Genomic DNA, 57,671 nt, shown 5'->3' with positions numbered 1-57,671 from the left:
TGCCAGGCCAGTTGTTCGGCAAAGCCGCTCTGGCTGGCGAAGCCGATCAGCCAGGCCGGAGCATCGCTGTGGTTATGTGTCAGACCTTTGCGGGCATCGCGGACCTGGCGCTTTTTGCGGCGTCGGTCGAGGTACAGCAGCCAGCCCGTGATGAAAAACAGCGGCATAAGCAGTGAGCTGACGGTGAGGACTATGCGCCCGACCAGGCCGAAATAGCTGCCGGTGTGCAGCGCATACACACTGGTCAGCAACTGCGCCTTGAGGCTTTTGCTGGCGTAGCGCTCGTGGGATTTGACCTCGCCGCTGGCCGGGTCCAGGTTGATCTGGTTCAGCGCGCGGTCATGGGGCGATGAAGTGAGCAGGTAATACACGGTGGCCGGTTGCCCGGCGACCGCGGGCATCCGAATGTTGTAGGCGCTCAAGTCGGGGCCGGCGTTGCTGTAGATGCTGCTCCAGATCGCATCGTAGTTGGCCACTGGAGCCGGGCCTGCAGGGGCTGGGCCGCGCTTGCGCATGCGCTCGTTCTGCGGCGCATCGGACAGCAGTTTGGTCACGCCACGGTTGTACCAGTCGTAGGACCAATACAGCCCGGTCAGCGCCGCCAACAGGTAAAACAGCAGGCACCAGGTGCCGAATACCGAGTGCAGGTCCCAATTGAAGCTGCGACCCTTTTTGCGCCAGTCCAGGGTCAGCCAGACACGCCAGCTTTTCACCTGGCGCGGCCAGCGCAGGTACAGGCCGGAGAGGCAGAAGAACAACAGGATCAGGGTGCAGGCGCCGGTGATATTGCGCCCGGTGTCGCCGATGGCGAGGAAGCGGTGCAGTTGCAGGATAAAACCGAACAGATCCTGGCCGACCGCGTCACCCATGTAGTCGCCGGTGTACGGGTCAAAGTAGCGCATCTGGCCACGGCGCTCGCCCGGTGGCGGGGTAAAGGACACGCGGCCTGCGTTGCCGCTGTCGCTTTCTACCCACAGCATGGCCACGGTCTTGCCTTCGGCCGCTTCCAATTTGCGTACCAGCTCGGCGGGCGGCAGTACACCGGCCTCGCGTTTCTGCACGCTCAACACGGTGGGGTTGAGCGCCCGCAGGATCTCGTCCTGAAACGAGTACGCGGCCCCGGTGACCCCCATCAAGGCCAGCACCAGCCCGGCCGTGATGCCGAAGAACCAATGCAACTGGAACAGGGTTTTCTTCAACACGTCGGAGCGCCTCGCTTAGCTGGATATCTGATCACGGCGCGCATTATGCCGTGAGTTGCCGGTAAACACGCAAAAGCCCCACGCATCCGATGTGTGGGGCTCCTGGCTGAACCTTGACCGCTTTTAGAAGTGGAAGCTGGTGGTCAACAACGCCGTACGACCGGCCGCCTGGTTGGCGAAGTGCGCCGAATAGGCTTTGTCGTAGTAGGTCTTGTCGGTCAGGTTCTGCACGTTCAATTGCAGGTCGACGTTCTTGGTCAGCTTGTAGCTGGCCATGGCGTCGTAGCGGGTGTAGGACGGCACATACACGGGGTTGCCGGCATCGCCGTAAACCTCATCGACGTAGAAGGCGCCGCCGCCGACGGTCAGCTTGGGGGTGATGTCGTAGGTGGTCCACAGGCTGAAGGAGTTCTTCGGCGTGTTGGGCATTTGGTTGCCTTTGTTGGAGCCGGCACTGACTACGCCGTTACGCCCGTTGAGGCCGGATTTGACCAACTCGCTGTCCAGGTAGGTGTACCCGGCGAACACTTGCCATTGATCGGTGAGCTTGCCGCTGGCCGACAATTCCACGCCATCGACCTGCGATTCACCCGCGTTTTCGTAGGTGAGTGCATCCACCAGAATGCGCGTGTTCTTCTTCTCGGTACGGAACACTGCAGCAGTCAGGGACAGGCGATCGTGGAACAGGTCCCACTTGGTGCCCAGCTCGTAGTTGACGGTTTCTTCTGGCTGCAAGTCGCTGCTGGCGGCACCGGCAGACAGCGGATTGCCGTCGGCGCCTTCACCTACCAGGCCACCAGCCGGTGAGGCCGAGGTCGCGTAGGAGGCGTAGATGCTGCCATTTTCCACTGGCTTCCAGACCAGGCCGGCCTGCCAGTTGAAGAACTGGCTGTCTTCCTTGATCTTGGTGCGCCCGGCGACGGCGTTGGTGTTGGCTTCGGTGTCAAAGGTGTCGTAGCGCAGGCCCACGTTCAGCAGCCATTTCGGATCGAGTTCGATGGTGTCGAATACGTACGCGGCGCGGCTGGTAGCTTTGGTGTTGGTACCGTTGTAGTTGCGCGCGATGCTGCCGTTCCAGGCGTCGTCGGGGTTCGGGTTGCTCAGTGAGGTGCACTGGCCGCCCAGGCTGCCCTTGGCCGTTGTGCAAACCGGGTTCGAGTTGGGGCTGACGGTATAGCCGCTGACACGGGTTTCTTCACCGGTGAATTCCAGGCCGGTGGAGTAGGAGTGCTTCATCCCCGCCAGTTGGAAGCTGCCGAACAGATCGGTCTGGTTGGTGGTGGTCGTCGTAGTGGACACGCGACTGTTAGCCCGACGCCACACAGTGCCGAACTGATTGACGTTGTGCTGGCTGTCATCAGGCTGCGTCAATACGTAGTCCTGGCCGGTGCTGCCATGACGCAGGGTGTTCTTCAGCGTCATGTTGTCGTTCAGGTCGTGTTCAATGGAGAACGTGCTGATATCGGCGCGGGTTTTACGGAAGTCGCGGTGTTTTAAACCGTAGAAGTTGTTGCTGTCGCCGCCGTCGGTAGGTTTGTCGTGTACATGGGCCGCACGTGCTCCGTTGGAGCTGTAGCCATACGGAATCCCCGAATCCGGCAGGTCATCACTTTCCATATGGTAGTAGCTGAGGTTGACACGGGTCGGTGTGCCCAGGCCAAACGTCAGCGACGGTGCCACGCCCCAACGGTCGTAATTCACCGCATCGCGGCCAGCCACGTTTTGTTCATGGCTCATCAGGTTCAGGCGGAATGCCGCGCTGTCGTCGAGGAACTGGCGGTTTACGTCGAGCACGTAGCGGCGGGTCTGATCGGAACCGTAGGTAAAGCCGCCGTTGGTGAAGTCCCGCGCTTGCGGGGTCTTGCTCACCAGGTTGAGGCTGCCACCGGCCGAGCCACGGCCGCCGAATGAAGAGTTCGGGCCTTTGCTGACTTCGATGGACTCGATGTCGAAGATCTCGCGGCTCTGGCCACCGGTATCGCGCGCGCCATCGAGGTAGGTATCGCCCTGGGCGTCGAAACCACGGATGAACGGACGGTCGCCCTGAGGGTTGCCACCTTCACCGGCGCCGAAGGTGATACCCGGTACGGTGCGCAAGGCATCCTGCAACGAGGTGGCGGCGGTGTCCTTGAGTACTTGTTGCGGCACCACAGTGACCGAACGCGGCGTGTCCACCAGCGGCGCGGTGTACTTCTGCGACGAGGCTTTTTCCACCTGGTAGGAGGTGTTGTCCTGTTCTTGGCCGGTGATGTTGGTGGCGCCGAGGGGGATAGGGTTGCGCTCGCCTTTTGACTCGGTATTTTCAGCGGCCTGTGCCAGGTGGGCGGCGGAGCCGGCACTCAGGGCAACGCCAATGGCGGAGGCCAGCATGCGTGGCGAACGGGCCGGTATTTTTAGAATAGTGCGCGACATGACGTGTCCCTTCCCCAAGGATGTGAGGCCGCGGAATATAGGGCCAACAAGACTTTGTATCAATTGCGAGATATTGCTATTCGCATCAAATTTACATTCTTTACACTTTTTTGTTACGGATTTTGCGCTCTCGTTCGTCCCTGCGTTTTACAGAGAGGATAAGAATCAATACCATTGACGCCTCTCTGATCGCAGGTATTGCCCCCATGTTGCTGCACATTCCCGGCCTGTTCTCTCGCGAGGAGGTGCTGCGCATTCGCCAGGCCCTGGAAGAGACCGAATGGGCTGACGGCAAAATCACCGCCGGGCACCAGTCGGCCAAGGCCAAGCACAACCTGCAATTACCCGAAGGCCACCCCCTGGCCAAGGAAATCGGCGCGGCGATGCTGGAACGGTTGTGGAGCAACCCGCTGTTCATGTCGGCCGCGCTGCCGCATAAAGTCTTCCCGCCACTGCTCAACTGCTACACCGCTGGCGGCAGTTTCGACTTTCATATCGACAACGCGGTGCGCCAACCCAAAGGCAGCCATGAGCGCGTGCGCACCGACCTTTCGTCCACGTTGTTCTTCAGCGACCCCGACGACTACGACGGTGGGGAGCTGGAGATCCAGGACACGTTCGGCCTGCAGCGGGTCAAGCTACCCGCCGGCGACATGGTGCTGTACCCCGGCTCCAGCCTGCACAAGGTCAACGCGGTGACCCGTGGCGCGCGCTATGCCTCGTTCTTCTGGACCCAAAGCCTGGTGCGCGAAGACAGCCAACGCACCTTGCTGTTCGAAATGGACGGCGCGATCCAGCAACTGACCCGCGACGTGCCCGACCACCCTGCGCTGATCCAGCTCACCGGCACCTACCACAACCTGTTGCGCCGCTGGGTTGAGGTCTGAGCATGGGTTTTTTATTGCGCCGCGAAGAAGTGCTCAACGTCGAACAATTGCAGAGCATGCTCGATGACTCCCCGGTGCGCGCCGCCCAGGCCATCCTGATCGCCGCCAAGGCAGGGGTGGTCGATGCCCAGGCCCTGCTCGGTCAAATCTTGCTGCAAGGGCGTGGCATCGCACGTGATGAGGCCCTGGCACTGCGCTGGTTCCAGATTGCCGCGCAGGGCGGGCACCTGATGGCGCGCAATATGATCGGGCGTTGCCGGGAGCATGGCTGGGGCTGCGCTGTCGATGAAGCCGCCGCAGCGCGGGAATATCGCCTGGCGGCACACGCCGGGTTGGATTGGGGGCAGTACAACTACGCCAACCTCTTGGCTACCGGCCGTGGCGTTATTGAAGACCAGGCGCAAGCACTGGCGCTGTATCGCCAGGCCGCCGAGCAGGGCCACGCCAAGTCGATGAACCTGCTCGGGCGTTACCTGGAAGACGGGCAGCATTGCCCCAGGGACCTTGAGGCGGCTGTCGAGTGGTATCGCCGTTCAGCCCAAGCTGGGGATTTCCGCGGGCAGTTCAGCCATGCGGCGGTGCTGGCCGACAGCGGCCAGATCGACGCGGCGCTGGAGTGGTTGCACAAGGCGCTGGAGGGCGGGAATCTCAAGTTTCTGCGAACGGCGCACAAGGCGCTGGCGCAGGCGGATGATCCGCGAATTCGCGCCATGGCTGAGGCCTATCAACAACGAGCCGCGGCCTTTTCCTGAGCCATAAAAAAACCCATGACAAGTCATGGGCTTCTTCTTGCAGCTTGTCGCTTAAAACATACCGCTGCTCTTAAACATAAAACGACTTCAACGGCGGGAACCCGTTGAACTCAACCGCGCTGTAGCTGGTGGTGTAGGCACCGGTAGACAACCAGTACAGACGATCACCAATGGCCAGGTTCAGAGGCAGGCCGTACTTGTAGTTTTCGTACATGATGTCGGCGCTGTCGCAGGTCGGGCCGGCGATGACCACTTCTTCCATCTCGCCTTTTTTCTCGGTCCAGATCGGGAACTTGATGGCTTCGTCCATGGTTTCGATCAGGCCGGAGAACTTGCCCACATCCGTGTACACCCAGCGCTCGACGGCGGTACGGGACTTGCGCGCTACCAGCACCACTTCGCTGACCAGGATGCCGGCGTTGGCGATCAGCGAACGGCCAGGTTCCAGGATGATTTCCGGCAGGTCGTCACCGAAGTCTTCCTTGAGGAAACGGATGATTTCTTCGGCGTAGGTTTCCAGGCTGTTGGTGCGGGTGATGTAGTTGGCCGGGAAGCCGCCGCCCATGTTGATCAGCTTCAGCTCGATGCCGTCTTCTTCCTTCAGGCGCTCGAAGATCACTTTGACCTTGGCGATCGCCGCGTCCCATACGCTGATGTCGCGCTGTTGCGAACCGACGTGGAACGAGATGCCGTAAGGCACCAGGCCCAGGTCGCGGGCGAGGATCAGCAGGTCCATGGCCATGTCGGTCTGGCAGCCGAATTTGCGCGACAACGGCCAGTCGGCAGTGGTCGAGCCTTCGGTGAGGATACGCACATACACTTTCGAACCCGGCGCGGCCTTGGCGATGTTGCGCAGGTCGGCTTCGGAGTCGGTGGAGAACAGGCGCACGCCCTTCTCGTAAAAGTAGCGGATGTCCTTGGATTTCTTGATGGTGTTGCCGTAGCTGATACGGTCGGCGCTGACGCCGCGGTCCATGACCTTGTCCAGCTCGTAGATCGAGGCGATGTCGAAGCTCGAACCCTTGTCTTTCAACAGGTCGATGATCTCCACGGCCGGGTTGGCCTTGACGGCGTAATACACCTTGGCGAATTCGAAACCGGCGCGCAGGTCATCGTAGGCCTGGCTGATCATCGCGGTGTCGATCACCACGAATGGGGTTTCTTGCTTGTCGGCGAACGCCTTCATTTTGTCAAAAGTGGCGCGCGCGAAATAATCTTCGACGTTGATCGACATGCTGGGAACTCCTAAGGGCAAACTGAAATTAGCAATGGGTGCAAATGAACGTCCTCCGTATCCCCACTTTGGTTCGCCTACTTCCCAAGGCATGTCGCCGAAAGCAAAAAGGCCACGGGGTAAGCTGCCCTTGGCCTTGCTGTCTCGTCGTCAGTACTTGAGCCGGATGGATCGTTTCCAGCATGGACGTTCGGCGCGAACTTTAGGGCTTGGCGGGCGTGGGATCAACTAAAAATGTCGCGTTTTTGCACGCGTTCGTCGCGCGGCCGCGTGCAGCTACTTATGTAACCGACCGGTGTGACGGATTGATGTTCCCCGGATGGGGCTAATCAGATGGATTTGCGGTGTATTCATCGCAGGCAAGCCAGCTCCCACATTTGAACTGCATTCTTATGCTGGAATGCATTCCCCTGTGGGAGCTGGCTCGCCTGCGATAGCGATCTATCAGGCCAAAGCAGTTTCGGCCGGAGATACAATACTGGTCTTGCCTCCACGGGACTTACCGGAGCTCAGGTATTCGGCAATCGATTCCTGAGTCACTTCCCCAAGGAACACCCGCTCCGCATCCATCACCGGCAGCCACGAGCGGTTGAACTCGTACATGCGCGACAGCAGGATGCGCAAATGCTCGTCATACGCCGCCGTGGCGTTGAACTCGCGCAGGTACTGGCCGCAGGTGCCGGCCTGGCGATGCAGGTCGCGACGACGTACATAACCCAGCGCCTTGTTCTCGGCGCAGGTGACCACCACATAGCGGCGGTCGTGCTCGTCCATCAGCTCCAGGGCATCGGCCACGGGGGTTTCCGGGCTCACCGACGGGGCGTTGTCCGCTGCGTCTTCGGCTTTCACCAGCAGCAGGCGCTTGAGGGTGCTGTCCTGGCCCACGAAGTTGCTGACGAACTCGTCGGCCGGGTGCGCCAGCAGCGTGTCCGGGTGGTCGATCTGCAGCAGTTTACCGGCGCGGAAGATGGCGATCTTGTCACCTAGCTTGATGGCTTCGTCGATGTCGTGGCTGACCATGATCACGGTCTTGTTCAGCGCGCGCTGCATCTCGAAGAACTCGTTCTGGATCATCTCGCGGTTGATCGGGTCGACCGCGCCGAACGGCTCATCCATCAGCAGCAACGGCGCGTCGGCCGCCAGGGCACGGATCACACCGATGCGCTGTTGCTGCCCACCCGACAATTCACGCGGGTAGCGATGCAGGTACTGCTTGGGCTCCAGCTTGATCATGCTCATCAACTCGCGGGCGCGGTCATGGCATTTTTGCTTGTCCCAGCCGAGCAGCTTGGGCACCACTACGATGTTCTCTTCGATGGTCATGTTGGGGAACAGGCCGATCTGCTGGATCACGTAGCCGATGTTGCGACGCAGGGTCACCTCGTCAAGGTCGGTGGTGTCTTCGCCGTTGATCAGGATCTTGCCCGAGGTGGGTTTGATCAGGCGATTGATCATCTTCAGCGTGGTGCTCTTGCCGCAGCCCGAGGGCCCCAGGAATACGCAAATCTCGCCTTCGTTGACGGTCAGGCTTACATCGTTGACGGCGGTGACGGTCTTGCCGTTGCTTTGAAAAGTCTTGGACAGGTTTTGAAGTTCGATCATTTGAGCAATCCTTTTGGAGTCAGCGAGCGTTGCAGCCATTGCAGAAGCAGGTCGGCGAAGATGGCCAGGAGACTGACCAGCACGGCGCCGACGATCAGCATCGACATGTCGCTGCGGCTGATGGAAGCCAGAATAAGTACACCCAGGCCACCGGCACCGATGGTGGCGGCGATGGTCATTACACCGATATTCATCACCACGGCGGTGCGCACGCCAGCGAGAATCACCGGCACGGCAATCGGCAGTTCGACCATGCGCAGGCGCTGGCCGAAGGTCATGCCGATGCCACGTGCGGCTTCGCGAATGCCTGGCTCTACGCCGGTCAGCGCAAGATAGGGGTTACGCATGATCGGCAGCAGGGAGTAGAGGAACACGGCGGTGATCGCCGGCATTGGCCCCAGGCCCTGACCGAACTTGGAGTAGAACGGCAGCAGCAGGCCGAACAGCGCAATGGAGGGCACGGTCAGCAACACTGTGGCGCTGGCTTGCAAGGGGCCTGCGAGGGTCGGGAAGCGTGTCATCAGAATGCCCAGGGGCACGCCAATAAAAATCGCCAGGATCACGGCGATGCCGACCAGGGTGATGTGCTGCCAGGTCAAGTGCAGGACTTGGGCCCAATCAAGATGGGAAAAGGCGTTCAAAAATTCCATGTCTTCTCCTTTTTAGTTGATTGGATGTTGGCGCAGGAAATCGGCGGCAACGGCGGAGGGGCTTTCATGGTCGACGTCGACCCGTGCATTGAGCTGACGCATGGTTTCATCGTCGAACAGGTTGGCCAAAGGCTTGAGTTCGGCGGCCAGCTGCGGGTGCTGGTCGAGGTATTGCTGGCGGATCACCGGGGCTGCGGTGTAGTCGGGGAAGTAGTGTTTGTCGTCTGCCAGAAGCTTCAATTTAAAGGCATTGAGACGACCGTCAGTGGTGTAGACCAAACCGGCGAACACCTGGCCGTTACGCAGCGCGGTGTAGACCAGGCCTGCGTCCATCTGCCGGGTGTTTTTGCGCGTCAGGTTCATGTCGTACAGCTTGACCATGCCGGCCAGGCCATCGGAGCGGTTGGCGAACTCGGTGTCCAGGGCGACCAGGCGGTGTTCCTTGGTGTCTTCGGCCATGGCTTTGGTGAGGTCGCTGATGCTGTTGATCTCGGGATGTTCCTGGGCGACTTTCTCCGGCAGTGCCAGGGCATAGGTGTTGCTGAAGCGCGACGGCGATAGCCAAACCAGGCCTTTTTTCGCATCGAGTTCTTTGACCCGAGCGTAGGACTGCTCGCTGTCGAGTTTCTCGTCGATATGGTTGTAGGCCACCAGGGACACGCCGGTGTATTCCCAGATCAGATCCAATTGCCCACTTTCCTGGGCACTGCGTGCCAGGTTGCTGCCCAGGCCGCCGGTCACACGGGCGTCGTAGCCCTTGGTGCGCAGGTATTGGGAGGTGATTTCGGCGAGCAGGGTCTGCTCGGTGAACACCCGGGCGCCGATGCGGATCACGGGTTTTTCGGCGGCTTGCGCAATACCTGCAAGCAGCAGGACGCAGCCTAATATCAAGCTCAGTTTTTTCATGTGAATTCCTTTACCGGGCTTAAGACGGGCGTAACCCGCGTTCCAGCCAGAGGCGGCTGGCCATGGTCACCAGGCCATCAAGCAGCAATGCCAGCAGCGCGGTGCAGGCGGCGCCGAGCAACAGTTGCGGCTGGTTGTTCAGGGCGATGCCGGGGAAGATCAGGCTGCCGAGGCTGTTGGCGCCAATCAGGAAGGCCAGCGGTGCGGTACCGACGTTGATCGCCAGGGCCACGCGCACGCCACCGATGATGATCGGCACGGCGTTGGGCAGTTCCACACGAAACAGCACCTGGCGTGGGGTCATGCCGATGCCGGTGGCAGCTTCTTTCAGGGAGCCCTGAACGTTTTTCAGGCCCTCGTAGGTGTTGCGCACAATGGGCAGGAGCGAGGCGAGGAACAGCGCGAAGATGGCCGGGCCGCTGCCGATGCCGAGGACGCCGAGGGCGATGGCCAGTACGGCCAGGGGAGGGACGGTGTTGCCGATGTTGAAGATCTGCATGAAACGTTCTGCGCGCCCGACCATGTTGGGTCGACTGAGCAGGATACCGGCGGGGATGCCCACAATCAGGGCTGCCAGCATGGAGACTAGGACGAGAATCAGATGAGCTTGCAGGTAAAACAACAAATCGTCGCGGTACAGTTCGATCGTGTTGATGCCGATCCAGTGGACCAGCAGGGCCAGGAGCGCGACGACAACCGCGCCTCCTATCAGCCCTTTGCCATAGCGAATAGCCACAGGCGGACTCCTTTTTTTCTTTTGTCGGCGAACACATTCTCCGGCGGCAATGCCATTCCTGGCTGTCGGCGAATAGGTTCGCGAAAAGCGGCTCGCCGATACTGGCAATGCAGTATGCGATCAAGCCATGAGCGCAGCCTCGTCAGGCTAACTTGCTGATATTTCAGCCCCTGTTCCGAGTGCGGTAGCAGGGGAGTGGACGTCTCGACCTTTTAAAAGGTTCCACACTTGGGCGCATTTAGCCACCCCCAATGGGCTCAACGGTGGTCCGTACCCTCGCGTTTGCGCTATACTCGCCGCCCTTTTTTGACTCACCTGCCAGGCGATTTCCCATGACCCACCAGGCCGCCGAAGTCGCGAAACGCCGCACTTTCGCCATTATTTCCCACCCCGATGCCGGTAAAACCACCATCACCGAAAAGCTGTTGCTGATGGGCAAGGCGATCGCGGTAGCCGGCACGGTGAAATCGCGCAAATCCGACCGCCATGCCACCTCCGACTGGATGGAAATGGAAAAACAACGGGGTATTTCCATTACCACGTCGGTCATGCAGTTCCCGTATCGCGAGCACATGATCAACCTGCTCGATACCCCGGGGCACGAAGACTTCTCCGAAGATACCTACCGTACTCTCACCGCGGTGGACTCGGCGCTGATGGTCCTCGACGGCGGTAAAGGCGTCGAACCACGCACCATCGCGCTGATGGACGTGTGCCGTCTGCGTGACACGCCGATTGTCAGTTTCATCAACAAACTCGACCGCGATATCCGCGACCCCATCGAGCTGCTGGATGAAATCGAAGCCGTCCTGAAGATCAAGGCCGCGCCGATCACCTGGCCGATTGGTTGCTACCGCGACTTCAAGGGCGTGTACCACCTGGCCGACGATTACATCATTGTCTACACCGCTGGCCACGGTCATGAACGCACCGAAACCAAGATCATCGAGAAGCTCGACTCCGACGAAGCCCGTGCCCACCTGGGCGACGAGTACGATCGTTTCGTCGACCAGCTGGAACTGGTGCAGGGCGCCTGCCATGAGTTCAACCAGCAGGAATTCCTCGACGGTCAACTGACGCCGGTGTTCTTCGGTACCGCGCTCGGCAACTTCGGTGTCGACCACGTGCTCGACGCCGTCGTGGACTGGGCGCCAAAACCCCTGGCCCGCGTCGCCAACGAGCGCACCGTGGAACCGGTGGAAGAGAAATTCACCGGCTTCGTGTTCAAGATCCAGGCGAACATGGACCCGAAACACCGCGACCGTATCGCCTTTATGCGCATCTGCTCCGGCAAGTACGAAAAAGGCATGAAGATGCGCCACGTGCGCACCGGCAAGGACGTACGCATCGGCGACGCCCTGACGTTCTTCTCCTCCGAGCGTGAACAGCTGGAAGAGGCGTTTGCAGGCGACATCATCGGCCTGCACAACCATGGCACCATCCAGATCGGCGACACCTTCACCGAAGGCGAAGCCCTGGGCTTCACCGGCATCCCGCACTTCGCCCCGGAACTGTTCCGCCGCGTGCGCCTGCGTGACCCGCTCAAGTCCAAGCAACTGCGCCAAGGCTTGCAGCAATTGGCCGAAGAGGGCGCCACCCAGGTGTTCTTCCCCGAGCGCAGCAACGACATCATCCTCGGCGCCGTGGGTGTGCTGCAGTTCGACGTGGTCGCCAGCCGCCTGAAAGAGGAATACAAGGTGGAGTGCTCCTACGAGCCGATCACCGTGTATTCGGCGCGTTGGATTGATTGCAGCGATAAGAAGAAGTTGGAAGAGTTCTCCAACAAGGCCGTGGAAAACCTGGCGATCGACGGCGGTGGTCACCTGACCTACCTGGCACCGACGCGGGTGAACCTGGCGCTGATGGAAGAGCGCTGGCCGGATGTGAAATTCCGCGCGACGCGCGAACATCACTAAGGTCTGAGCGGTTCATAGAATGTGGGAGGGGGCTTGGCCCCCGATAGCGGTGTGTCAGCCAATGTATTGGGCTCTGATACTCCGCAATCGGGGGCAAGCCCCCTCCCACATTTTGATCTCCAAAAGGCTGGAGATTGGCGGTAATCCGGCATCGCGACTAGCGTAAACGCTGGTGGCAGTTAATGACTGCCGTGCGGGGCCCATTTACTGACTGGACGGAATCGACCATGAGTATTGTTCAACGCGTAGTGCTGTTGATGAAGGTGCTGGTGCTGTTGTCGTTGGGGATGTCGACGGCCTGGGCGCATAACCCGGTGCAGAGCGCCGCGGTGGCGACGAGTGGCCAGGCTGCGGACTTGCAGTTGGCCAAGTCCGAAGCGGAGCCAGGCGATAAAGGCCAGGGTGGCAGCGAAGACGATGACGACTCGACCACCGACGAGCCTGACAGCGACGACGCAGAAGAAGGCGATAGCCAGACCTAGGCTCGCCAAGGGAAAGCGTTTCAAACAATCGATGCCTTGGATGGGACCTCCAAGGCATTTTTATTGGCCGCCCTTTTCTTCAGAACGAAGTGGTCACCGACGCGAAGTAAGCACGGCCCGGCTCATTGTAAGTCTGCGCGCCCGCATCCTCGGCATTGCCTTTGCGCGACAGGCGCTTGTCCAGCAGGTTGTTGATACCGACACGCACGCTCAAGTTTTTGCTGAACTCATAACCACTGCTCAGGCCCATCAACCCGTACGGGTCGACATCCTGCTGGGCGCTGCGGTCATAGCTGTTGGCGCTGCGTGAGTTGAGCGTCGGCGCCTCCTGCTTACCGTAATAGGTGCCGCTGACCTGGAAGGACAGCTTGTCCGTAGCTTGCCAGTCCAGCGTGGTGTTGACGGTGTACTTGGGGATGATGCTCAACGGCTCGCCGGTGTCTTTGTCCTTGGAGTCAATCATGTAGGTCAGGTTGGTGTTCAAGTCCAGATCATCGCGCAGGCTGACGAACAGGTTGCCTTCAACCCCCTGGACCAGGGCGGGGCCGCTGTTTTCCCACTCCAGCACGCGGCGGCCGTTGCCCAGGCGGAACGCCGCCTCGTTACTGGCGTTGATCTTGTTCTTGTAGTCATTACGGAAGTACGTCGCACTGGTGCGCCAGGTGCCCTTGTCGAAGGCCAGGCCGATTTCCTTGTTGACGCTGATTTCCGGCTTCAGGTCCCGGTTGCCCACCAGGTAGCAACCGCCCATGTTGGCTTCGCTGGCGTTGCAGCCATTGCCACGGCTGTACAGCAAATAGTTCGGGTTGGACTGGTACAGGTTCGGGGTTTTGTAGGCGCGGGCGATGCCGCCCTTGATGCTCAGTTCATCGGTCAACTGGTGCGAGGCGTTGAAGCTGGGGCTCCAGTTGCCGCCGTATTCCTCATGATCGTCGAAGCGCAAGCCAGGCGTGATCACGGTCTTGCTGCCCAACTCGATGTTGTCCTCGGCAAACAAGGCGTAGCTTGAGGCGGTGGTCTTGGTGCTGTTGCGGCTGACGCCCGGAATGGCGGGGACGCCGCCGGTGCCTGGGTCATAGCTTTGCGGGCGCAACGAGCCTGGGTCGTTCATCGACTCGTAGAGGTATTCGCTGCCCAGGGTCAGCACCTGCTCGGCACCGACGCTCAGGGGCAGGTTGACCTCGGCCGTGGCCCGGGTGTTGCGCAAGCGCGACTCGAAACGGCCCGCGCTGGCCGAAGGTGCGCCCTCGCCGGAACCGGCCAGGCCTTCGTTGATACGTTCGTTGCGGGTCAGGTCGTGGGTTAACGAGGCCAGGGTCGACCCCCAGTCGAATTCGCCGCGATGAGTGGCAGAAAAGCTGCTGCGTTGAATCACACTGGTTTCTTTGCCCACCAGGCTTTCAACGAAAGCACCACCGCCGTTGAGCATGGTGTCACCGGCGAAAATATTGCCCTGGCGGCTGTAGCTGGCCTCCAAGTCGAGGGTTTGCTCAGGGGTGAACTGCCAGCTCAGCAAGCCGTTCACGTCTTTATTGCGCACGCCTTCACGGCCGGCTACCAGCGAGTCTGGGGTCGCCTGCGCTGAGCGGTTGATGTCGGCGTCATCGGCATCGGTCTTGTTCAGGCCGCCATAGACGCGGAACGCCAGGGTGTCGGTCAACGGGCCGCTGAGGTTGAAGTTGGTGCGCTTGCTCGCGCCTTCGGCATCGTTTTCGGGGAAGGCGGTATAGGCGGTCAGCGAGCCGTGCAGTTGGTCGGTGGGGCGTTTGGTGATGATGTTGATCACCCCGCCCATGGCGCCGGAGCCATAGCGGGCGGCGGCCGGGCCGCGCAGGATTTCAATGCGTTCGACTTCTTCGGCCGGTACCCAGTTGGTTTCGCCACGGGTATCACGGTCACCACTCCAGCCATAACGCACCGAGTTGCGGGAGGTGGACGGCTTGCCATCGATCAGGATCAGGGTGTTTTCCGGGCCCATGCCGCGCAGGTCGATCTGGCGGTTGTTGCCACGGCTGCCGCTGGAACTGTTGCCAGTCAGGTTCACACCCGGCTCGCGGCGGATGATCTCCGACAGGTCGTTGGTGGGTGGACGTTTCTTGATGTCTTCGGCGGTGATGATCGATACGCCGGGCGCCTGCTTGAGTTCTTCGGCGGCGGTGCCCAGTACACGCGTTTCGCCCAGCACCAGGGCTTGGGGCGTGCCATCCACAGGCAGGTCTGTCGCTTGGATCGGCACTTTGTCGCGTTCTTTTTCCACACTCTGCGCCAGCAGCGCGGGGGACGAAAGGGTAGCGATAAACGCTAGCGAGAGATGGCTGAGCCTGAATTGAGACGACATGTCCACAAAGTCCTTTAGGGGGGGCGATTGAACGAGAGGCGTCTGAATGGTTTTCGTGCAGCCAGCGCTCTCCGTGCGCCGTAATGGTATTGATTCTCAAACAGAAGTAAATTGCATTTACAATCTATACACTTTTCAAAACGGTCTGGCTCAATATTTTCAGGGCTTTTGGCATGGGTTCAAACGGTATGTTTTTTGTTACAGCCGCGCAAAAAAAAGCCCCTCCGGCCAGACTGATGCGCAATCTGGCGGGAAGGGCGATGGAACTCGATATCACGCATTACCCCTGTGGGAGCGGGCTTGCTCGCGAAGACGGTGGGTCAGCAACCCATCTGTAGCTGAACCCACGCATTCGCGAGCAAGCCCGCTCCCACAGAGGGAAACAATGTTGCTTCAGGCCACGAATTGCTCCGCGTAGTGGCAAGCCACCTGCCGGTTATCCAGCGGCCGCAACAGCGGCTCCTCAGTGCTGCAACGCGCCGTCGCATACGGGCAGCGCTTGTGGAAGGCGCAGCCAGGCGGCGGGTTCAGTGGGTTGGGCAGTTCGCCGACGATCTTGATCTTCGGCTTGCTCGGGTCCGGGTGAATGGTCGGGGTGGCCGACAGCAGCGCCTGGGTGTAAGGGTGCAAAGGACGGGCGTAGATGTCTGCCTTGGGGCCCACCTCAACCGGGCGGCCGAGGTACATCACCATCACATCGTCTGCCACGTGCTGCACCACCGCCAGGTTGTGGGAAATGAACACGTAGGCAGTGTTGAATTCCTGCTGCAAATCCATGAACAGGTTGAGCACCTGGGCCTGGATCGACACGTCCAGCGCCGAGGTCGGTTCATCCGCCACCAGCACTTTGGGTTGCAGCATCATCGCCCGAGCCAGCGCGATGCGCTGGCGTTGGCCGCCGGAGAACATGTGCGGGTAGCGCTGGTAATGCTCAGGGCGCAGGCCCACTTGCTTCATCATTGCCTGCACTTTCTCGCGGCGCTCAGCGGCCGACAGGTTGGTGTTGATCAGCAACGGCTCCGCCAGTTGATCGCCGACTTTCTGGCGTGGGTTCAACGAGGCGTAGGGGCTCTGGAACACCATCTGCACGTCTTTGCGCAATTGCTTGCGCTGGGCCTTGTCGGCGCCGGCCACTTCCTGCCCGGCGATTTTCAACGAGCCCGACGAGGGCTCTTCAATCAGCGTCAGGGCGCGGGCCAGGGTGGATTTGCCACAGCCCGACTCGCCCACTACGGCGAGGGTCTTGCCAGCTTCCAGTTCAAAGGACACGCCATTGAGGGCACGCACGGTGGCGTGGCCCTTGAACAGGCCACGGGACACTTCGTAGTGACGGGTGAGGTCGCGGGCGGTAAGTACGACGGCCATTACGCCACCTCCTGGTTCAGCGGGTAGAAGCAGCGGGCAAGGCTGTTGCTTTTCGGATCAAGGCCCGGCCGCTGGGCGCGGCAGGCGTCCTGCACATACGGGCAGCGCGGCGACAGCAGGCAACCCTGCGGACGGTCATACCGGCCCGGAACGATACCTGGCAGGGTGGCCAGGCGCGTAGCACCAAGGCTGTGCTCGGGAATCGCCTTGAGCAACGCTTCGCTGTACGGGTGTGCCGGAATGTCGAACAACTGTGGCACCTGGCCGACTTCCACCGCTTGGCCGGCGTACATCACGCACACGCGCTGGGCGGTTTCAGCCACTACCGCGAGGTCGTGAGTGATCAGCACCAGGCCCATGTTCTGTTCTTTTTGCAGGGCCAGCAGCAGCTCCATGATCTGCGCCTGGATGGTCACGTCCAACGCAGTGGTCGGTTCATCGGCGATCAGCAGCTTGGGCTCGCCGGCAATCGCCATGGCGATTGCCACGCGTTGGCTCATACCGCCGGACAATTGGTGCGGGTAGGCATCCATACGGCTGGCAGCGCCTGGGATCTCGACCTTTTCCAGCAGCTCGATGGCGCGTTTGCGCGCTTGTTTGCCGGACATTTTCAGATGCAGGCGCAGCACTTCTTCGATCTGGAAACCCACGGTGTAGCTGGGGTTCAACGCGGTCATCGGGTCCTGGAACACCATCGCCAGGTCTTTGCCGACGATCTGGCGGCGCTGGCGGTTGCTCAGCTTGAGCATGTCTTTGCCGTCGAAGTTCAGCGCATCGGCGGTCACGATACCGGGATGCTCGATCAGGCCCATCAGCGCCATCATGGTCACGGATTTACCCGAGCCCGACTCGCCAACGATTGCCAGTACTTCGCCCTTGTCGACGGAAATGTCGAGGCCATCGACCACCGGCACGGCGGTCTTGTCGCCGAAGCGCACGTTGAGATTCTTGATTTCTAACAGTGACATGGGAATCTCCTCAGGCGGCGTTCTTGAGTTTCGGGTCCAGCGCATCGCGCAGGCCGTCACCCATCAAGTTGATTGCCAGCACGCTGAGCAAAATGGTCAAGCCAGGCAGGCTCACGACCCACCAGGCGCGTTCGATGTAGTCGCGGGCCGATGCCAGCATGGTGCCCCACTCAGGGGTTGGCGGTTGTACGCCAAGGCCAAGGAAGCCCAGGGCCGCGGCATCGAGAATCGCCGAGGAAAAGCTCAAGGTTGCCTGTACGATCAGCGGTGCCATGCAGTTAGGCAGCACGGTGATGAACATCAGGCGTGGCAGGCCGGCACCGGCGAGGCGGGCGGCGGTCACGTAGTCGCGGTTCAGTTCGCCCATCACGGCGGCTCGCGTCAGGCGCACATAAGACGGCAGCGACACGATGGCGATGGCGATCACGGTGTTGATCAGGCCAGGGCCGAGGATGGCGACAATCGCCACGGCCAGCAGCAGCGATGGCAGGGCCAGCATGATGTCCATCAGGCGCATGATGGTCGGGCCGAGCAAGCGCGGGAAGAACCCGGCGAACAGCCCCAGCAGGATGCCTGGGATCAGCGACATCACCACCGACGACAAGCCGATCAGCAGCGACAGGCGCGAGCCCTGGATCAGGCGCGAGAGCAAGTCACGGCCCAGTTCGTCGGTGCCCAGCAGGAACTGCATCTGCCCGCCTTCCAGCCACGCCGGCGGGGTCAGCAGGAAGTCGCGGTATTGCTCGCTGGGGTTATGCGGTGCAACCCACGGGGCGAAGATCGCGCAGAACACGATCAGCAACATGAACAACAGGCCGGCAACCGCGCCTTTGTTCTTGGAGAAGGCTTGCCAGAATTCTTTGTACGGGGACGGGTACAGCAGGCTCTGATCGACTGCTGACACTTGAGTAGGTGTGGTCATGGTCATGATCTCAGCGCTGGTGACGGATGCGTGGGTTGGCGAAGCCGTAGAGGATATCCACCACGAAGTTCACCAGGATCACCAGGCAGGCGATCAGCAGAATGCCGTTTTGCACCACCGGGTAGTCCCGCGCGCCAATGGCTTCGATCAGCCATTTGCCGATGCCGGGCCACGAGAAGATGGTTTCGGTCAGTACCGCACCGGCCAGCAGCGTGCCGACTTGCAGGCCGACCACGGTGAGCACCGGGATCAGCGCGTTACGCAGGCCGTGCACGAACACCACGCGGGCCGGCGACAGGCCCTTGGCCTTGGCGGTGCGGATGTAGTCTTCACGCAGTACTTCAAGCATTGAGGAGCGGGTCATCCGTGCGATTACCGCCAGCGGGATGGTACCCAGCACGATAGCTGGCAGGATCAGGTGGTGCAACGCATCCCAGAACGCGTCCGGCTCGTCAGCCAGCAGGGTGTCGATCAGCATGAAGCCGGTGCGCGGCTCGATGTCATACAGCAGGTCGATACGCCCGGAGACCGGGGTCCAGCCCAGGCTTACCGAGAAGAACATGATCAGGATCAGGCCCCACCAGAAGATCGGCATCGAATAGCCCGCGAGGGAGATGCCCATCACCCCATGGTCGAACAGGGATCCTCGCTTGAGTGCCGCGATCACCCCGGCCAGCAGGCCCAGGATACCGGCGAACAACAGCGCGGCCATGGACAGCTCCAGGGTCGCGGGGAAGAGGGCGGTGAACTCGGTCCACACGCTGGTGCGGGTGCGCAGTGATTCGCCAAGGTCGCCCTGGGCGAGCTTGCCGACATAGTCCAGGTATTGCGCATACAGCGGCTTGTTAAGGCCAAGGCGCTCCATTGCCTGTGCGTGCATTTCGGGGTCAACCCGTCGCTCGCCCATCATGACTTCTACGGGGTCGCCTGGAATCATGCGAATCAACGCAAAGGTCAGCAACGTGATGCCGAAGAACGTGGGGATCAATAACCCCAGTCGGCGGGCAATAAAACTAAACATCTTGGTGTGTACCTCAATCAGCCGGTTAGGCAGGTCCGGCACCGTCAATGTCGACGGTGCCGAGCGTTTTTCTTATTACTTCACCTGGGTGGTGGCGAAGTTATTTGTACCCAGAGGGCTTTGGGTGAAGCCTTCTACGTTCTTGCGCAGGGCGGTGAACAGTTTCGGGTAAGCCATGGGAAGCCAGGGTTGGTCTTTCTCGAACACATCCTGTGCTTGTTCATAGAGCGCGGCCCGTTCGGCCGGTTCCGCGATTGCACGGGCTTTGTCGATCAAGTCCTGAAACTCTTTGTTACACCAGCGGGCGTAGTTTTCGCCGTTTTTGGCTGCATCGCAACTCAGGTTCGGGGTGAGGAAGTTATCCGGGTCGCCGTTATCACCGACCCAGCCTGCCGAAACCATGTCGTGCTCGCCATTTTTGGCACGCTTGAGCATCTCGCCCCATTCCATGACCTTGATATTGATCTTCAAGCCAATCTGGGCCAGGTCTGCTTGCATACGCTGGGCGCCAAGCATCGGGTTGGGGTTGGTCGGGCCGCCGCCGTTACGGGTGAACAGGGTGAATTCGGTGCCTTCCGGCACGCCGGCTTCCTTGAGCAGGGCACGGGCCTTGTCCAGGTCGCGCGCAGGGTTTTTCAGCTTTTCACTGAAACCCAGCAATGTCGGCGGATACGGGCCGGTGCCCACGACTGCATTGCCTTTGCCGAACAGCGCTTCGGTATAGCCGGCCTTGTCGAACGCGATGTTGATCGCGTGACGTACCCGGGCATCGCTCATGTATTTGCGAGTGGTGTTCAATGCGGTGTAGCTGGTGGTCATCGCCGCCAGTTCATCGACCTTCAGGTTCGGGTCTTTCTTGATGCTTGGAATGTCATCCGGCTTGGGGAACAACGCGATCTGACATTCGTTGGCCTTGAGCTTCTGCAGCCGCACGTTGTTATCGACGGTGATTGCCAGAATCAGCGGATCGACCGCCGGTTTGCCGCGGAAGTAGTCGGGGTTAGCCTTGAAGCGTGCCTGGGCGTCTTTCTGATAACGGGTGAAGATGAACGGGCCAGTGCCGATGGGCTTGGCGTTGAGGTCTTCGGTCTTGCCGGATTTGAGCAACTGGTCGGCGTATTCCTTCGAATGGATTGAAGAGAACGCCATGCCCAGGTCAGCCAAGAATGGAGCCTCAGGACGGGTCAAGGTAAAGACGACGGTATGATCGTCGGTTTTCTCTACGCTCTTGAGCAGTTCCTTGAACCCCATGCTTTCGAAGTACGGGTAGCCCACGAGGGATTTTTTATGCCACGGATGATTCGGGTCCAGCTGGCGCTGGAAGCTCCAAAGCACATCATCGGCGTTCAAGTTGCGCGTGGGTTTGAAATAGTCGGTGGTGTGGAACTTGATGTCGTCACGCAGGTGGAAGGTGTAGGTCAGGCCATCGGCGCTGATTTCCGGCAGGTCTTTGGCCAGGGCAGGGACCACTTCTGTGGTGCCGGGCTTGAAGTCCACCAGGCGGTTGAACATGGTTTCAGCGGCGGCGTCAGCGGTCACGGCGGTGGTGTACAGGACCGGGTCGAAGCCTTCCGGGCTGGCTTCGGTGCAGACCACCAGCGGTTTGGCCGAAACGCCGATCGCCACGCTCAACAGCGCAGCGGCCATGGCGGCTTGTAGTGGGAGCATTTTCATTCAGAGCCCTCTGCAATCGATGGAGCCATAAAAGCGTAGACGGCGAGCTCGTCCTGAGCCCGCCGTCTGCCTGGCGCTAATTAAAGGATGTTGAACGGGATGGTGGTGACCAGACGGAACTCTTTGATGCTGCCGTCGGACTGGAACTCGCTGCCACGGTGCTCAACATAGGTTGCGCGCACGGTGGTGGCTTTGAGCGGGCCGCTCTGCAGCGCGTAAGAGGCGCCTACACCGTATTCCTGGTGCTTCTCGCCGTCCTGGGACTGAATGCCGTCATAGGCAAACTTGGCCCGGCCATTGTTGCCGGTGTAGTGGGTACCGTCGATGCCCCAGCCGCGTGCCGAGTAGGCGTTGAACTTAAGGCCGGGTACGCCGTATTCAGCCATGTTGATGGCATAGGCGATCTGGAAGGATTTCTCGTTCGGGCCGTTGAAGTCAGACGTCAGGGAGTTGGCCAGGTAGATGCCGTTGGTTTCGTGCAGGTAGTCGAAGTACTCGTTACCGTTCACTTGCTGGTAGCCGAAGGTCAGGCTGTGTGCCTGGTGAGTCAGGCCCAGGGAGAGGGAGAAGGTATCGTTGTCGATTTCCCCCATCTCTTTTTTGCCTTCATCGACGGTCTTGTAGTAGTTGAAGCCGGTGGTCAGGCCCAACTGCTGCGCGTCGCCCAGCTCGTGGGTGGCGCCGAAGTAGTACTGGTTCCAGAAGTCCTTCACGTTAGCGGCGAAGAAGCTGGTCTTCAGGCTTTTCAGCGGCTGGTAGTTCACACCCAGGGTCGACACTTTGTCGGTTTCTGCGCCATTGCCGTATTCGCTACGGAATTTCGACAGGCTCTGCTCGCTACGTGGCGAAACGCGGTCGAACACGCCGCCCTGGAACGACAGGTTGCTGAACTCTTCGCTGTTGAAGCTCACACCCTGGAAGCTCGAAGGCAGAGCACGGTTGCCGATGGTGTCGACGATGCCGCTGCTGAAGTTCTGGCGACCGGCGGTCAGTGTGGTGTTGGACACACGGAATTGCACGTTGGCCAGGCCCAGTTTGCTCCACTGGTCGACAGCGTCGCCGTTGGAGTCGGCCAGGGTACGGTTGGAGCCACCTTTGATATCACGCTTGCTGCGGTCCAGTACCAGAGCGTTGTAAACCGCCACTTCGGTCTTGACGCCGACAGTGCCCTGGGTGAAACCCGAGCTGGCGTTGAGGATGGTGCCCTGCACCCAGTTGGTACGGTTGCGATCGGTCAGGGTCTGGCCGTGTTTCTTGTACGCGAAGGTGCCCCCACGGTATTTGCTTTCATGGGAGTACCAGTTACGCGTAGTGCCGCCCAGGCTGAAATCTTCGATAAAGCCTTTGGCTTCGCTTTGGGCGCTGGTGCCGGCCAGGGTGGTAGGAACGAAGTCCTGGCTTTGCGTTTCAGCGTAGGCGGTGGCCGTGATGCTGCTGATGGCCAAGGCCAGAAGCGCTTTGCTGCTCAGTTTCATGGGTGAAGCTCCTTTGGTTCTCTTTTTAATGCCGGTCTTTTTGGGTGATCCGGCTATTGGGTGTGGAACTCGTTCAAGCTATTGCAAACGTTTGGCGTAGGAAATTTCCCAACAAAAGCCTGCACGTTTGCCGGGGAGCGCATTTCGCTCCCCGCTATCCGGTTATTTTCTTATGGGTTGAGGCTGACGCCCGAGAACACGTTGCGGCCGAAGGGGCTTACCTTGAAACCTTCGACTTTGGCGCTTAACGGCTGGTTGACCGTCGAGTGGGCGATGGGCGTGATCGGCACCTGTTGCTTGAGCAGTTGCTGCGCCTGTTTGTACAGAACAGTCCTTTGTTCACGGTCGGTCACGACCTTGGCTTGCTTGATCAGCTTGTCGTACGCCGGGTCGCACCACATGGAGTAGTTGTTCCCGCCGATGGCGTCGCAGCTGTAGAGGGTGCCGAGCCAGTTGTCCGGGTCACCGTTGTCGCCGGTCCAGCCGATCAGGCTGACATCGTGCTCACCGTTCTTGGTGCGCTTAATGTACTCGCCCCATTCATAGCTGACGATCTTGACCTTGAGGCCGATCTTGGCCCAGTCGTTCTGCAACATCTCGGCCATCAGCTTGGCGTTGGGGTTGTACGGGCGTTGCACTGGCATGGCCCACAGGGTGATCTCGGTGCCTTCCTTGACGCCAGCGGCCTTGAGCAATTGCTTGGCTTTTTCCGGGTCGTAGGCGGCGTCCTTGATGCTGTCGTCGTAGGACCATTGCGTGGGTGGCATGGCGTTGACTGCCAGTTGCCCGGCGCCCTGGTACACGGCATTGAGGATGCTCTGCTTGTTCACCGCCATGTCCAGCGCCTGGCGTACTTCAAGCTGATCGAACGGCTTGTGGCGCACGTTGTAGGAGATATAGCCGAGGTTGAAGCCCGGCTTGGTCAGCAGTTGCAGGTTCGGGTCGGTCTTGAGGGCTTCGACGTCGGCGGGGCGTGGATGCAGGGTCACCTGGCATTCGCCGGCCTTGAGCTTCTGCACGCGTACCGAGGCGTCGGTGTTGATGGCGAAGATCAGTTGGTCCAGCTTGACGCGGCTCGGGTCCCAGTACTGTTTGTTGCCCACATAGCGGATCTGCGAGTCTTTCTGGTAACGCTGGAACACGAACGGGCCAGTGCCGATCGGCTTCTGGTTGATGTCGCTGGGCCGGCCTTGCTTGAGCAACTGCTCGGCGTATTCCGCCGAAAGGATCGCGGCAAAGCTCATGGCGATGTTCTGCACGAACGCGGCGTCGACCGTGTTCAGCGTCATCACCACGGTGTAGGGGCCGGTTTTCTCGACCTTGGCGATGTTCTTGTTCAGGCTCATCCCGTTGAAGTACGGAAACTCGGTGGGGTAGGCCTTACGAAACGGGTGCTCGGGGTCAAGCATGCGGTTGAAGGTGAACAGAACGTCGTCGGCGTTGAAGTCTCGCGTCGGCTTGAATTCCTTGTTGCTGTGGAACTTCACCCCTTCACGCAGGTGGAAGGTGTAGGTCAGGCCATCTGGGGAAATATCCCACTTGGTTGCCAGCCCAGGGACGACGTCGGTGGCGCCTTTTTCGAACTCCACCAAACGGTTATACAAAGGCTCCGCCGCATCGTTGTCGGTGGCGGTGGTGTATTGCGCAGTGTCAAAACCTGCCGGGCTGCCTTCGGAGCAGAACACCAGGCTCTTTTTCTCGGCGGCTTGGCCCATCGTGGCCATGGCCAGCAAACTGGTGGCAAACAGAGCGGATACAACGGTGGTATGGCGCATGGCTATCCCGGTCCTTGTTTGTAGTTATGAACAGCGAGCCTGCCTGCTGGCGTGCAGCCAGGCAGACATCACTGATCCCACACACAGCAAGTGCCCTTCCCAGAGTGATGCCTCTGCTGTCCTACGACCTTATGGGGCGTTGACCTTGCAGTAAATGCGTCAATTCTGACTGACCTTGTAGGCAACGGAGGCACGGGTCGCAGTTCATTGCTGTAAGACGGCAACGCTTGCAAACGTAGTCTGTTTCCTAAGGTCCAGGCGGATGGAATAACGGCGACGTTATGAAACGTCGCCGTTATTGATCCTTACTTGCCGCTGACGCTAACGCCGTAGAAGGAGTTCAAGCCAAACGGGCTGATCTTGAAGTCCTGCACGGTATTACGCATGGGTTGATACACCGTCGAGTGCGCGATAGGTGTCATCGGGACTGCATCTTTGAGGATATGTTGCGCCTGCTTATACAGCTCGGTGCGTTTGGCGACATCCGATGTGGCCTTGGCTTCTTTAACGATGCCGTCGAATTTCTTGTCGCACCATTTGGAGAAGTTGTTGCCCGACAGCGAGTCGCAGCCGAACAGCACGTTCAGCCAGTTGTCCGGGTCACCATTGTCGCCGCTCCAGCCAATGATCATGGCCTGGTTCTCGCCGCCTTTGGAGCGCTTGATGTACTCGCCCCACTCGTAGCTGACGATGTTGACCTTCAGGCCGATCTGTTTCCAGTCGTTCTGCAGCATCTCGGCCATCAACTTGGCGTTGGGGTTGTAGGGGCGCTGAACCGGCATGGCCCACAGGGTGATCTCGGTGCCTTCCTTGACGCCAGCGGCCTTGAGCAATTCCTTGGCCTTGGCAGGATCGTACTTGGCATCCTTGATGGTGGTGTCATAGGACCACTGGGTCGGCGGCATGGCGTTGACCGCCAGTTGGCCGGCACCCTGGTACACGGAGTCGATGATCTGCTGCTTGTTCACCGACATGTCCAGGGCTTCACGGACGCGCAGGTCAGCCAGCGGGTTCGCAGCGGTCTGGCCCTTGAGTACTGGCATGACGTTATAGGCGATGTAGCCCAGGTTGAAACCGGCCTGGTGCGGCAGTTTCAGGTCCTTGTCCTCACCCAGCGCCTTGAGGTCGGCCGGACGTGGGAACAAGGTGATCTGGCATTCGTTTTTCTTGAGCTTCTGGATACGCACCGACGGGTCAGTGGTGATAGCGAAGATCAGGTTATCGATCTTCACGTCTTCAGGTTTCCAGTAGTCCTTGTTGCCGGTGTAGCGAATGTTCGAGTCTTTCTGGTAGCTCTTGAACACGAACGGGCCAGTGCCGACCGGCTTCTGGTTGATGTCGGCAGGCTTGCCTTCCTTCAACAATTGCGCGGCATATTCGGCCGACTGGATCGAGGCGAAGCTCATGGCCAGGTTCTGGATGAACGCGGCGTCCACGGTGCCAAGGGTGAACTTGACGGTGTGGTCGTCGATTTTCTCGATGTTCTTGATGTTGGTGTCCATCCCCATGTCTGTGAAGTACGGGAACTCGGTGGGGTAGGCCTTACGGAATGGATCGTCTTTATTGATCATCCGGTTGAAGGTGAACAGTACGTCGTCAGCCGAGAATTCACGAGTAGGCTTGAAGTACGGGGTGGTGTGGAACTTGACGCCTTCGCGAAGGTGGAAGGTATACGTCAGGCCATCCGGGGACACGTCCCAGCTGGTGGCCAGGCCAGGAACGACGGCGGTGCCGCCACGTTCGAACTGGCTCAGGCGGTTGAACATGGTTTCGGCCGAGGCATCGAAGTCTGTTCCGGTGGTGTACTGGCCTGGATCGAAACCGGCCGGGCTCCCTTCGGAGCAAAACACCAGGTTAGTTGCCGCAAGGGCTACGGGGGCTGCGGCCATAAGGCCAGCGCTCACTAATAACGGAAGGACTGCGTGTTTAAGCATGTTGGCCTCATGATTTGTTGTCATTTTTGGTGGTGAGGGCGACCTCGTGAGTCGGCCTGCGGATACTTATGCAGGCGCCATACCCAATGCAAGATGCAGAGCGGTTACGAGCGGTAAACAGTGGTACGAACGTACAGGAATGTCGCAATTATGAAAGTTTTGACACAAAAGTGCCTGTTTGGAGGGTTTTTTCGGTGCAAATGGCGCACCAAAAAAGCCCAGCCGAGGCGTCTAGCGCACTCGGTTGGGGCGCCGTTGTTACTTATCTAGACCCACACCGTAGAACGGCGTAAGCCCAAACGGGCTGATCTTGAAGTCTTGCACTTGCTTGCGCATAGGCTGGAAAACCGTCGAGTTCGCAATAGGCGTTATAGGTACTTGTTCCTTAAGGATTTTCTGTGCCTGTTGATACCACTTGATGCGCTGCTCGCGGTCGCTGCTGACCTTGGCTTGCTGCACCAGCTTGTCGTAAGCCGGGTTACACCATTTAGCATAGTTGCTGCCCTTGACCGCGGCACAACTGTAGAGCACGCCCAGCCAGTTATCGGGGTCACCGTTGTCGCCGGTCCAGCCATAAATCATTGCATCGTGCTCGCCATTTTTGGCGCGCTTGATGTATTCGCCCCACTCATAGCTGACGATGTTGGCCTTGATGCCAACCTTGGCCCAATCCTGTTGAATCATTTGTGCAGACATCCGCGCATTCGGGTTTGAGGCGCGCTGTACGGTCATTGCCCACAGGTTGATGGTGGTACCTGGTGCAACTCCTGCTTCTTTTAGTAGCAACCTCGCCTTGGTCGGGTCGTAGGGGGCGTCCTGGATTTTCGGGTCATAAGACCACTGCGCGGGAGGCAGTGCGTTCTGCGCCAATTGCCCGGCGCCCTGGTACACGGCCTTGATGATTGCGGGCTTGTCGATGGCCATGTCCAGGGCCTGGCGCACCTTGAGTTGATCCAGCGGCGGGGGGGGCACGGTATAGGGCAGGAAGCCCAGGTTGAAGCCTGCTTGTTGCAATACGCGCCGGGTGGGGTCTTGCTTCATGACTTCGATATCGGCAGGGCGCGGGTAACCGCTGACCTGGCATTCGCCGGCCTTGAGTTTCTGCAGGCGCGCGGCGGCGTCCGGGGTGATGGCGAACACCAGGTTGTCGAGCTTCACGTCCTCGGGTTTCCAATACTGTTTATTGGCCACGTAGCGGATCTGCGAGTCCTTCTGATAACGCTTGAACACAAACGGCCCGGTGCCGACCGGTTGCTGGTTGATCTGCTCCGCTTTGCCTTCTTTCAACAATTGGGCGGCGTATTCGGCCGATTGCACAGAGGCGAAGCTCATGGCCAGGTTTTGCACGAACGAGGCATCGACATTATTGAGGTTGAACTGCACGCTGTGCTCGTCAAGTTTGTCGACGCTCTTGATCGTGGTGTTCAAACCCATGTCGGTGAAGTAGGGCGACTCGGATGGGTAGGCCTTGCGAAACGGGCTGTCGGCATCCAGCAGGCGATTGAAGGTGAACAGCACATCATCGGCGTTGAAGTCGCGGGTCGGGGTGAAGAAGTCGGTGGTGTGGAACTTGACGCCTTCACGCAGATGGAAGGTGTACGTCAGGCCATCCGCGGAGACATCCCAGCTGCTGGCCAGGCCTGGTTCGACTTCGGTACCGCCGCGCTTGAACTGGGTCAGGCGGTTGAACACGGTTTCGGCGGACGCATCGAAATCGGTGCCGCTGGTGTACTGGCTGGGGTCGAAGCCGGCGGGGCTGGCCTCGGAGCAGTACACCAGGGTCGTGGCGGCCTGGGTCATTGGTATAAAGGCCAGAAGGCTTGCGGCGAGGAGCAGTGGCTTGACGGCGATTCTTTCCATGGAGACCCCTGAAGTGGCAGGCAGACCGAAGCTGTCTAAACGAAAACGGCGGTCACCGAGGTTACCGCCGTTCTAGGGCCGCTGATAGGGGAGGAGTGCTTATTTAACCTAGCTTAGGAGTAATTTCTATACGTATAGGCGAGTATTTTTCTATGATGTAACCGTCAGAGCCAATTTCATTGCTGGCGCGGATAGTCATAGTCTTCGATCCTTTTATATTTAGATCTTTAATAGCTTCGATATCGGGAATTGCATTGATGTCATTAGGGTCTCTGATCAGTTGAGTGAGGTTGTAGCTGTCTTTTGATGCGACGGTTGTGACGCCACGTACGGGGTCGTAGTTGATGTAATAGTGTGGGTCGGTTCCGCCGCCGAGTACTTCGTTTTTGAAACGAGATGTTTGAAGCTCTTCTGCAGATGTTTGAAGCTCTTCCACCACTGGCGCGGCTAACCACTGATTGGCTAGTTGAGAAATTCGAGATCTTAGCACCGGGTCAGGAATGAAACTTTCAAGTTTATTGATGTTTTCCTGTTTAATTGCAATCTCCTCTTCTGCTGACGCGACCCTGCCGTTTGAACGTTTGAAAGAATCCAGTTCCGCGCCGATGTCGAACTCAAGTTTGCTACCGTCTGGCTTTGCAAATGTGAACTTGCTACGGGATAGGTCATCGATAAATTGACTTTCATAATTGCTTGTCCCGAATTTATCAGTAGGTAGGTTTGGCGGTAGTGTGGCGTTTTTTGGGTTTTCCTCAGTTGTCCAGGATAATTTAGGCAGATTTTCGCCTTCCTCGTTCAGTTCAAAACCGTAGGTGTACTGGTGCCCCTCAGCGTTGAGGTACTTGTCCAGCTTTTCCGTCCCCTTCATCGTGGATTTATCCAGGTTTTCGAAATCCGTCGAGAAGGTAGGCGAGGGGGTGGGTTCTAGGCTTTGCGTCGGTGATACGGAGCGTGGCCACGGCCACTTCACCCCGCCATCGCCCGGTGCGCGGGCCCACTCGCCGTCACGCCCGGGTGTGATGACCATCAGCCCCGCGCCGTTATCGGGATTGATGACTCTGGCAAACGCATCGCCGGTCCGGTAGCGCCCCGATATCTCAAATACCTTGCTCGTTCCCGTCTCGTCTGTAAGGCGCACGAACTGGCGCAGTGCTCCCTGGCTGTCGGTTATGCGATAGACACCCAGCGCGTCGCGGGACGCATTCTTGATCAATTGCTCACCCTCAGCGACGGCATAGGGCGCGATTGGCAGGAGCGGTTGGGATTTTGGCGGTGCCACACCTGGTTCGCTGACCACGCGTGTACCGCTGGATGGGCCGGGTACGGGTTCCTCGGTGTTATTGACGCGCGGTTGAACACCTGGGGTCGCACCCGGCAGCTCTTGCTCCGGCGGCAGTGCAAAGGGATCTTCGGGGACTGAACTTGCCCCGATTGAGAACAGCGTGTTCAGCAATCCATCGAATGCCTTGGAGGCCCCGTTGTCGCGTTCGACCTCGGTGTCGCCGGAGGCTGATTGTTCGGCTCCCAACGCCAGTTCGGTCAACCCGGCAAGTATCGCTGCGCCTGTAACCGGTGCAGCGATAGGCGCGAGCTTGACCAACAACCCCGCCGCCACGGTAATGTCGTTCAACCATGTATCTCGGGTCACTTCGCTGTTGGATTTGATCACAACGTCGGCATCACTCGTCATGCGGTTTTTGGCCGAGGTTGCCAATGTGGAGAACACGTCCTTCTCAATCTTCAAGTGAGAACTATTGGTTACAGGTTTTTTCAGGTCACCACCGGCCATTTTTTTGAAGAGGGTGACCAGTCCATCTTTTTCGTCACCGAGACCCAAAAAGCTCAAACCCGGCACAAAGCCGATTGCTATCTGCGTTAGCGCATTGGGCTTGTGGTCCTGGTGATCAATCAACGAAAAATGCGCGAGCAGCGACTCGCTTTTTTTCGGGTCCAGGGTTTGGTCAATGACCCACTGGTTGAGTTTTTCCAGAGAGTCGAAGCGCAGGAATGCCGGCTTGGCTCCCGGTATGTAAAGCACTTGGCGCCCTGCATCGTCAGCGCTGAACCGCACAATGTCGCTGGACGTAAAGCCGTGGATGTCCAAGGCGTGCACTTGAGTGGCACCGTTTACCGGCGCTTTGGCCTTGAGCTGTTCGAGGCTCAGGGGCGCGTTTTCGTCGAGGGGCAGGTTGTCTACAGCGCCCATCACCAAACGGTAGTCATCACGTGTGAATTGGTGCTCGGGCGCTTGCAGGGCTCGCTCAGCGGGTAATCTGGCATCGGCCTTTTTCAGTTGCTCGCGGGCCTGGAAAACGAACTGACCTTTGATTGCCGTCTGGTAGTCATCGGTATGCGCGCTCCAGAACGCGTCGAATTTCTGGGTCATTTGGGTTTGAAAGTCTGTTTTCCAACTCTCGTGCATCACTTGGGACGGCTTGAGGTCGATTTGATTGTGTTTGCCATAGCCGCCTTTTTGGCTTTGCCCTGCGGACTGGGTATACAAACCCGCCTCCAGGTCCAGGTTGCCGGGCACCCAGTCGTGCTCGGAGAAGTTCTTCAGCAGGGCGTCGGGCAAGCGCAGCGAAGACCAGGGTTCTTGAAAGGTGTGTTCCCAACCGGTAGCCGTGTCCGCGCTTTCGCCGCCTTTGAAGCGGTTCAAGTAGACAGTGTCGGAGTCGACAGGTTTGCCCGTGAGTTTGAGCAGCAAGTCGTCCGCCCACTTCTTGGCTTCTGCCCGTGTGTTGGGCAAGTTATTGCTGACGTCAACCGCCAGGCGCTTGTAAGCCAAAGCCTGCGGTGCGCTGCTGTAGTAGTTCGCGGCGTTGTGTTTTTGCACTTGTAGGGCGTGTGCCGAGCGGCTGCTGGCAGGGCGCAGGCGGTCATCGGCGGGGATAGGGTCGAAGGTGTCCTTATGTTCCAGGTGCCTTATTTGTGCGCGGGCCTGGGACAGTGTTTGCGGTAGGGAAATACCTTCAAAGTTGGCCACCACTTTTGCGCTGACCTGTATCGCGTCTTCACCCAGCTTCACGCGCAACTCCCCGTTATTGCCCGGAGCGATGACTTTGGCGGCGGCCAGCAGCGGCCCTGAAATTTGCCCCCAGCCTGATGTATCCGACAGATGGAAAGTTTTCTTTTCCCCACTGACCTCGAAGGACAAGGTACCTGTAGACGGGTTGATTGAAAGCAAGGTGTCCGGGGCGGCGTTTTGTTCGCGCAGCCAGCCCTGTACAACGGCGTTTTCCAAATGCGTGCGATACAGCCCAAGCCATTGGCCCAGAGTGCTTTGGGGCGGCACGGTTATAAGCCCGGCATTGCCGTATAACACCTTGCGTTGTGCGGCCTCGAGGTAGGCCTTGAGCAGTGCTGTTTCGTCGGGTGGGACGGTCTTTGCAGTCGATGGTGGCGGTGCTGATGACGTCTGCGCTTGAGTGTTTGAAGTCGGATTGGCGACGTTCGATGGCAGTGTTGAAAAGGATGTTGGATTAACGGATAAGGACATAAATTCGGCTCTCATTATTTGAATAAATGCCAGCACAGCCCTCCCTGGTAGCTATGGCAGTAATGAGTCGTGAAAGCCGGGCACTTGATTCCTGCGAGATGTGCTGCCGTATATGACGGCGCGCGTGCGCGCAAAAAAAAGGCGCAATCCCGTGGGGCTGCGCCTTTGTTCTGTCTAAAAAAGTTACTGTAAAACTTCGATCACGCCGTCGATGCATAGAGAAGTACAGTCGCCGGTCACCTTTACTCATAAATAAAGTTCAAGGTTAAGGGGTGAATGTCACGGGCTTATAGGTGAAGGCCCACCACTTGAGTGGGTTCCAATAGGGGTTGGTCTTCGACGGTACGAAACGTGAGATTACCTTCATCTCATCGGCGATACGCTGCTCAGCCTGGGCTTTAGCGAAGTCTGTTACAGTCGGAGTAAGGGGGAAACCCCTCTGTTGCAGGTTTTGGAGATAAAGTTTTTCTATTTTGCCAACGGCGGCCGTTATATTTTCCGGCGCAAGGTTCGCGGTGAGAGTGCCGGTGTACCCTTTTACAGGGCGCCTTATCAGCCTTTGAAATTGAGCGGCAAAGGAAGCGTCTCCCCCAGTTGCAGAATTGCATGACAACAGGCGTATGTTGTCAAACAATTCCGGGCGTATACCCTTTGCGTGAAGAGTCTGAAGCAACTCTGCCGGGGTGTTGAGTTGGCCATCGTACACAACTCTTGCTACGCCAGTTTCAGGGTTGAAACTGCCATGGACGAGGATATTCAATCGTTGTTTTGTACCTTTTTTATTAATGTCGACAAAGGTATACAGCTTCTCGTTGATCACATTCAGGTCATTTACTTCACCACTCAGGATGACGGCTTTTTCACCCGTAGAAAAAAGTGCCTCACCCGTGGGTAAGTTTTCTACGGAGCTCAGCGGCGGAAGCTGCACATCTGTGCCTTCGACGGGCGGCTGGGGGCCTCCTCTATTAACCCGCACCGAACTATTTGATTCATCTGGTGCGACGTTCGTGGAAGTATGGCTATCGCTCGAGGCTTGTCGTGCACGCACAAACTCAAAATCGTGTGTCTCGGAATTGTACCTCCAGCTGTAGTTCTTGCTGCTAGGCGTGGGGGAAGGCAACCCAGGTTCACCCAGCCCCGCTTCTACCCCATAGGGCGCAAGTTCGTGCGCCAGCTGCAGGCTCGATATCACCGCTGCGGCAGTACCACCGACGCGATCGTCGGCGGTCATGCCGTAAATGGAGTCATGCACACCGAAGACAATATTGCCCACGTTACCAAATACGGGCACGTAGCCGAAGGTGCGTCCCCATAATTCCTTCGTGTTCTTCCACGCTTGCTGCTCGGAACCAAACACCTCCGTTTGGTCGGCCCATACTGCGTTCTTGGCGTTCACAGCTTGGTACTCGTTAGCAATGCCGGACTCAAGGTTTCCCCATTTCAAGAAGTATTCGCTATTTCGTGATTGGGTATAATTGAATGTTTCCCTGACTGGCACAGGCTTGTCTTTTATCCAGTTTTGATAACCTGGATAGGTAGCCCTGCTGGAGTCGATCAAGTTTTCGAGCACATTTCCTGCTGATGGCCAATGAGCATCTTTGCCACCCTGCCTGTCACTGGCATTAAAACTACTGTACAACTCATTACGGTTTTTTTTAGCCCAGTGGGCAAAATCGTCATCGCCGTATATTTCACTGACCGTGCCGCTTTTCAAATCAATGAGCAAGCCTTTGTTAGGCCGGTGGTCATAATCGCCGTGGTAGTTGATGAATGGGATAAACGCATGCCCTGCTAGTGGATAGCCATATATATTTGGGATGACGACGTTGCCGTCTCTGTAAAGTGTACGATGGATTGCGTCTTGCCCTTCGAGGGAGAGGGTTTCATAGCTGTTCTTGTCATTACGCAGGCTTTCCAGAATTGCGCGTACAGCATAGGCATCCGCTTTTCCGGAGCGTTTCGCCAAGGCGCCGTGCACGTCACGCATAGGCTCGGCTACATCCACCTTCCAATGAGCCTCTAGACGCGCGCCCAGCGCTTCCAGATCGTTGAACTTGTCCGCGTCTTGTGACTTGATTTTCGTCTCTTGGAAATTGAGTAAACCGCCCTCCGGTGTTCTGTCGTGCTTAAGGGCACCGGCTGCAATTTCCCATGCATAGTAAGTGCGCTCCTCGGTGTTGGTCTGCACCTCCTTCTTCCATTTACCTACGTAGGACTTGAACGTCACGGTGAACTGTTCATGCGGGTCGTACCCGGCAGCCAATAACCCGCCACTGAAGTAACCCGCAGGCTCTAGAAAATGGCGAACTTTCTGGAATGTGACGTTGTTTTCGCCTTCCGTACCCTGTTTTAGGGTCTTGATGTGTGCTACTACACGTCCGGCATAGGCTTCTATGCGCTGCACCTGCTCTTCACGCGGATAACTTTTGGGCGGAGAAACGGCGTCTGCCCCATAAATGACGCCTTTGGAGAAATCAAGCTCATGGTCCTGCGGTGGCGCGGTCGTGTTTTTTGCTGGCGGCGAGGAAGCAACTGTCCTAGTTGGATTAAAGTCTGCAATCGGCGGTCCGCTGGGACTCAACGGGGGGTGCCATTGCGGTGTCGTGATTATTTTATTTACTGGGGTAGCTGTCTGAGTGGGATTAAAGTCTGCAATTGGTGGTCCGCTGGGAATAAACGTGGGGTGCCCCAAAGAAGAAAGTTCTTTCATGGATGGCTCACTGTATTAATGATTTAAACGTTATTTTCTTGATGTGTTATGTCATTTATTTGGGGCTGGTGGCCAACTAACGTTACTGGCTCTCCTGTCCCGTGAGACTTCCCTCGGTTTGTAGGGTAGTGCCTGTGTAGTGTTACAAGTATTGGGTGGCGGCAGGGGGGCGGAGAGTTCCACGCCGCACGCGCCCTATATGTCAAATGTTTTCTAAGATGCAGCCTGTAGCGATCAAAAAAACCAGAAGTCTCGCTTAGGTTAAGACGGTACATGTAGCGCAGGCGTGACCTCTACACAGTTAGGCGCGGATACTTATAGTTCTGGATGCTTTTATATTTATATCTGAGATCGTTTCGATCTCGGGAATATCGTTGATGTTGTTAGTGTTTTTGATCCGTTGGATGAGTTTGAGCGCGGTTTTGATATGATGGTCTTGGTAATGCTCGCGGGGGGGGCGCCTAGGTTGTCGGTGTCGTCAAATAGCTGGGTACCGACAGCAATGCCAAAAAAAGGCGCAAGCCCGTAGGGTTGCGCCTTTGTCCTGTCTAAAAAAGTTACTGTAAAACTTCGATCACGCCGTCGGCACTCATAGTGACCTGGCTGGTGCCGGCTTCCACTTCAGGTGTCGGTGCTGAATCGGCCATGGCGGCTTTCATCATCATGCCGCCATTGCGGGCGTAGGGCATCGGGTAGCCATTGGTGTTGAAGTTCAGGTTGACGATCTTGTAGCCCTTGCCGCCGAGCGCATCGGTAGCCAACTGCGCGCGCGCCTTGAACGCCGCCACCGCGTCCTTGAGCAACGCATCTTCGCTGGCCTTGCGCGTGGCGTCTGCGATGGCGAAGTCCATGTTTTCCATTTTCAGCGTGTTCAACAGCTCGCCGGTGAGCTTGGACAGCGCCGGGAAGTCCGCGCTTTCCAGGCGCAGTTCGGCGCGTTCACGCCAGCCGGTGATCTTCTGATTCCTGTTGTCGTAGATCGGGTAGCTGTTACGGCTGCCCTGGCGCAGGGTCACGCCTTTGACTTCGCGGGCCTGGCCCAGGGCGGTGTTCATGGTGGTGGTGATTTCAGCGGCAAGCTTGGCCGGGTCGGCGTTTTGCGACTCGGTATAGAGGGTGACGATCATCTTGTCACGGGCCACTTCCTGGCTGACTTCGGCGCGCAGGGAGATCTGGTTGTAATGCAACTCATCGGCAGCCAGCGCCGGCAGGCTGGACAGTGCGCTGGCGAGGAGGGTGAGCGTGGCTGCACTGCGAATGAAACGAGACATGGAAGCTCCTTGAGATAGTCGTGCTCGGTATGACTGTAGACGCTGGCATTGGGTTCTTCGGGTTTACACATTACCTACAAGTTATGCGGGCGCCGACGAACGGTCATTTACCCGGCCTGCGTCAAAGAGCCACACACGCCGTGCCAGCAGGTCTGCTTCGTTTATACTCGTGCCGATCCGCCTGCAGCGCTCACCGGGAGAGCTCATGCTCGCCGCCGTAAAACTGACTTCCGCCACTCGCCAGAACCTTTGGCGCCTGACGTTCATTCGCACCCTGGTATTGGCCGCACAGGCCGGTTCCGTCGGGCTTGCCTATTGGTTCGACCTCTTGCCGCTGCCCTGGCTGCAACTGGCCGTGACCCTGGGTTTTTCCACCTCATTGTGTGTGTTCACCGCCATTCGATTGCGTACCACTTGGCCTGTGACCGAGTTGGAATACGCCCTGCAACTGGCCTGTGACCTGTTTATCCACAGCGTGTTGCTGTACTTCTCCGGCGGGTCTACCAACCCCTTCGTCTCGTATTACCTGGTGCCCTTGACCATCGCCGCTGTCACCCTGCCGTGGCGTTATTCGGTGGTGCTGTCGGGCATTGCGCTGACGCTGTACACCCTGCTGTTGGCGCAGTTCTACCCCTTGCAGGCATTCCCCATCGCCCGGGAAAACCTGCAGATCTACGGGATGTGGTTGAGCTTCGCCCTGTCGGCTGCGGTGATCACCTTCTTTGCCGCGCGCATGGCCGAAGAACTGCGCCGCCAGGAAGAACTGCGCGCTATTCGCCGTGAAGAGGGCCTGCGTGACCAGCAGCTGCTGGCCGTTGCCACCCAGGCCGCAGGCGCTGCCCATGAGTTGGGCACACCACTGGCGACCATGAGCGTGCTGCTCAAGGAAATGACCCAGGACCATCACGACCCGGCTCTGCAGGACGATTTGAGCGTGCTGCAGGAACAGGTCAAGCAGTGCAAGCTGACGTTGCAGCAACTGGTGCGCGCCGCTGAAGCCAATCGCCGTCTGGCGGTCGAAATGCAGGACGTCACCCAGTGGCTGGATGAGGCGCTCAACCGCTGGCACCTGATGCGTCCCGAAGCCAGTTACCGTTTCAACCTGCTGGGCCAAGGCAGCGTACCGCGCATGGCGCCACCGCCGGACCTGACCCAGGCGCTGCTCAACTTGCTGAACAATGCAGCCGACGCTTGCCCTGAAGGCCTCGGTGTGCAGTTGGACTGGGACGCGGAAAACGTCACCATCAGCATTCGTGACCACGGCGCGGGCGTGCCGTTGGCCATTGCCGAGCAGATCGGCAAACCCTTCTTTACCACCAAGGGCAAAGGCTTCGGCCTGGGCCTGTTTTTGAGCAAGGCCAGCGTGACCCGCGCGGGCGGCTCAGTGAAGCTCTATAGTCATGAGGAAGGTGGCACGCTCACCGAGCTGCGCCTGCCCCGTGTCGCACGAGGAGATATCGATGAGTGACGAGATCCAAGTCGAAGGCGAAGAACTGCCGCACCTGTTGCTGGTAGATGACGATGCGACCTTTACCCGCGTGATGGCGCGCGCCATGAGCCGGCGTGGTTTTCGCGTCAGCACCGCAGGTTCTGCCGAAGAGGGCCTGGCCATCGCCCTGGCCGACCTGCCGGACTACGCCGCCCTGGACCTTAAAATGGACGGCGACTCGGGCCTGGTGCTGCTGCCCAAGCTGCTGGAACTCGACCCGGAAATGCGCGTGGTGATCCTCACCGGTTACTCCAGCATCGCCACCGCCGTCGAGGCGATCAAGCGCGGCGCCTGCAATTACCTGTGCAAGCCGGCGGATGCCGACGACGTACTGGCCGCCTTGCTGTCCGAGCATGCCGACCTTGACACCCTGGTGCCGGAAAACCCGATGTCGGTGGACCGCCTGCAATGGGAACATATCCAACGCGTGTTGACCGAACACGAAGGCAACATCCCCGCCCCCGCCCGCGCCCTGGGCATGCACCGCCGCACCTTGCAACGCAAGTTGCAGAAGCGCCCGGTACGACGCTGAACGGCAACTGAACAACCCGCTTCAGGCTGCACGGACGCACGAACCGATCCCCTATGATCGGTTCAAACGCCTGTCACTTTTTCCTACCGAGCCTGAACGATGAATCAGAACGCTGAATACCGCGCGGTCAACGATGCGGTGCGTGGGCAATTCTTCCGCCGAACCTGGGCGATGATCACCCCCTATTGGCGCAGTGAAGAGAAGGGCAGGGCCTGGCTGCTGCTGGCCGCAGTGATTGGCCTGTCGCTGTTCAGCGTGGCGATCTCCGTGTGGATCAACCACTGGTACAAGGACTTCTACAACGCCTTGGAGAAGAAGGACACCGCAGCCTTCTGGCAACTGATCGGCTATTTCGGCGGGATCGCGGCGGTGGCGATACTCGGTGCGGTATACCGCCTTTACCTGACCCAGATGCTGACGATCCGCTGGCGCGCCTGGCTCACCGAAAAACACTTCAGCCGTTGGCTCGCCCACAAGAATTATTACCAGCTGGAGCAGGGCGGCTACACCGATAACCCGGACCAGCGGATCTCCGAAGACCTCAACAACTTCACGTCCGGTACCTTAAGCCTGGGCCTTGGGTTGCTGCGTAACGTGGTCAGCCTGGTGTCATTCTCGATCATCCTGTGGGGCGTCTCGGGCAGCATCGAGGTGTTCGGCATCACCATCCCCGGCTACATGTTCTGGTGTGCGCTGCTGTACGCCGCTGTGGGCAGTTGGCTGACGCACTTGATCGGCCGGCGCTTGATTGGCCTGAGCAACCAACAACAACGCTTCGAAGCGGACCTGCGTTTTTCCATGGTGCGGGTGCGTGAGAATGCCGAAAGTATCGCCCTGTACAACGGCGAGCCGAATGAAAGGCAGCGCCTGAGTTCGCGCTTCGGCAAGGTCTGGCAGAACTTCTGGGACATCATGAAAGTGTCCAAGCGCCTGACCTTTTTCACCGCTGGCTACAGCCAGATCGCGATCATCTTCCCCTTTATCGTCGCCGCGCCGCGCTACTTCACTGGCAAGATCGAGCTGGGCGAGCTGATGCAAATCAACTCGGCGTTCAGCAACGTGCAAGAGAACTTCAGCTGGTTTATCAACGCCTATTCGGAACTGGCGACTTGGCGCGCCACCAGCGACCGTTTATTGAGTTTCCAGCAAGCCATGAGCGACAACGAGCAACGCACGCCGGCGATCGACGTGCGCCCTGAAGGCGAGCGCCTGGTGATCAAAGACCTGGGCATGGACCTGGCCGACGGCCGCCATTTGCTCACCGACGCCGACATGACCGTGGAGCCTGGCCAGCGCGTCATGCTCAGCGGGCGTTCCGGCAGCGGCAAGAGCACTTTGCTACGGGCGATGGGGCATCTGTGGCCCGCCGGTCATGGCAGCATTCGCTTGCCGGCGACGCGCTACCTGTTCCTGCCGCAAAAGCCTTACTTGCCGATTGGTACGCTCAAGGCCGTGTTGAGTTATCCACAGGACGACAGCGTCTATCCGGCAGAACGTTATGCACAGGTCCTGGAGACCTGCCGCCTGCCGCACCTGGTCAATCGCCTGGATGAAGCCAACCACTGGCAACGCATGCTCTCGCCGGGTGAGCAACAGCGCCTGGCCTTTGCCCGTGCGTTGTTGTTTGCACCGCAATGGCTGTACATGGACGAAGCGACCTCGGCCATGGATGAAGAAGACGAGGCAACCTTGTACCAGGCGTTGATCGATCAATTGCCGGGGTTGAGCATCGTCAGCGTCGGCCACCGCAGCAGCCTCAAGCGTTTCCATGGACGGCATGTGCGCATTGACGGTGGGCGGTTGCAGGAACAACAACTCACTTAAGCTCTTGCGCGCTTAATGTAGGAGCGAGCTTGCTCGCGAAAAACGTCAACGATGACGCGTGCTCCCTGAATAAACGCGGCGCCTGTGAGTTTTTCGCGAGCAAGCTCGCTCCTACAATTAGCGGAGTGTCTGAGGCAGGTGTGTCAACGGGCACACCGCTATCGCAGGCAAGCCAGCTCCCACAGGGGGGTGTCTGATGGTTCAGGCACCCAATAAAAAGCCCGGCTGATCATCGATCAGCCGGGCTTTTTTATTGCTCGAAGATGACTTACTTCTTCAAGCCGTAATGCTCATCCAACATGCCTGGAGCGTTCGGCGTCTTTGGCGCGTAGTCTCGTGGTGGCTCCTGGTTTTCCCGAGGCGGGGTCAGGCGTTCCCGTGGGATTTGCGGTGCATCGGAATGCAGCGCGGCCAGCAGGCGCTGGCGGGTGATGTCGTCGAGGGCCAGGCGGTTAGCGCCATCGGCGAGGTGATCCTGTACTTCCTGGTAGCTCTGGGTGAGCTTCTTGACCAGGGTCGCGGTGCTGTTGAAGTGGGTAACAACCTCGTTCTGATAACTGTCAAAACGTTCCTGAATGTCATCCAGCTGACGCTGCGTGCGGTTAGGCGCGGCATTCGGCAGCAGGCGGGCAACCAGGAAACCAATGGCGACACCGGCAACCAGGGCAAGAGTCGGCAACAACCAAACTAAGAGCGAGTGTTCCACGAGTCCTTCCTCTATAAACGGCTTTGCTTTACGTTAACGGCTCAAACCTGCGCTGTATACCGCGATTAAGCTCGCAATGATGCCATGCACAGACTTTTAGCTAGACGAGTCGACCCCTTGAGAGGTCACGGAGTTCATCCTTGCTCATGCGTGAAACCCCCGTTTTGATCGATGGCCCGGTGGGCCAATTGGAAGCCCTGCACCTGGATCACCCCGAACCACGTGGCCTGGCGCTGGTTTGCCACCCTAACCCGGTGCAGGGTGGCACCATGCTCAATAAAGTCGTATCGACGCTGCAACGCACTGCGCGCGATGCGGGTTTGATTACTTTGCGTTTCAATTACCGTGGCGTCGGTGCCAGTGCCGGCACCCACGATATGGCCGCCGGTGAAGTCGACGATGCAGAAGCGGCCGCTACCTGGCTGCGGGAAAAACACCCGGACCTGCCGATCACCTTGCTGGGTTTTTCCTTCGGCGGTTACGTGGCTGCCAGTCTCGGCGGGCGTTTGGAAGCCAAGGGCGAGAAGCTCGCGCACTTGTTCATGGTCGCTGCGGCGGTGATGCGCCTGGGCGAGTCGGACGTGCTGCCCCAAGGCTGCCCGCTGACCTTGATCCAACCGGAAAGCGATGAAGTGGTCGACCCGCAGCTGGTCTACGACTGGTCCGCCGCCCTGAAACGCCCCCATGAGCTGCTGAAAGTGGCAGAATGCGGACACTTTTTTCATGGCAAGCTGACCGATCTCAAGGATCTGGTGCTGCCACGCCTTTCGAATTGATGACAAGCGATCACCCATGACGACCCGTACCCGTATCCTCACCGGCATCACCACCACCGGCACGCCGCACCTGGGCAACTACGCCGGTGCGATTCGCCCGGCGATCCTCGCCAGCGAAGACGCGAATGCCGATTCCTTCTATTTCCTGGCCGACTACCACGCCCTGATCAAGTGCGATGACCCGCAGCGCATCCAGCGCTCGCGTATGGAAATCGCCGCGACCTGGCTGGCCGGTGGCCTGGATGTGAACCGGGTGACCTTCTACCGCCAGTCGGACATCCCGGAGATCCCCGAGCTGACCTGGCTGCTGACCTGCGTTGCCGCCAAGGGCCTGCTCAACCGCGCCCATGCGTACAAGGCGTCGGTGGACAAGAACGTAGAAAACGGTGAAGACCCGGATGCAGGCATCAGCATGGGCCTGTACAGCTACCCGGTGCTGATGGCAGCTGACATCCTGATGTTCAACGCGCACAAGGTGCCGGTGGGCCGCGACCAGATCCAGCACGTTGAAATGGCCCGCGACATCGGCCAGCGCTTCAACCACCTGTTCGGCAACGGTAAAGAATTCTTCACCATGCCCGAGGCACTGATCGAAGAAAGCGTGGCCACCTTGCCGGGCCTGGATGGCCGCAAGATGTCCAAGAGCTACGACAACACCATCCCGTTGTTCACCAGCGCCAAGGATATGAAGGACGCGATCTCGCGGATTGTCACCGACTCGCGCGCGCCAGGCGAAGCCAAGGACCCGGACAATGCGCACTTGTTCACCCTGTACCAGGCGTTCGCGACCAAGGCCCAGGAAGCCCAATTCCGTGGCGAGCTGCTAGAAGGCCTGGGTTGGGGCGAGGCGAAGAACCGTCTGTTCCAACTGCTCGACGGCCAGCTCGGCGAAGCGCGCGAGCGTTACCATCAACTGATGTCGCGCCCATCGGACATGGAGGATCTGCTGCAGGTCGGCGCCAAGAAGGCCCGCGCTGTGGCGGCACCGTTCCTGGCCGAGCTGCGTGAAGCGGTGGGCCTGCGTTCGTTCGTCAACCAGGCGGCGGCGCCGGTCGCCACCAAGAAAAAAGCGGCGAAGTCTGCACGGTTTGTGAGCTTTCGTGAAGACGATGGCAGCTTCCGCTTCCGCCTGCTGGCCGCTGATGGCGAGCAATTGCTGCTGTCGCGCAACTTTGCCGATGGCAAAGCGGCCGGCGCGGTGACCAAGCAACTGCAAAGTGGTGATGCGCTGGACGTGCGCGCCGAGGCTTTGAGCTTCAGCGTATGGCTGGACGGCGCCGCAGTAGCTGACAGTGCGGAGTATGCCGATGAAGCATCGCGTGACGCGGCCATCGAAGCCTTGCGCGTTGCGTTAGCCCCCCTCGAGGATTAACCCGACCAAGGGTTGATTGCCATTATCCAGGGCCGTCGTTACAGTGTCGGCCCGTTTTTGTTGCCTTGCTAACGAAATTATGACGCCCCTAGAACGATATCAAGCTGATCTGAAACGCCCCGAGTTCTTCCACGACGCGGCCCAGGAAAATGCCGTGCGTCATTTGCAGCGCCTGTACGAGGACCTCGTAGCCGCGTCGCAAAGCAAGCCAGGGATGTTCAGCAAGCTGTTTGGCAAGAAAGACCACACGCCGGTCAAAGGCCTGTATTTCTGGGGCGGCGTGGGCCGGGGCAAGACTTACCTGGTAGACACCTTCTTTGAAGCACTGCCGTTCAAGGAAAAGGTGCGTACGCACTTCCACCGCTTCATGAAGCGCGTGCACGAAGAGATGAAAACCCTGCCGGGCGAGAAAAACCCGCTGACCATCATCGCCAAGCGTTTCTCTCAAGAGGCGCGGGTGATCTGCTTCGATGAGTTCTTCGTCTCCGACATCACCGACGCCATGATCCTTGGCACGCTGATGGAAGAACTGTTCAAGAACGGCGTGACCCTGGTGGCCACGTCGAACATCGTGCCCGATGGCCTGTACAAGGACGGCCTGCAGCGGGCGCGCTTCCTGCCGGCCATTGCGCTGATCAAGCAGAACCCCGATATCGTCAACGTCGACAGCGGCGTCGACTACCGCCTGCGTCACCTGGAGCAAGCCGAGCTGTTCCACTTCCCGCTCAACGAAGCGGCGCACGAAAGCCTGAAGAAAAGCTTCCGTGCGCTGACGCCGGAATGCACCCAGGCGGTGGAAAACGACAAGCTGATGATCGAGAACCGCGAAATCATCGCCTTGCGTACCTGCGATGACGTGGCCTGGTTCGAGTTCCGCCAGCTGTGCGACGGCCCGCGTAGCCAGAATGACTACATCGAGCTGGGCAAGATCTTCCATGCGGTGATCTTGAGCGGCGTCGAGCAGATGGGCGTGACCACCGACGATATTGCGCGGCGGTTTATCAACATGGTCGACGAGTTCTACGACCGTAACGTCAAGCTGATCATCTCGGCGGAAGTCGAGCTCAAGGACTTGTATACCGGCGGGCGCTTGAACTTCGAGTTCCAACGCACGTTGAGCCGTTTGCTGGAGATGCAGTCCCATGAGTTCCTGTCGCGCGGGCACAAGCCGTAAGCTGATGTGATCGCGATAAAAGGCCCGCAGCGATTGCGGGCCTTTTATTTTGGGTGCTGGTTAAAACATGATCTGGTTTTCAGCGTCCGGCGCCGCTTCGATGAGGGACTTTTGGCCACCCTCCACCTTGTAGGTCGCGCCGTCCGGGCCTTTAAAAATCACCGCCGAATTATCCTCCTCTTCCTCTTCCTTCCGTTTCCGCTTTTTGTTTACCTCTTCAGCCTGATTTTCCTTTGATGCACATGCGCCTGTCTCGCTCGCCTGCATAGCCGGGCTGAAAGAGCTGCTGCCTATGGATGACATGATTGAGTCTCCGTCCTAATTTGAGCCAAATGGATTTAGAAAAAGCCCTTTAAGATCTGCAACTCAGTCCGGCAGAAATAGACGACTTTTTCCTCGCTTAAAATGCCAGACGCCCAGCGCGCGGTGGATTCGCCTTTGTCCTGTCTAGCTGTAGGAATTGGAGGTCTCGCAGGCAAACATTGCCTAAGGCGGCAGAGGGTTTTCAGTTCGACCCTGCACCATTGCGGTATGGCAGGGTCGCTTTGCCTCGTCAGGGGCGGTATCTACGCAGCCTGTTGGAATTGTTGCCGGTATTGGTTCGGCGACAACTCCGTGTGCTGCCTGAACAACCGTGCAAAGAAACTCGCATCGTCGTAACCCACCTCGTAGCTGATGGTCTTGATGCTCTTGCGGCTGCCCGAGAGCAAGCCCTTGGCCGTTTCGATGCGTAGGCGCTGCAGGTAGTGCAGCGGCTTGTCACCGGTCGCGGTCTGGAAGCGGCGCATGAAGTTGCGGATGCTCATGCCGTGTTCCCGGGCGACGTCTTCAAAGCGGAATTTGTCGGCGAAGTGCTCTTCAAGCCAATGCTGGATTTGCAGAATGATCACGTCCTGATGCAGCTTCTGTCCGCCAAACCCGATCCGCCCCGGTGAATAGTTGCGCTGCACCTCATAGAGAATGTCGCGGGCCACCGCCTGGGCGATGTTGGCGCCGCAGAAACGTTCGATCAAGTAGATATAAAGGTCGCAGGCCGAGGTGGTGCCGCCGGCGCAATACAGGTTGTCGGCGTCCGTGAGGTGCTTGTCCTGATTGAGCTGCACCTTGGGGAAGCGCTCGCTGAAGGCATTGAAGAAGCGCCAGTAGGTGGTCGCCTCCTTGCCATCGAGCAGCCCGGCTTCGGCCAGCCAGAACACCCCGGTGGCCTCGCCGCAGAGTACGGCGCCGCGGGCGTGTTGTTCGCGCAGCCACGGCAGCACCTGAGGGTAGCGGGTGCACAGCGCATCGAAGTCGTCCCAGAAGGCCGGCAGCACGATGATGTCGGCGTCTTCGAGGCCGCCGTCCACCGGCATGATCACATCGCTGAAGCTGCGCACGGACTGGCCGTCGGGGCTGACCAAGCGCGTTTCGAACCCCGGGGTCAGGCCCAGGCCTTGCTGTTTGCCATGGCGCAGGCTGGCCAGATGGAAGAAATCCTTGGCTTGCATGAGGGTGGAAGCGAATACCCGATCAATGGCCAAAATGCTGACGCGCCGCAACGGCGTGGAGATTTGGTTAGACATAATTTCATTTATTCTTATAGGGGAAAGTGGTCACCAGACGGCTGGATCGTCTTATTTTTTGTCGCATGTGTCCAGTGTCCCGTGACGCCTTCGGGGCATAGGCTCTGTGGGCTCGTCCTTGTCCGACAATCCATGCAGGTGACCCATGATCCCCAGAACCTTGTTCAGCTCGGAGCACGAACTCTTCCGCGAGAGCGTGCGCACCTTCCTCGAAAAGCACGCCGTGCCCTTCCATGGGCAATGGGAAAAGCAGGGCTATATCGACCGTAACCTGTGGAACCAGGCGGGGGAGGCGGGCATGTTGTGTTCCCACCTGCCAGAGGAATATGGTGGGCTGGGCGCGGACTTTCTCTATAGCGCGGTGGTCATCGAAGAAGTCAGCCGCCTGGGTTTGACCGGCATCGGTTTTTCCCTGCATTCGGATATCGTCGCGCCGTACGTCCTGCATTACGGTAGTGAAGCCCTGAAGCACAAGTACCTGCCCAAGTTGATCTCCGGGGAGATGGTCACGGCCATTGCCATGACCGAGCCAGGCGCTGGTTCCGACCTGCAGGGCGTCAAGACCACAGCGGTTTTGGAGGGTGATGAGTACGTGATCAACGGCTCCAAGACCTTTATCACCAACGGCTATCTGGCCGATCTGGTGATTGTCGTCGCCAAGACCGACCCCAAGGCCGGCGCCAAGGGCACCAGTCTGTTCCTGGTGGAAGCCGACACGCCGGGCTTCGACAAGGGCAAGCGTCTGGAAAAAGTCGGCATGAAGGCCCAGGACACCTCGGAGCTGTTCTTCCAGGATGTGCGCGTGCCCAAGGAAAACCTGCTGGGCCAGGCGGGCATGGGCTTTGCCTACCTGATGCAAGAGTTGCCGCAAGAACGCCTGACCGTGGCGATTGGCGCGCTGTCCTCAGCCGAAGCGGCGTTGCAGTGGACCTTGGACTACACCCGTGAGCGCAAGGCGTTCGGCAAGGCGATTGCCGACTTCCAGAATACCCGGTTCAAGCTGGCGGAGATGGCCACCGAGATTCAGATTGGCCGCGTGTTTGTCGATCAGTGCATGGCCTTGCATCTGGAAGGCAAGCTGGACGTGCCCACGGCGGCGATGGCCAAGTACTGGGCCACCGACCTGCAATGCAAGGTGCTCGATGAGTGCGTGCAGTTGCATGGCGGCTACGGCTTCATGTGGGAATACCCGATTGCCCGGGCCTGGGCGGATGCGCGGGTGCAGCGCATTTATGCGGGGACCAATGAGATCATGAAGGAGATCATTGCGCGGGCGCTTTGATGTTTGGTGCTCTTGATTGATCGTTCCCACGCTCCGCGTGGGAACGCCTCATGTGACGCTCTGCGTCACGACTCTGAAAGCGGACGCAGAGCGTCCAAGGCGGCATTCCCACGCAGAGCGTGGGAACGATCAGTGCGGGTCAATCAAGGCGCTGGATTCGGATGATCCTTCTGAATCGCCTCAATCCCTTCCAACACTTCTTTCGACAATTTCAGATCGGCACTGGCGATGTTGCTGTCCAGTTGTTCCAGCGATGTGGCGCCAATAATATTGCTGGTCACAAACGGCTGCTGCGTCACAAACGCCAGCGCCATCTGCGCCGGGTCCAGGCCATGTTCCCGCGCAAGAGCCACATATCGGCTGCACGCCGCTTCCGATTGCGGGTTGAAGTAGCGGCTGAAGCGGCTGTACTCGGTCAGGCGCGCCTTGGCCGGGCGAGCGCCATTTTCGTACTTGCCACTGAGCATGCCGAACGCCAAAGGCGAATAGGCCAGCAAGCCGCACTGTTCACGAATGGCAACTTCCGCCAGGCCCACTTCAAAGCTGCGGTTGAGCAGGTTGTAGGGGTTCTGGATCGACACTGCACGCGGCCAGCCGCGGGCTTCGGCCAGGGCCAGGAACTTCATGGTGCCCCACGGCGTTTCGTTGGACAGGCCAATGTGGCGGATCTTGCCGGCCTTCACCTGTTCATCCAAGGCTTCAAGCGTTTCCTCCAGTGGGGTGAGGTCGTCTTCGTCCTTGTGCTTGTAGCTCAACTGGCCGAAGAAGTTGGTGCTGCGCTCCGGCCAATGCAGTTGGTAGAGGTCGATCCAGTCGGTCTGCAGGCGCTTGAGGCTGGCGTCGAGGGCTGCGCCGATGTGCTTGCGGTTGTGGCGCAGGTGGCCATCGCGGATATAGTCGATGGTGTTGCCGGGGCCGGCGATCTTGCTGGCAAGGACCCAGTCGGCGCGGTCGCCACGGCTTTTGAAGTAGTTGCCGATGTAGCGTTCGGTGGTGGCGTAGGTGTCGGCCTTGGGCGGCACCGGGTACATTTCCGCGGTGTCGAGGAAGTTGATCCCCGCGGCCTTGGCCCGTTCGATCTGCGCGAAGGCCTCTGCCTCGCTGTTCTGCTCGCCCCAGGTCATGGTGCCCAACGCGATCGCGCTGACATTCAGATCGGTGCGGCCCAGCTGTCGGTAATCCATCGGGTACTCCTTCGGGGAAAACAATCATAAAAGCAGGTTGAATTTTTTTTCGCAATCTGCATAATTGCCCACCTCTTTCTGCAGTGGAAGTGATGCGCCGCCTGCCGAAGAATCTTGCCGTTGAACGGACGCGCCGACCCGAGCCCCCGATAGCGTCTGTATCCGGCTGCCTTTGACCTTGTCAAAGTACGCACTATTCAGTAAGATCCGCCGTCTAAATTTACAGGCGGCCCCTGAGGCTATTAAAGAATGACAACTTTTACTGCAAAACCGGAAACAGTTCAGCGCGACTGGTTTGTCGTCGACGCCGCTGGTCAGACCCTGGGTCGTCTGGCCACTGAAGTCGCCAGCCGTCTGCGTGGCAAGCACAAGCCTGAATACACCCCGCACGTTGATACCGGCGACTACATCGTCATCATCAACGCTGAGCAGGTTCGTGTAACCGGCAACAAAGCAAGCGACAAAATGTACTACCGTCACTCCGGTTTCCCAGGCGGTATCAAGTCTTCCAACTTCGAAGGCCTGATTGCCAAGAAGCCTGAAGCCCCGATCGAAATCGCGGTCAAAGGCATGCTGCCTAAGGGCCCACTGGGTCGCGATATGTTTCGCAAGCTGAAAGTCTATGCGGGCGCTGTACACCCTCATGCTGCTCAGCAGCCCCAAGAACTGAAGTTTTAACGGAATAGTTCATTATGTCGGCGACTCAAAATTACGGCACTGGCCGTCGCAAAACCGCAACCGCACGCGTTTTCCTGCGTCCGGGCACTGGTAACATCTCGATCAACAACCGCTCCTTGGACAACTTCTTCGGTCGCGAAACTGCCCGCATGGTAGTTCGTCAGCCGCTGGAATTGACCGAGACCGTTGAAAAGTTCGACATCTACGTCACCGTTATCGGTGGCGGTGTAAGTGGTCAAGCTGGCGCAATCCGCCACGGTATCACTCGCGCTCTGATGCAGTACGACGAAACCCTGCGTGGCGCTCTGCGCAAAGCTGGCTTCGTGACTCGCGATGCTCGTGAAGTTGAACGTAAGAAAGTCGGTCTGCGTAAAGCGCGTAAGCGTCCGCAGTACTCGAAGCGTTAATTCGCTTTACGTTCCACAAAAACGCCCAGCCTCCTCACGGAGCTGGGCGTTTTTTATTGCCTGCGATTTATGCACATTTTTCGCCGTGACAACTTGCCACATCCGTAGACCCCCTATACTACAAGGCCTGGAGGCGGAGCCCCGGGCAATTCCCTTGTCATACGTGGGGCTTTTCATTACCATCCGTCAAAATTTTTATAAGTAAAGATTCAACACTTAGTAGACGCCTGATTTAACAGGCCAAAAAGCTGATGGGAGAGGACTGAATGAGCAATGACGGCGTGAATGCAGGCCGGCGTCGCTTCTTGGTAGCAGCCACATCCGTGGTGGGTGCTGCAGGAGCGGTGGGGGCTGCGGTCCCGTTCGTGGGGTCATGGTTTCCCAGTGCCAAGGCGAAAGCCGCAGGTGCACCGGTGAAGGTGAATATCAGCAAGATCGAGCCAGGCCAGCAGATGATTGCTGAATGGCGCGGCCAGCCGGTTTTCATTGTTCGTCGTACCGAGGAAATCCTGGGGAATCTGAAGAAGATCGAAGGCCAGCTGTCTGACCCGACATCCGAAAAGTCCGACCAGCCCGCCTACGCCAAGAACGAAGCGCGTTCGATCAAGCCAGAGATTCTGCTGCTGGTTGGTCTTTGTACCCATCTGGGTTGCTCACCTACCTTCCGCCCGGAAGTGGCGCCTGTCGATTTGGGCAAAGACTGGGTCGGCGGTTATTTCTGCCCGTGCCACGGTTCCCACTATGACCTCGCGGGCCGCGTCTACAAATCCCAGCCCGCGCCCCTGAACCTGCCGGTTCCTCCTCACAATTACGAATCTGACGACATCATTGTCATTGGCCTCGACAAGGAGAACGCGTGATGAGCAAGTTCATGGATTGGGTGGATGCGCGCTTCCCCGCCACTAAAATGTGGGAAGACCATCTCAGCAAATATTACGCGCCGAAAAACTTCAACTTCTTCTACTTCTTCGGCTCCTTGGCCCTGTTGGTGCTGGTCAACCAGATCGTCACCGGCGTGTGGTTGACGATGAGCTACACGCCGTCGGCGGAAGAGGCGTTTGCCTCTGTCGAATACATCATGCGTGACGTCGAGTACGGCTCGATCCTGCGCCTGCTGCACTCCACCGGCGCATCCGCGTTCTTTATCGTCGTCTACCTGCACATGTTCCGCGGCCTGCTCTACGGCTCGTACCAGAAGCCTCGTGAGCTGGTGTGGGTCTTCGGCATGTTGATCTACCTGGCGCTGATGGCCGAAGCCTTTATGGGCTACCTGCTGCCTTGGGGCCAGATGTCGTACTGGGGCGCCCAGGTGATCATCTCGCTGTTCGGCGCAATCCCGGTGATCGGCAACGACCTGACCCAGTGGATTCGCGGTGACTACCTGATCTCCGGCATCACCCTGAACCGCTTCTTCGCCTTGCACGTGGTGGCCTTGCCAATCGTGATCCTGGGCCTGGTGGTATTGCATATCCTGGCGCTGCACGAAGTGGGTTCCAACAACCCGGATGGCGTGGACATCAAGAAGCACAAGGACGAGAACGGCATCCCGCTGGATGGCATTCCGTTCCACCCGTACTACACCGTGAAAGACATTGTCGGCGTGGTTGTGTTTCTGTTTGTGTTCTGCTCGATCGTGTTCTTTTTCCCGGAGATGGGCGGTTATTTCCTGGAGAAGCCCAACTTCGAACAGGCCAACGCCTTCAAGACACCTGAGCATATTGCCCCGGTCTGGTACTTCACGCCGTTCTACGCGATCCTGCGCGCGATCCCCGACAAACTCATGGGCGTGATCGCCATGGGCGCGGCCATCGCGGTGCTGTTCGTGCTGCCATGGCTCGACCGTAGCCCGGTCAAGTCGATGCGCTACAAAGGCTGGCTGAGCAAGATCTGGCTGTGGGTGTTCTGCATTTCGTTCGTGATCCTGGGTGTATTGGGCGTATTGGCGCCTACCCCTGGACGGACGTTGCTGTCGCAGGTCTGCACCTTCCTGTACTTCGCCTACTTTATTCTGATGCCGTTCTATACCCGGCTCGAGAAGACCAAACCGGTTCCGGAAAGGGTGACTGGCTGATGAAAAAATTACTCGTTGCATTCGTGCTTGCGGCACTGCCGCTACTGTCCTTCGCCGCCGAACATGGCGCAGAGCTGGAAAAAGTCGATATCGATGTGTCTGACAAAGCCGCCATGCAGGATGGGCTGCGTACATTCACCAACTACTGCATGGGTTGCCACAGCGCCAAGTTCCAACGGTATGAGCGCGTTGCCGATGACCTGGGCATTCCCCATGAAGTGATGCTCAGCCACGCGGTGTTCACAGGCGCCAAGATCGGCGACCACATGAACATCGGCATGCAACCGGCCGACGCAAAAACCTGGTTCGGCGCCGCACCACCCGACCTCACCCTGGTGGCCCGTGTACGCGGTACCGACTGGCTCTACGGTTACCTCAAATCCTTCTACGAAGACCCTGCGCGCCCCTATGGCGTGAACAACAAAGTCTTCCCGAACGTCGGTATGCCCAACGTTCTGGTCGGCCTGCAGGGGCGCCAGGTGGTAGGATGCAAGCAGGTTCAGGTCGTTGAAGGCGGCAAGAAGCAATATGATCCGTTGACCGGCACGCCGCTCACCCATGAAGCGTGCGATCAACTGACCATCGTGCCCAAGACCGGTACGCTGAACGAAGAGCAGTTCGACGAGAAGGTCAAGAACCTGGTGACCTTCCTGGCCTACTCGGCCAACCCGGTCAAACTGCAACATCAGCGCATCGGTACCTACGTCTTGCTGTACCTGGCTTTCTTCTTCGTATTCGCTTATTTGCTCAAGCGTGAATACTGGAAGGATGTGCATTGATCCAACCGTAAGCAATTGCTGTTAATCTTGCGCGCCCAGCGGCATCTCTGAACACGTAGCGCCGGTTTGAACCGGACGTTACTGAGATGCTCTCTGGGCGCGCTCGTTTTTGAGCTTTCGATAATTTCAACAAGCGAGGAGGACCGCCATGGGCGTGACCAATCGGTTGGCCTGTTACTCCGACCCCGCCGACCACTATTCCCACCGAGTACGCATCGTGCTCGCAGAGAAGGGTGTCAGCGCCGAGATCATCAGTGTGGAGGCGGGCCGTCAGCCGCCGAAGCTGATCGAAGTGAACCCTTACGGCAGCTTGCCCACCCTGGTCGATCGTGACCTGGCGTTGTGGGAGTCGACCGTGGTGATGGAATACTTGGATGAGCGTTACCCTCATCCGCCTTTGCTGCCGGTGTATCCGGTGGCGCGTGCCAACAGCCGCCTGCTGATCCATCGGATCCAGCGTGACTGGTGCGGGTTGGTGGATGTGATCCTGGATTCGCGTTCCAAAGAAGCCGCTCGTGTGCAGGCGCGCAAGGAATTGCGCGAGAGCCTCACCGGCGTTTCGCCGTTGTTCGCCGATAAACCTTTTTTCCTCAGTGAGGAACAAAGCTTGGTGGATTGCTGCCTATTACCCATACTCTGGCGCTTGCCGATTCTGGGTATTGAACTGCCACGGCCGGCCAAGCCGTTGCTTGATTACATGGAGCGCCAGTTTGCGCGTGAGGCTTTCCAGGCAAGTCTGTCTGGTGCCGAACGCGATATGCGCTAAGGCTTAAGGAGCCGTTGATGAACTCCAGTCGACCTTACCTGGTCCGCGCGCTCTATGAGTGGATTGTGGACAACGATTGCACCCCGCACATGCTGGTCAATTCCGAATTTCCTGCGGTTCAGGTACCCCAGGGTTTTGCCAGTGACGGGCAAATTGTGCTGAACGTATCGCCCAGTGCCGTGCGCCACCTGCACATGGACAACGAAGCGGTAAGCTTCGAAGGGCGTTTCGGCGGTGTGCCCCATACGCTGTTCGTGCCCATCGGTGCCATCCTCGGGATCTACGCCCGGGAAAATGGCCAGGGCATGGTGTTCGATCTGGAGTCGCCTTTAGAGGATGACGAAACGATCGAAGGCGAAGACGGTGATGATGTACCGCCACCGGATGCCGAGCCACCGCGCCCCAGCGGTCGGCCGAGCTTGAAAGTGGTGAAGTAGGCGGATTTCGCTTACAGCGCCATCTGAAAAATGCCCCGACATCTGTCGGGGCATTTTTTTTGCTTGAAGGATATGGATGAAAGTCGCGCCAGAACGGTGATCGTACAACCGCCATGGGCTATGATGCGGTCTTTAGTTCGTCGAGAAAGATGGTTCATCATGGAAAACGCCAGCGCCGCCCCACGTCTTCCCCGCAAGCGCCGCAGCCTTGCCCAGGAATTGGTCACGGTGTTGTCCGAGCAGATCCGCGATGGCCAGCTCAAACGCGGCGACAAGCTACCCACCGAGTCGGCGATCATGGACGCCCATGGCGTCAGCCGTACGGTGGTGCGCGAAGCCATCTCGCGGTTGCAGGCAGCAGGGCAGGTGGAGACTCGCCACGGTATCGGCACCTTCGTGCTGGACACGCCAAGCCCCAGCGGTTTTCGCATAGACCCGGCCACCGTGGTGACCTTGCGTGATGTGCTGGCGATTCTGGAGCTGCGTATCAGCCTGGAAGTGGAGTCTGCGGGCCTTGCTGCCTTGCGCCGCAGTGACGAGCAACTGGCGGCCATGCGTGCGGCCCTCGATGCCTTGAATGAAAGCGCGGCCCACGCTGGCGATGCGGTGGCGTCAGACTTTGCCTTCCACCTGGAAATTGCACTGTCTACCGGCAACCGCTACTTCACCGACATCATGACCCACCTGGGCACCAGTATCATTCCACGCACGCGCTTGAACTCTGCGCGGCTGGCCCATGATGATCAACAGCACTACATGAGCCGCTTGAGCCGCGAACACGAAGAAATTTATGAGGCGATTGCTCGCCAGGATTCGGATGCGGCGCGTGCGGCCATGCGCCTGCACTTGACCAACAGCCGTGAGCGGCTGCGCCATGCCCATGAAGAGGCAGAGGCGCAGCGCGGTTGAGGTTTGCCCATATCCCGTGTGGGAGCTGGCTTGCCCGCGATGGTGGCGTGTCAGTCACTGAGTTTGTTACTGAACCTCTGCATTCGCAGGCAAGCCAGCTCCCACATTTGTCCGCGTCTATTTAGCTGGCGGGTTGGTTTGGCTTGTAGTCCTTAAGCAGCAAGTACGTACTCCACCCCCACCAATCATTGGTCCAGTGCTTGTCGTTCAAATCGTTGACATCCTTGCGCCGCAGCACCTTGTCCCCCTCCATCTTGAACAGCGGCGAGAAGTTATTCGCCGGGTTTTGCGCGGCGTTCAGGTCGGGCACATACAGCGGTGCCTTGAACTCAGCCGGGGAGGGTGCGATGCCGCTGATGAAGGTTTCGAAGATTTCATCCGCCGAGGCCTGTACCGCCCGTTTGACCTGCACGCGATTGTCGGCGTCGATGCTGTCGAAGTAGCGCTTGTCGCCGTAGGCATGCCACTGAGCGCCCATGGCATTGCGCACCTTGAGCCCGAACTTGCTGTCTTCATCGTGCATGAAGCGGCTGATCAGCGAGCCGAGTTCTCCAGGCGTCACCACCGCTGCCAGTTGTTTGCGTGGTACCCGCAGGTGGCCGGCGGAAAACAGGTCGGTCAAAAAGTGATCGGCAAAGCTGTTCATGGCGTAGGCCAGTTCCAGGGCCTGGTCGGTGCCGGTCTGATGGGCCACCACCGCCTGTTGCAATGCTGCCGTATGACCGGCCAAGTAGGCGGACAGGGCCCATTCACCGAAGTGGTCGGCGTTGTCCGCTGCCAGCTTCAGGTAGCGGCCCAGTGGCACGAGGGCCGAAACAGCACTGCCGCCGCCGGTAATGCGGTTCCACTCCTCGGACAACGTATCACCCAGGGCGTCATAGGCTTCGTGCGGCTGTTTGCCGTCCTTGATCGCCTGGTTGACGGCGTTGATCTCCTTTTGCATCACCGCCAGGATCTTCCGCGCTTCTTCCCGCGAAGCAGGCAACACGGCAAGGGAGTTGAAGGCCGCGGTGAAGCGTTGCACGCGCTCGGCCGGGGAGTTGCCATCGCTGATCGGTTGGCCGGGGATGCCATAGAAGTCGCCGCCCAGGGCGATCACTTGGCCATAGGTCAGCGCGAGCCCGTTAGGCAGGTGCAGTTCGACTTGGCGCGCAGGAATGGCCGGGGCGTCCTTGACGAAGCGAAGCAGGGTGTCATCGCCGATGGCGGTGTGCTCACCGCCTTCGAAGCGCAGGGTAGGCGGGTTTTTTTCGGGTGCTGCGAGTTCAAGACCTGACATGTTAGCTCCTTGCTATGTCGTAGGAATCTTCCGTGATAGCTGTATATGGATACAGTTATTTGAATCATAGGTGAGAAATTTCCTACGTCAAGAGCCGCGTCTTAAGCCTTTGCAGGATTACGCCGGATGAATTGCAGTTGACGAATTTATTTATAGTTGTACGATGACGTACGACATCACCAAAACCAACAACAACCTTTCGTTAGAAAGTCTTCGCCCAGGGTGTTCGAATAATGAATCCACAAGAACTGAAGTCCATCCTCTCCCACGGTCTGCTGTCTTTTCCGGTAACCGATTTCAACGCCCAGGGTGATTTCCACCAGGCGGGCTACATCAAGCGCCTGGAATGGTTGGCTCCTTATGGCGCCAGCGCCTTGTTCGCCGCAGGTGGCACAGGTGAGTTTTTCTCCCTGGCTGCCAGCGAATATTCCCAGGTGGTGAAAACCGCCGTGGATACCTGTGCGTCCAGCGTGCCGATCCTGGCCGGTGTGGGCGGTGCTACCCGCCAGGCCATTGAGTACGCCCAAGAGGCCGAACGCCTCGGCGCCAAAGGTTTGCTGCTGCTGCCGCACTACCTCACCGAAGCCAGCCAGGACGGGGTTGCCGCCCACGTTGAAGCCGTGTGCAAGTCGGTCAAGATCGGCGTGGTGGTGTACAACCGCAATGTCTGCCGCCTGACCGCACCGCTGTTGGAGCGCCTGGCCGAGCGCTGCCCGAACCTGATCGGCTACAAGGATGGCCTGGGTGATATCGAGCTGATGGTGTCGATCCGCCGTCGCCTGGGCGACCGTTTCAGCTACCTCGGTGGCTTGCCGACCGCAGAGGTTTACGCCGCGGCCTACAAGGCCCTGGGCGTGCCGGTGTACTCCTCGGCGGTGTTCAACTTCATCCCCAAGACGGCGATGGATTTCTACCACGCCATTGCCCGCGAAGATCACGCCACCGTCGGCAAGATCATCGACGACTTCTTCCTGCCGTACCTGGATATCCGTAACCGCAAGGCCGGTTACGCGGTGAGCATCGTCAAGGCCGGTGCGAAAATCGTCGGTTATGACGCAGGCCCGGTGCGCACGCCACTGACCGACCTGCTGCCGGAAGAGTACGAAGCCCTCGCCGCGCTGATCGACAAGCAAGGCGCGCAATAAATTATCCACAAGGCCGCTGAGCAATCAGCGGCCTTTTGCGTCAGGAGAAGATTCGTGTCCCAAGCAAAGCGTTTTGAGAACTACATCAATGGCCAATGGGTAACCGGCGCCGACTACTGCACCAACATCAACCCGTCGGATGTGTCCGACGCCATTGGCGAATACGCCAAAGCCGACGTGGCCCAAGTCAACGCGGCCGTCGACGCAGCGCGCGCCGCGTTCCCGGCGTGGTCCACCTCCGGTATCCAGGCGCGTCACGATGCGCTGGATAAAGTCGGCAGCGAGATTCTCGCCCGTCGTGAAGAACTCGGCACCCTGCTGGCCCGCGAAGAGGGCAAGACCCTGCCTGAAGCCATTGGCGAAGTGACCCGCGCGGGCAATATCTTCAAATTCTTCGCCGGTGAGTGCTTGCGCCTGTCAGGCGATTACGTGCCTTCGGTGCGCCCGGGCGTCAACGTTGAAGTGACCCGCGAAGCCCTCGGTGTGGTGGGTCTGATCACCCCGTGGAATTTCCCGATCGCCATCCCCGCGTGGAAAATCGCCCCGGCCCTGGCCTACGGCAACTGCGTGGTGATCAAGCCTGCCGAACTGGTGCCGGGCTGTGCCTGGGCCTTGGCGGAAATCATCTCCCGCGCCGGTTTCCCCGCCGGTGTGTTCAACCTGGTGATGGGCAGTGGCCGTGTGGTCGGCGACGTGCTGGTCAACAGCCCGAAAGTCGATGGCATCAGTTTCACCGGGTCTGTGGGCGTTGGGCGTCAGATCGCCGTCAGTTGTGTATCGCGCCAGGCCAAGGTGCAGTTGGAAATGGGTGGCAAGAACCCGCAGATCATTCTCGACGATGCCGACCTCAAGCAGGCTGTCGAGCTGTCGGTACAGAGTGCGTTCTACTCCACCGGCCAGCGTTGCACTGCGTCGAGCCGCCTGATTGTTACTGCCGGGATTCACGACCAGTTTGTCGCGGCGATGGCCGAGCGCATGAAGTCGATCAAGGTCGGCCACGCTTTGAATAGTGGCACCGACATTGGCCCGGTGGTGTCCCAGGCCCAGTTGGACCAGGACATGAAATACATCGACATCGGCCAGAGCGAAGGCGCCCGGCTGGTGAGTGGTGGCGGCCTGGTCACCTGCGACACCGAAGGCTATTACCTGGCGCCCACACTGTTTGCCTACAGTGACGCGGCGATGCGCATCAGCCGTGAGGAGATCTTCGGCCCGGTGGCCAACGTGGTGCGCGTGGCCGACTACGAGGCCGCGCTGGCCATGGCCAATGACACCGAGTTCGGCTTGTCGGCCGGCATTGCCACCACCTCGCTCAAATATGCCAACCACTTCAAGCGCCATTCCCAGGCCGGGATGGTGATGGTCAACCTGCCGACGGCGGGTGTGGACTACCACGTTCCATTCGGTGGCCGTAAGGGCTCATCCTACGGTTCGCGTGAGCAGGGTCGCTATGCGCAAGAGTTCTACACCGTGGTGAAGACCAGCTACATCGGTTCGTAACACGCAGCCCCTCGTTATCGGAGGGCGGCTTCCCTGTAGGAGCGAGCTTGCTCGCGAAAAACTCAAATTCACCGCGTGCGTCCTGAATGCCCGCGTAATTGTTGACGTCTTTCGCGAGCAAGCTCGCTCCTACAGGGAAGCCGCCCTCCGATAACGAGGGGCTGCGTGTTACGAACCGATGTAGCTGGTCTTCACCACGGTGTAGAAC

At 58.9% G+C, this 57,671-nt stretch carries 46 protein-coding genes (1 of these 46 running past the window's edge); 21 read left to right on the top strand and 25 right to left on the bottom strand.

Translation table 11 applies throughout. From position 1 onward, the window contains the following. A protein-coding gene (locus CER19_RS24980) for a sulfite reductase flavoprotein subunit alpha (RefSeq protein WP_116668358.1) crosses the window boundary here: on the bottom strand, positions 1-1,202 show its beginning. The gene continues 1,324 nt to the left of window position 1, outside the view; only the first 1,202 of its 2,526 coding nucleotides appear in the window; its start codon is at positions 1,200-1,202; its stop codon lies off the left edge, out of view. A 123-nt stretch (positions 1,203-1,325) separates the two neighbouring features. Further along, the gene (locus CER19_RS24975) at positions 1,326-3,614 is read right to left on the bottom strand and encodes a TonB-dependent siderophore receptor (RefSeq protein WP_116668357.1); all 2,289 of its coding nucleotides are present in this window, start codon (positions 3,612-3,614) and stop codon (positions 1,326-1,328) included. 206 nt (positions 3,615-3,820) lie between these two features. Between CER19_RS24975 and CER19_RS24970 the strand changes: the two genes are divergently transcribed. Together CER19_RS24970 and CER19_RS24965 are read left to right on the top strand one after the other, a co-directional pair. After that, a complete protein-coding gene (locus tag CER19_RS24970; protein ID WP_003188464.1) occupies positions 3,821-4,501 on the top strand; it encodes a Fe2+-dependent dioxygenase in 681 nt (226 codons plus the stop codon). Between the two features lie 2 nt (positions 4,502-4,503). Beyond that, the gene (locus CER19_RS24965) at positions 4,504-5,253 is read left to right on the top strand and encodes a tetratricopeptide repeat protein (RefSeq protein ID WP_116668356.1); all 750 of its coding nucleotides are present in this window, start codon (positions 4,504-4,506) and stop codon (positions 5,251-5,253) included. 70 nt (positions 5,254-5,323) lie between these two features. On the opposite strand, the gene CER19_RS24960 is transcribed toward CER19_RS24965, so the two are convergent. The 5 genes from CER19_RS24960 to CER19_RS24940 form a co-directional block, all read right to left on the bottom strand. Continuing rightward, complete coding sequence (locus CER19_RS24960) at positions 5,324-6,487, bottom strand: type III PLP-dependent enzyme (protein ID WP_003188470.1); 1,164 nt, start codon at positions 6,485-6,487, stop codon at positions 5,324-5,326. A gap of 444 nt (positions 6,488-6,931) precedes the next feature. Then, positions 6,932-8,089, bottom strand: a complete 1,158-nt coding sequence (locus CER19_RS24955; protein WP_003188471.1) for a betaine/proline/choline family ABC transporter ATP-binding protein — start codon at positions 8,087-8,089, stop codon at positions 6,932-6,934. Continuing rightward, on the bottom strand, positions 8,086-8,739 hold the full coding sequence (locus CER19_RS24950) for an ABC transporter permease (RefSeq protein ID WP_116668355.1): 654 nt from the start codon (positions 8,737-8,739) through the stop codon (positions 8,086-8,088). The genes CER19_RS24955 and CER19_RS24950 overlap by 4 nt, the downstream gene beginning before the upstream one ends. Positions 8,740-8,751: 12 nt before the next feature. Next, the gene (locus CER19_RS24945) at positions 8,752-9,645 is read right to left on the bottom strand and encodes a glycine betaine ABC transporter substrate-binding protein (protein WP_116668354.1); all 894 of its coding nucleotides are present in this window, start codon (positions 9,643-9,645) and stop codon (positions 8,752-8,754) included. 19 nt (positions 9,646-9,664) lie between these two features. Further along, positions 9,665-10,381 carry an ABC transporter permease gene (locus CER19_RS24940; protein ID WP_004372306.1) on the bottom strand — a complete coding sequence of 239 codons (717 nt, stop codon included), beginning with the start codon at positions 10,379-10,381 and terminating at the stop codon, positions 9,665-9,667. A gap of 332 nt (positions 10,382-10,713) precedes the next feature. Between CER19_RS24940 and CER19_RS24935 the strand changes: the two genes are divergently transcribed. Together CER19_RS24935 and CER19_RS24930 are read left to right on the top strand one after the other, a co-directional pair. Then, complete coding sequence (locus CER19_RS24935) at positions 10,714-12,297, top strand: peptide chain release factor 3 (RefSeq protein ID WP_003188476.1); 1,584 nt, start codon at positions 10,714-10,716, stop codon at positions 12,295-12,297. A gap of 227 nt (positions 12,298-12,524) precedes the next feature. Beyond that, on the top strand, positions 12,525-12,779 hold the full coding sequence (locus CER19_RS24930; protein ID WP_116668353.1) for a hypothetical protein: 255 nt from the start codon (positions 12,525-12,527) through the stop codon (positions 12,777-12,779). A 79-nt stretch (positions 12,780-12,858) separates the two neighbouring features. Here CER19_RS24930 and CER19_RS24925 read toward each other — a convergent pair whose 3' ends face one another. From CER19_RS24925 to CER19_RS24865, 13 genes are all read right to left on the bottom strand, one after another. Then, complete coding sequence (locus tag CER19_RS24925) at positions 12,859-15,117, bottom strand: TonB-dependent siderophore receptor (RefSeq protein ID WP_116668352.1); 2,259 nt, start codon at positions 15,115-15,117, stop codon at positions 12,859-12,861. A 393-nt stretch (positions 15,118-15,510) separates the two neighbouring features. Continuing rightward, on the bottom strand, positions 15,511-16,482 hold the full coding sequence (locus tag CER19_RS24920; RefSeq protein ID WP_116668351.1) for a peptide ABC transporter ATP-binding protein: 972 nt from the start codon (positions 16,480-16,482) through the stop codon (positions 15,511-15,513). Beyond that, positions 16,482-17,450, bottom strand: a complete 969-nt coding sequence (locus CER19_RS24915) for an ABC transporter ATP-binding protein (protein ID WP_003188485.1) — start codon at positions 17,448-17,450, stop codon at positions 16,482-16,484. Before CER19_RS24915 ends, CER19_RS24920 begins: the two co-directional genes overlap by 1 nt. 10 nt (positions 17,451-17,460) lie before the next feature. After that, entirely contained in the window at positions 17,461-18,372 is a 912-nt protein-coding gene (locus CER19_RS24910; RefSeq protein ID WP_003188486.1) for an ABC transporter permease subunit, read from the bottom strand. A gap of 10 nt (positions 18,373-18,382) precedes the next feature. Beyond that, entirely contained in the window at positions 18,383-19,393 is a 1,011-nt protein-coding gene (locus CER19_RS24905) for an ABC transporter permease subunit (protein ID WP_003171721.1), read from the bottom strand. A gap of 75 nt (positions 19,394-19,468) precedes the next feature. Next, positions 19,469-21,067, bottom strand: coding sequence for an ABC transporter substrate-binding protein (locus CER19_RS24900; RefSeq protein ID WP_116668350.1), 1,599 nt, complete (start codon positions 21,065-21,067; stop codon positions 19,469-19,471). Positions 21,068-21,147: 80 nt separating this feature from the next. Further along, positions 21,148-22,542 carry an OprD family outer membrane porin gene (locus tag CER19_RS24895; protein ID WP_116668349.1) on the bottom strand — a complete coding sequence of 465 codons (1,395 nt, stop codon included), beginning with the start codon at positions 22,540-22,542 and terminating at the stop codon, positions 21,148-21,150. Between the two features lie 170 nt (positions 22,543-22,712). Beyond that, entirely contained in the window at positions 22,713-24,266 is a 1,554-nt protein-coding gene (locus tag CER19_RS24890; protein ID WP_371921562.1) for an ABC transporter substrate-binding protein, read from the bottom strand. 356 nt (positions 24,267-24,622) lie between these two features. Further along, on the bottom strand, positions 24,623-26,251 hold the full coding sequence (locus tag CER19_RS24885; protein ID WP_034126282.1) for an ABC transporter substrate-binding protein: 1,629 nt from the start codon (positions 26,249-26,251) through the stop codon (positions 24,623-24,625). Between the two features lie 258 nt (positions 26,252-26,509). Further along, positions 26,510-28,111 (bottom strand): ABC transporter substrate-binding protein, encoded by a 1,602-nt coding sequence (locus tag CER19_RS24880; protein WP_116668347.1) that lies wholly within the window; start codon positions 28,109-28,111, stop codon positions 26,510-26,512. A 103-nt stretch (positions 28,112-28,214) separates the two neighbouring features. Further along, positions 28,215-31,610: a dermonecrotic toxin domain-containing protein gene (locus CER19_RS24875; protein ID WP_116668346.1), complete on the bottom strand. Its 3,396-nt coding sequence runs from the start codon at positions 31,608-31,610 to the stop codon at positions 28,215-28,217. A 265-nt stretch (positions 31,611-31,875) separates the two neighbouring features. Further along, a complete protein-coding gene (locus CER19_RS24870) occupies positions 31,876-34,320 on the bottom strand; it encodes a hypothetical protein (protein ID WP_116668345.1) in 2,445 nt (814 codons plus the stop codon). A gap of 557 nt (positions 34,321-34,877) precedes the next feature. Further along, the gene (locus tag CER19_RS24865; protein WP_116668344.1) at positions 34,878-35,591 is read right to left on the bottom strand and encodes an SIMPL domain-containing protein; all 714 of its coding nucleotides are present in this window, start codon (positions 35,589-35,591) and stop codon (positions 34,878-34,880) included. A 205-nt stretch (positions 35,592-35,796) separates the two neighbouring features. On the opposite strand from CER19_RS24865, the gene CER19_RS24860 reads away from it, so the two are divergent. From CER19_RS24860 to CER19_RS24850, 3 genes are all read left to right on the top strand, one after another. Beyond that, a complete protein-coding gene (locus tag CER19_RS24860; RefSeq protein ID WP_116668343.1) occupies positions 35,797-37,059 on the top strand; it encodes an ATP-binding protein in 1,263 nt (420 codons plus the stop codon). After that, positions 37,052-37,612 carry a response regulator transcription factor gene (locus CER19_RS24855; protein ID WP_116668342.1) on the top strand — a complete coding sequence of 187 codons (561 nt, stop codon included), beginning with the start codon at positions 37,052-37,054 and terminating at the stop codon, positions 37,610-37,612. Before CER19_RS24860 ends, CER19_RS24855 begins: the two co-directional genes overlap by 8 nt. Positions 37,613-37,711: 99 nt before the next feature. Continuing rightward, entirely contained in the window at positions 37,712-39,436 is a 1,725-nt protein-coding gene (locus tag CER19_RS24850; RefSeq protein ID WP_116668341.1) for an ABC transporter ATP-binding protein/permease, read from the top strand. A gap of 268 nt (positions 39,437-39,704) precedes the next feature. Here the strand turns inward: CER19_RS24850 and CER19_RS24845 are convergent, their stop codons facing one another. After that, positions 39,705-40,142: a YhcB family protein gene (locus CER19_RS24845; protein WP_116668340.1), complete on the bottom strand. Its 438-nt coding sequence runs from the start codon at positions 40,140-40,142 to the stop codon at positions 39,705-39,707. Between the two features lie 146 nt (positions 40,143-40,288). On the opposite strand from CER19_RS24845, the gene CER19_RS24840 reads away from it, so the two are divergent. The 3 genes from CER19_RS24840 (at position 40,289) to zapE (ending at position 43,464) form a co-directional block, all read left to right on the top strand. Next, a complete protein-coding gene (locus CER19_RS24840; protein ID WP_116668339.1) occupies positions 40,289-40,918 on the top strand; it encodes an alpha/beta hydrolase in 630 nt (209 codons plus the stop codon). A 16-nt stretch (positions 40,919-40,934) separates the two neighbouring features. After that, positions 40,935-42,290 (top strand): tryptophan--tRNA ligase, encoded by a 1,356-nt coding sequence (locus tag CER19_RS24835; RefSeq protein WP_116668338.1) that lies wholly within the window; start codon positions 40,935-40,937, stop codon positions 42,288-42,290. Between the two features lie 79 nt (positions 42,291-42,369). Next, on the top strand, positions 42,370-43,464 hold the full coding sequence (gene zapE, locus CER19_RS24830) for a cell division protein ZapE (protein WP_116668337.1): 1,095 nt from the start codon (positions 42,370-42,372) through the stop codon (positions 43,462-43,464). A gap of 60 nt (positions 43,465-43,524) precedes the next feature. Here the strand turns inward: zapE and CER19_RS24825 are convergent, their stop codons facing one another. Continuing rightward, positions 43,525-43,767 carry a hypothetical protein gene (locus CER19_RS24825; RefSeq protein ID WP_116668336.1) on the bottom strand — a complete coding sequence of 81 codons (243 nt, stop codon included), beginning with the start codon at positions 43,765-43,767 and terminating at the stop codon, positions 43,525-43,527. A gap of 263 nt (positions 43,768-44,030) precedes the next feature. Further along, complete coding sequence (locus CER19_RS24820) at positions 44,031-44,927, bottom strand: GlxA family transcriptional regulator (protein ID WP_178088129.1); 897 nt, start codon at positions 44,925-44,927, stop codon at positions 44,031-44,033. A 244-nt stretch (positions 44,928-45,171) separates the two neighbouring features. On the opposite strand from CER19_RS24820, the gene CER19_RS24815 reads away from it, so the two are divergent. After that, positions 45,172-46,308 (top strand): acyl-CoA dehydrogenase family protein, encoded by a 1,137-nt coding sequence (locus CER19_RS24815; RefSeq protein WP_116668334.1) that lies wholly within the window; start codon positions 45,172-45,174, stop codon positions 46,306-46,308. Between the two features lie 143 nt (positions 46,309-46,451). On the opposite strand, the gene CER19_RS24810 is transcribed toward CER19_RS24815, so the two are convergent. Next, positions 46,452-47,492, bottom strand: a complete 1,041-nt coding sequence (locus tag CER19_RS24810; RefSeq protein ID WP_032893580.1) for an NADP(H)-dependent aldo-keto reductase — start codon at positions 47,490-47,492, stop codon at positions 46,452-46,454. A gap of 249 nt (positions 47,493-47,741) precedes the next feature. Between CER19_RS24810 and rplM the strand changes: the two genes are divergently transcribed. From rplM to CER19_RS24770, 8 genes are all read left to right on the top strand, one after another. Continuing rightward, entirely contained in the window at positions 47,742-48,170 is a 429-nt protein-coding gene (gene rplM / locus CER19_RS24805; RefSeq protein ID WP_003188508.1) for a 50S ribosomal protein L13, read from the top strand. Between the two features lie 14 nt (positions 48,171-48,184). Further along, entirely contained in the window at positions 48,185-48,577 is a 393-nt protein-coding gene (rpsI, locus tag CER19_RS24800; RefSeq protein ID WP_002555064.1) for a 30S ribosomal protein S9, read from the top strand. 266 nt (positions 48,578-48,843) lie between these two features. Further along, a complete protein-coding gene (gene petA / locus CER19_RS24795; RefSeq protein ID WP_048724060.1) occupies positions 48,844-49,437 on the top strand; it encodes a ubiquinol-cytochrome c reductase iron-sulfur subunit in 594 nt (197 codons plus the stop codon). Continuing rightward, entirely contained in the window at positions 49,437-50,648 is a 1,212-nt protein-coding gene (locus CER19_RS24790; protein ID WP_076964028.1) for a cytochrome bc complex cytochrome b subunit, read from the top strand. Before petA ends, CER19_RS24790 begins: the two co-directional genes overlap by 1 nt. Next, the gene (locus tag CER19_RS24785; RefSeq protein ID WP_116668333.1) at positions 50,648-51,427 is read left to right on the top strand and encodes a cytochrome c1; all 780 of its coding nucleotides are present in this window, start codon (positions 50,648-50,650) and stop codon (positions 51,425-51,427) included. The genes CER19_RS24790 and CER19_RS24785 overlap by 1 nt, the downstream gene beginning before the upstream one ends. Before the next feature lie 148 nt (positions 51,428-51,575). Further along, positions 51,576-52,193, top strand: a complete 618-nt coding sequence (locus CER19_RS24780) for a glutathione S-transferase N-terminal domain-containing protein (RefSeq protein WP_003188529.1) — start codon at positions 51,576-51,578, stop codon at positions 52,191-52,193. A gap of 17 nt (positions 52,194-52,210) precedes the next feature. After that, positions 52,211-52,630, top strand: coding sequence for a ClpXP protease specificity-enhancing factor (locus CER19_RS24775; protein ID WP_003188531.1), 420 nt, complete (start codon positions 52,211-52,213; stop codon positions 52,628-52,630). Positions 52,631-52,789: 159 nt separating this feature from the next. Continuing rightward, positions 52,790-53,539 (top strand): FadR/GntR family transcriptional regulator, encoded by a 750-nt coding sequence (locus CER19_RS24770; protein ID WP_003188534.1) that lies wholly within the window; start codon positions 52,790-52,792, stop codon positions 53,537-53,539. Positions 53,540-53,660: 121 nt separating this feature from the next. On the opposite strand, the gene CER19_RS24765 is transcribed toward CER19_RS24770, so the two are convergent. After that, positions 53,661-54,818, bottom strand: a complete 1,158-nt coding sequence (locus tag CER19_RS24765; RefSeq protein ID WP_116668332.1) for a phospholipase — start codon at positions 54,816-54,818, stop codon at positions 53,661-53,663. 233 nt (positions 54,819-55,051) lie between these two features. Between CER19_RS24765 and kdgD the strand changes: the two genes are divergently transcribed. Beyond that, complete coding sequence (kdgD, locus tag CER19_RS24760; protein WP_003188537.1) at positions 55,052-55,963, top strand: 5-dehydro-4-deoxyglucarate dehydratase; 912 nt, start codon at positions 55,052-55,054, stop codon at positions 55,961-55,963. A 54-nt stretch (positions 55,964-56,017) separates the two neighbouring features. Then, positions 56,018-57,463 (top strand): aldehyde dehydrogenase family protein, encoded by a 1,446-nt coding sequence (locus CER19_RS24755; protein ID WP_116668331.1) that lies wholly within the window; start codon positions 56,018-56,020, stop codon positions 57,461-57,463. Positions 57,464-57,671 lie beyond the last annotated feature (208 nt).

It is taken from the genome of Pseudomonas sp. GL93 (genome assembly GCF_003408955.1).
GTDB lineage: Bacteria > Pseudomonadota > Gammaproteobacteria > Pseudomonadales > Pseudomonadaceae > Aquipseudomonas > Aquipseudomonas paracarnis.
The sequence above is the reverse complement of the archived record's forward strand: the minus strand, read 5'-3'. Positions and strand labels throughout refer to the sequence as shown.

What these genes read in the sequence shown, in the direction of transcription:
- CER19_RS24965 (WP_116668356.1), top strand. Translation starts at nt 4,504, where the DNA reads ATGGGTTTTTTATTGCGCCGCGAAGAAGTGCTCAACGTCGAACAATTG.
- CER19_RS24885 (WP_034126282.1), bottom strand. Translation starts at nt 26,251, where the DNA reads ATGCTTAAACACGCAGTCCTTCCGTTATTAGTGAGCGCTGGCCTTATG.
- CER19_RS24960 (WP_003188470.1), bottom strand. Translation starts at nt 6,487, where the DNA reads ATGTCGATCAACGTCGAAGATTATTTCGCGCGCGCCACTTTTGACAAA.
- CER19_RS24875 (WP_116668346.1), bottom strand. Translation starts at nt 31,610, where the DNA reads ATGTCCTTATCCGTTAATCCAACATCCTTTTCAACACTGCCATCGAAC.
- CER19_RS24835 (WP_116668338.1), top strand. Translation starts at nt 40,935, where the DNA reads ATGACGACCCGTACCCGTATCCTCACCGGCATCACCACCACCGGCACG.
- kdgD (WP_003188537.1), top strand. Translation starts at nt 55,052, where the DNA reads ATGAATCCACAAGAACTGAAGTCCATCCTCTCCCACGGTCTGCTGTCT.
- CER19_RS24765 (WP_116668332.1), bottom strand. Translation starts at nt 54,818, where the DNA reads ATGTCAGGTCTTGAACTCGCAGCACCCGAAAAAAACCCGCCTACCCTG.
- CER19_RS24870 (WP_116668345.1), bottom strand. Translation starts at nt 34,320, where the DNA reads ATGAAAGAACTTTCTTCTTTGGGGCACCCCACGTTTATTCCCAGCGGA.
- CER19_RS24850 (WP_116668341.1), top strand. Translation starts at nt 37,712, where the DNA reads ATGAATCAGAACGCTGAATACCGCGCGGTCAACGATGCGGTGCGTGGG.
- CER19_RS24950 (WP_116668355.1), bottom strand. Translation starts at nt 8,739, where the DNA reads ATGGAATTTTTGAACGCCTTTTCCCATCTTGATTGGGCCCAAGTCCTG.
- CER19_RS24935 (WP_003188476.1), top strand. Translation starts at nt 10,714, where the DNA reads ATGACCCACCAGGCCGCCGAAGTCGCGAAACGCCGCACTTTCGCCATT.
- petA (WP_048724060.1), top strand. Translation starts at nt 48,844, where the DNA reads ATGAGCAATGACGGCGTGAATGCAGGCCGGCGTCGCTTCTTGGTAGCA.
- CER19_RS24915 (WP_003188485.1), bottom strand. Translation starts at nt 17,450, where the DNA reads ATGTCACTGTTAGAAATCAAGAATCTCAACGTGCGCTTCGGCGACAAG.
- CER19_RS24825 (WP_116668336.1), bottom strand. Translation starts at nt 43,767, where the DNA reads ATGTCATCCATAGGCAGCAGCTCTTTCAGCCCGGCTATGCAGGCGAGC.
- CER19_RS24855 (WP_116668342.1), top strand. Translation starts at nt 37,052, where the DNA reads ATGAGTGACGAGATCCAAGTCGAAGGCGAAGAACTGCCGCACCTGTTG.
- CER19_RS24905 (WP_003171721.1), bottom strand. Translation starts at nt 19,393, where the DNA reads ATGTTTAGTTTTATTGCCCGCCGACTGGGGTTATTGATCCCCACGTTC.
- CER19_RS24775 (WP_003188531.1), top strand. Translation starts at nt 52,211, where the DNA reads ATGAACTCCAGTCGACCTTACCTGGTCCGCGCGCTCTATGAGTGGATT.
- CER19_RS24860 (WP_116668343.1), top strand. Translation starts at nt 35,797, where the DNA reads ATGCTCGCCGCCGTAAAACTGACTTCCGCCACTCGCCAGAACCTTTGG.
- CER19_RS24815 (WP_116668334.1), top strand. Translation starts at nt 45,172, where the DNA reads ATGATCCCCAGAACCTTGTTCAGCTCGGAGCACGAACTCTTCCGCGAG.
- CER19_RS24895 (WP_116668349.1), bottom strand. Translation starts at nt 22,542, where the DNA reads ATGAAACTGAGCAGCAAAGCGCTTCTGGCCTTGGCCATCAGCAGCATC.
- CER19_RS24780 (WP_003188529.1), top strand. Translation starts at nt 51,576, where the DNA reads ATGGGCGTGACCAATCGGTTGGCCTGTTACTCCGACCCCGCCGACCAC.
- rpsI (WP_002555064.1), top strand. Translation starts at nt 48,185, where the DNA reads ATGTCGGCGACTCAAAATTACGGCACTGGCCGTCGCAAAACCGCAACC.
- CER19_RS24930 (WP_116668353.1), top strand. Translation starts at nt 12,525, where the DNA reads ATGAGTATTGTTCAACGCGTAGTGCTGTTGATGAAGGTGCTGGTGCTG.
- CER19_RS24840 (WP_116668339.1), top strand. Translation starts at nt 40,289, where the DNA reads ATGCGTGAAACCCCCGTTTTGATCGATGGCCCGGTGGGCCAATTGGAA.
- rplM (WP_003188508.1), top strand. Translation starts at nt 47,742, where the DNA reads ATGACAACTTTTACTGCAAAACCGGAAACAGTTCAGCGCGACTGGTTT.
- CER19_RS24890 (WP_371921562.1), bottom strand. Translation starts at nt 24,266, where the DNA reads ATGGCCACGATGGGCCAAGCCGCCGAGAAAAAGAGCCTGGTGTTCTGC.
- CER19_RS24955 (WP_003188471.1), bottom strand. Translation starts at nt 8,089, where the DNA reads ATGATCGAACTTCAAAACCTGTCCAAGACTTTTCAAAGCAACGGCAAG.
- CER19_RS24920 (WP_116668351.1), bottom strand. Translation starts at nt 16,482, where the DNA reads ATGGCCGTCGTACTTACCGCCCGCGACCTCACCCGTCACTACGAAGTG.
- CER19_RS24970 (WP_003188464.1), top strand. Translation starts at nt 3,821, where the DNA reads ATGTTGCTGCACATTCCCGGCCTGTTCTCTCGCGAGGAGGTGCTGCGC.
- CER19_RS24900 (WP_116668350.1), bottom strand. Translation starts at nt 21,067, where the DNA reads ATGAAAATGCTCCCACTACAAGCCGCCATGGCCGCTGCGCTGTTGAGC.
- CER19_RS24945 (WP_116668354.1), bottom strand. Translation starts at nt 9,645, where the DNA reads ATGAAAAAACTGAGCTTGATATTAGGCTGCGTCCTGCTGCTTGCAGGT.
- zapE (WP_116668337.1), top strand. Translation starts at nt 42,370, where the DNA reads ATGACGCCCCTAGAACGATATCAAGCTGATCTGAAACGCCCCGAGTTC.
- CER19_RS24925 (WP_116668352.1), bottom strand. Translation starts at nt 15,117, where the DNA reads ATGTCGTCTCAATTCAGGCTCAGCCATCTCTCGCTAGCGTTTATCGCT.
- CER19_RS24810 (WP_032893580.1), bottom strand. Translation starts at nt 47,492, where the DNA reads ATGGATTACCGACAGCTGGGCCGCACCGATCTGAATGTCAGCGCGATC.
- CER19_RS24785 (WP_116668333.1), top strand. Translation starts at nt 50,648, where the DNA reads ATGAAAAAATTACTCGTTGCATTCGTGCTTGCGGCACTGCCGCTACTG.
- CER19_RS24865 (WP_116668344.1), bottom strand. Translation starts at nt 35,591, where the DNA reads ATGTCTCGTTTCATTCGCAGTGCAGCCACGCTCACCCTCCTCGCCAGC.
- CER19_RS24880 (WP_116668347.1), bottom strand. Translation starts at nt 28,111, where the DNA reads ATGGAAAGAATCGCCGTCAAGCCACTGCTCCTCGCCGCAAGCCTTCTG.
- CER19_RS24910 (WP_003188486.1), bottom strand. Translation starts at nt 18,372, where the DNA reads ATGACCACACCTACTCAAGTGTCAGCAGTCGATCAGAGCCTGCTGTAC.
- CER19_RS24770 (WP_003188534.1), top strand. Translation starts at nt 52,790, where the DNA reads ATGGAAAACGCCAGCGCCGCCCCACGTCTTCCCCGCAAGCGCCGCAGC.
- CER19_RS24975 (WP_116668357.1), bottom strand. Translation starts at nt 3,614, where the DNA reads ATGTCGCGCACTATTCTAAAAATACCGGCCCGTTCGCCACGCATGCTG.
- CER19_RS24790 (WP_076964028.1), top strand. Translation starts at nt 49,437, where the DNA reads ATGAGCAAGTTCATGGATTGGGTGGATGCGCGCTTCCCCGCCACTAAA.